At 39.2% G+C, this 41,488-nt stretch carries 51 protein-coding genes, 1 pseudogene and 2 other annotated features; all 52 genes and pseudogenes read left to right on the forward strand.

Going from position 1 to position 41,488, the window contains the following annotated elements; all coding sequences use genetic code 11:
• Positions 1-250 (forward strand): annotated as a pseudogene (locus RT445_RS07540) (PIN domain nuclease); the annotation flags it as partial.
• Positions 251-261: 11 nt separating this feature from the next.
• On the forward strand, positions 262-942 hold the full coding sequence (gene ispD / locus RT445_RS07545; RefSeq protein WP_312506403.1) for a 2-C-methyl-D-erythritol 4-phosphate cytidylyltransferase: 681 nt from the start codon (positions 262-264) through the stop codon (positions 940-942).
• 229 nt (positions 943-1,171) lie between these two features.
• The gene (gene ispF / locus RT445_RS07550; RefSeq protein WP_274794973.1) at positions 1,172-1,648 is read left to right on the forward strand and encodes a 2-C-methyl-D-erythritol 2,4-cyclodiphosphate synthase; all 477 of its coding nucleotides are present in this window, start codon (positions 1,172-1,174) and stop codon (positions 1,646-1,648) included.
• Between the two features lie 90 nt (positions 1,649-1,738).
• Positions 1,739-3,199: a glutamate--tRNA ligase gene (gene gltX / locus RT445_RS07555; RefSeq protein WP_312506404.1), complete on the forward strand. Its 1,461-nt coding sequence runs from the start codon at positions 1,739-1,741 to the stop codon at positions 3,197-3,199.
• Between the two features lie 49 nt (positions 3,200-3,248).
• Positions 3,249-3,468: a binding site (T-box leader), on the forward strand.
• Positions 3,469-3,657: 189 nt separating this feature from the next.
• Positions 3,658-4,308: a serine O-acetyltransferase gene (gene epsC / locus RT445_RS07560; protein WP_312506405.1), complete on the forward strand. Its 651-nt coding sequence runs from the start codon at positions 3,658-3,660 to the stop codon at positions 4,306-4,308.
• Positions 4,305-5,705, forward strand: a complete 1,401-nt coding sequence (cysS, locus tag RT445_RS07565) for a cysteine--tRNA ligase (protein WP_312506406.1) — start codon at positions 4,305-4,307, stop codon at positions 5,703-5,705. Before epsC ends, cysS begins: the two co-directional genes overlap by 4 nt.
• On the forward strand, positions 5,690-6,130 hold the full coding sequence (locus RT445_RS07570) for a Mini-ribonuclease 3 (protein ID WP_396631745.1): 441 nt from the start codon (positions 5,690-5,692) through the stop codon (positions 6,128-6,130). The genes cysS and RT445_RS07570 overlap by 16 nt, the downstream gene beginning before the upstream one ends.
• Positions 6,130-6,882 (forward strand): 23S rRNA (guanosine(2251)-2'-O)-methyltransferase RlmB, encoded by a 753-nt coding sequence (gene rlmB / locus RT445_RS07575; protein ID WP_274794968.1) that lies wholly within the window; start codon positions 6,130-6,132, stop codon positions 6,880-6,882. Before RT445_RS07570 ends, rlmB begins: the two co-directional genes overlap by 1 nt.
• 2 nt (positions 6,883-6,884) lie before the next feature.
• Positions 6,885-7,400, forward strand: a complete 516-nt coding sequence (locus RT445_RS07580; protein WP_274794967.1) for an NYN domain-containing protein — start codon at positions 6,885-6,887, stop codon at positions 7,398-7,400.
• Between the two features lie 64 nt (positions 7,401-7,464).
• Complete coding sequence (gene sigH, locus RT445_RS07585; RefSeq protein ID WP_274794966.1) at positions 7,465-8,112, forward strand: RNA polymerase sporulation sigma factor SigH; 648 nt, start codon at positions 7,465-7,467, stop codon at positions 8,110-8,112.
• 76 nt (positions 8,113-8,188) lie between these two features.
• On the forward strand, positions 8,189-8,335 hold the full coding sequence (gene rpmG / locus RT445_RS07590) for a 50S ribosomal protein L33 (protein WP_274794965.1): 147 nt from the start codon (positions 8,189-8,191) through the stop codon (positions 8,333-8,335).
• Between the two features lie 49 nt (positions 8,336-8,384).
• Entirely contained in the window at positions 8,385-8,570 is a 186-nt protein-coding gene (secE, locus tag RT445_RS07595) for a preprotein translocase subunit SecE (protein ID WP_205446172.1), read from the forward strand.
• A gap of 341 nt (positions 8,571-8,911) precedes the next feature.
• Complete coding sequence (gene nusG, locus RT445_RS07600; RefSeq protein WP_274794964.1) at positions 8,912-9,445, forward strand: transcription termination/antitermination protein NusG; 534 nt, start codon at positions 8,912-8,914, stop codon at positions 9,443-9,445.
• Positions 9,446-9,676: 231 nt separating this feature from the next.
• On the forward strand, positions 9,677-10,102 hold the full coding sequence (gene rplK, locus RT445_RS07605) for a 50S ribosomal protein L11 (RefSeq protein WP_004233593.1): 426 nt from the start codon (positions 9,677-9,679) through the stop codon (positions 10,100-10,102).
• Between the two features lie 116 nt (positions 10,103-10,218).
• The gene (gene rplA, locus RT445_RS07610) at positions 10,219-10,917 is read left to right on the forward strand and encodes a 50S ribosomal protein L1 (protein WP_274794963.1); all 699 of its coding nucleotides are present in this window, start codon (positions 10,219-10,221) and stop codon (positions 10,915-10,917) included.
• A 51-nt stretch (positions 10,918-10,968) separates the two neighbouring features.
• Positions 10,969-11,114, forward strand: a sequence feature (ribosomal protein L10 leader region).
• Between the two features lie 32 nt (positions 11,115-11,146).
• Positions 11,147-11,647: a 50S ribosomal protein L10 gene (gene rplJ, locus RT445_RS07615; RefSeq protein WP_025116453.1), complete on the forward strand. Its 501-nt coding sequence runs from the start codon at positions 11,147-11,149 to the stop codon at positions 11,645-11,647.
• Positions 11,648-11,719: 72 nt separating this feature from the next.
• Positions 11,720-12,082: a 50S ribosomal protein L7/L12 gene (rplL, locus tag RT445_RS07620; RefSeq protein ID WP_274794962.1), complete on the forward strand. Its 363-nt coding sequence runs from the start codon at positions 11,720-11,722 to the stop codon at positions 12,080-12,082.
• A 78-nt stretch (positions 12,083-12,160) separates the two neighbouring features.
• Complete coding sequence (locus tag RT445_RS07625; RefSeq protein ID WP_312506407.1) at positions 12,161-12,763, forward strand: class I SAM-dependent methyltransferase; 603 nt, start codon at positions 12,161-12,163, stop codon at positions 12,761-12,763.
• Between the two features lie 242 nt (positions 12,764-13,005).
• Positions 13,006-16,581, forward strand: coding sequence for a DNA-directed RNA polymerase subunit beta (rpoB, locus tag RT445_RS07630; RefSeq protein ID WP_274794960.1), 3,576 nt, complete (start codon positions 13,006-13,008; stop codon positions 16,579-16,581).
• Between the two features lie 202 nt (positions 16,582-16,783).
• Entirely contained in the window at positions 16,784-20,467 is a 3,684-nt protein-coding gene (gene rpoC, locus RT445_RS07635) for a DNA-directed RNA polymerase subunit beta' (RefSeq protein WP_312506408.1), read from the forward strand.
• A 137-nt stretch (positions 20,468-20,604) separates the two neighbouring features.
• Entirely contained in the window at positions 20,605-20,853 is a 249-nt protein-coding gene (locus tag RT445_RS07640; RefSeq protein ID WP_132362679.1) for a ribosomal L7Ae/L30e/S12e/Gadd45 family protein, read from the forward strand.
• 99 nt (positions 20,854-20,952) lie between these two features.
• Positions 20,953-21,372, forward strand: coding sequence for a 30S ribosomal protein S12 (gene rpsL / locus RT445_RS07645; protein ID WP_004233609.1), 420 nt, complete (start codon positions 20,953-20,955; stop codon positions 21,370-21,372).
• Between the two features lie 44 nt (positions 21,373-21,416).
• Entirely contained in the window at positions 21,417-21,887 is a 471-nt protein-coding gene (rpsG, locus tag RT445_RS07650; protein WP_004233610.1) for a 30S ribosomal protein S7, read from the forward strand.
• Between the two features lie 42 nt (positions 21,888-21,929).
• Positions 21,930-24,008, forward strand: a complete 2,079-nt coding sequence (gene fusA / locus RT445_RS07655) for an elongation factor G (protein ID WP_274794958.1) — start codon at positions 21,930-21,932, stop codon at positions 24,006-24,008.
• Between the two features lie 136 nt (positions 24,009-24,144).
• The gene (gene tuf / locus RT445_RS07660) at positions 24,145-25,332 is read left to right on the forward strand and encodes an elongation factor Tu (protein WP_274794957.1); all 1,188 of its coding nucleotides are present in this window, start codon (positions 24,145-24,147) and stop codon (positions 25,330-25,332) included.
• A gap of 159 nt (positions 25,333-25,491) precedes the next feature.
• Positions 25,492-26,181, forward strand: a complete 690-nt coding sequence (locus RT445_RS07665; RefSeq protein WP_274794956.1) for a response regulator transcription factor — start codon at positions 25,492-25,494, stop codon at positions 26,179-26,181.
• Positions 26,178-27,200 carry a sensor histidine kinase gene (locus RT445_RS07670; RefSeq protein WP_312506409.1) on the forward strand — a complete coding sequence of 341 codons (1,023 nt, stop codon included), beginning with the start codon at positions 26,178-26,180 and terminating at the stop codon, positions 27,198-27,200. The genes RT445_RS07665 and RT445_RS07670 overlap by 4 nt, the downstream gene beginning before the upstream one ends.
• A gap of 96 nt (positions 27,201-27,296) precedes the next feature.
• Positions 27,297-28,058, forward strand: coding sequence for an ABC transporter ATP-binding protein (locus RT445_RS07675; protein ID WP_274794954.1), 762 nt, complete (start codon positions 27,297-27,299; stop codon positions 28,056-28,058).
• The gene (locus RT445_RS07680) at positions 28,048-30,027 is read left to right on the forward strand and encodes an FtsX-like permease family protein (RefSeq protein ID WP_312506410.1); all 1,980 of its coding nucleotides are present in this window, start codon (positions 28,048-28,050) and stop codon (positions 30,025-30,027) included. Before RT445_RS07675 ends, RT445_RS07680 begins: the two co-directional genes overlap by 11 nt.
• Positions 30,028-30,175: 148 nt before the next feature.
• A complete protein-coding gene (locus RT445_RS07685) occupies positions 30,176-31,486 on the forward strand; it encodes a Na+/H+ antiporter family protein (RefSeq protein ID WP_274794952.1) in 1,311 nt (436 codons plus the stop codon).
• A gap of 351 nt (positions 31,487-31,837) precedes the next feature.
• Complete coding sequence (rpsJ, locus tag RT445_RS07690) at positions 31,838-32,146, forward strand: 30S ribosomal protein S10 (protein WP_004233624.1); 309 nt, start codon at positions 31,838-31,840, stop codon at positions 32,144-32,146.
• Between the two features lie 46 nt (positions 32,147-32,192).
• Complete coding sequence (gene rplC / locus RT445_RS07695; protein ID WP_004233625.1) at positions 32,193-32,822, forward strand: 50S ribosomal protein L3; 630 nt, start codon at positions 32,193-32,195, stop codon at positions 32,820-32,822.
• A gap of 26 nt (positions 32,823-32,848) precedes the next feature.
• Positions 32,849-33,472 (forward strand): 50S ribosomal protein L4, encoded by a 624-nt coding sequence (rplD, locus tag RT445_RS07700; protein ID WP_004233626.1) that lies wholly within the window; start codon positions 32,849-32,851, stop codon positions 33,470-33,472.
• On the forward strand, positions 33,472-33,756 hold the full coding sequence (gene rplW / locus RT445_RS07705; protein WP_004233628.1) for a 50S ribosomal protein L23: 285 nt from the start codon (positions 33,472-33,474) through the stop codon (positions 33,754-33,756). The genes rplD and rplW overlap by 1 nt, the downstream gene beginning before the upstream one ends.
• 47 nt (positions 33,757-33,803) lie before the next feature.
• A complete protein-coding gene (rplB, locus tag RT445_RS07710; RefSeq protein ID WP_036124661.1) occupies positions 33,804-34,634 on the forward strand; it encodes a 50S ribosomal protein L2 in 831 nt (276 codons plus the stop codon).
• 60 nt (positions 34,635-34,694) lie between these two features.
• A complete protein-coding gene (rpsS, locus tag RT445_RS07715) occupies positions 34,695-34,973 on the forward strand; it encodes a 30S ribosomal protein S19 (protein WP_004233637.1) in 279 nt (92 codons plus the stop codon).
• 22 nt (positions 34,974-34,995) lie between these two features.
• Positions 34,996-35,340: a 50S ribosomal protein L22 gene (gene rplV, locus RT445_RS07720; protein ID WP_004233639.1), complete on the forward strand. Its 345-nt coding sequence runs from the start codon at positions 34,996-34,998 to the stop codon at positions 35,338-35,340.
• Between the two features lie 3 nt (positions 35,341-35,343).
• Complete coding sequence (gene rpsC, locus RT445_RS07725) at positions 35,344-35,997, forward strand: 30S ribosomal protein S3 (RefSeq protein WP_004233642.1); 654 nt, start codon at positions 35,344-35,346, stop codon at positions 35,995-35,997.
• Between the two features lies 1 nt (position 35,998).
• A complete protein-coding gene (gene rplP, locus RT445_RS07730) occupies positions 35,999-36,433 on the forward strand; it encodes a 50S ribosomal protein L16 (RefSeq protein ID WP_004233644.1) in 435 nt (144 codons plus the stop codon).
• Positions 36,423-36,623: a 50S ribosomal protein L29 gene (rpmC, locus tag RT445_RS07735; RefSeq protein WP_004233646.1), complete on the forward strand. Its 201-nt coding sequence runs from the start codon at positions 36,423-36,425 to the stop codon at positions 36,621-36,623. Before rplP ends, rpmC begins: the two co-directional genes overlap by 11 nt.
• 18 nt (positions 36,624-36,641) lie before the next feature.
• Positions 36,642-36,905 (forward strand): 30S ribosomal protein S17, encoded by a 264-nt coding sequence (gene rpsQ, locus RT445_RS07740; protein WP_004233648.1) that lies wholly within the window; start codon positions 36,642-36,644, stop codon positions 36,903-36,905.
• Positions 36,906-36,948: 43 nt separating this feature from the next.
• Positions 36,949-37,317 carry a 50S ribosomal protein L14 gene (gene rplN / locus RT445_RS07745; protein WP_004233650.1) on the forward strand — a complete coding sequence of 123 codons (369 nt, stop codon included), beginning with the start codon at positions 36,949-36,951 and terminating at the stop codon, positions 37,315-37,317.
• A 35-nt stretch (positions 37,318-37,352) separates the two neighbouring features.
• Complete coding sequence (rplX, locus tag RT445_RS07750; protein ID WP_053482809.1) at positions 37,353-37,661, forward strand: 50S ribosomal protein L24; 309 nt, start codon at positions 37,353-37,355, stop codon at positions 37,659-37,661.
• A gap of 28 nt (positions 37,662-37,689) precedes the next feature.
• Positions 37,690-38,229 carry a 50S ribosomal protein L5 gene (rplE, locus tag RT445_RS07755; protein WP_004233654.1) on the forward strand — a complete coding sequence of 180 codons (540 nt, stop codon included), beginning with the start codon at positions 37,690-37,692 and terminating at the stop codon, positions 38,227-38,229.
• Positions 38,230-38,250: 21 nt separating this feature from the next.
• Positions 38,251-38,436 carry a type Z 30S ribosomal protein S14 gene (locus tag RT445_RS07760; protein WP_004233656.1) on the forward strand — a complete coding sequence of 62 codons (186 nt, stop codon included), beginning with the start codon at positions 38,251-38,253 and terminating at the stop codon, positions 38,434-38,436.
• 29 nt (positions 38,437-38,465) lie between these two features.
• Complete coding sequence (gene rpsH, locus RT445_RS07765) at positions 38,466-38,864, forward strand: 30S ribosomal protein S8 (RefSeq protein ID WP_004233658.1); 399 nt, start codon at positions 38,466-38,468, stop codon at positions 38,862-38,864.
• A gap of 30 nt (positions 38,865-38,894) precedes the next feature.
• Positions 38,895-39,434 (forward strand): 50S ribosomal protein L6, encoded by a 540-nt coding sequence (gene rplF, locus RT445_RS07770; protein ID WP_274794950.1) that lies wholly within the window; start codon positions 38,895-38,897, stop codon positions 39,432-39,434.
• A 32-nt stretch (positions 39,435-39,466) separates the two neighbouring features.
• Positions 39,467-39,826, forward strand: a complete 360-nt coding sequence (gene rplR, locus RT445_RS07775; protein WP_274794949.1) for a 50S ribosomal protein L18 — start codon at positions 39,467-39,469, stop codon at positions 39,824-39,826.
• A gap of 21 nt (positions 39,827-39,847) precedes the next feature.
• Entirely contained in the window at positions 39,848-40,351 is a 504-nt protein-coding gene (gene rpsE / locus RT445_RS07780) for a 30S ribosomal protein S5 (protein WP_004233664.1), read from the forward strand.
• A 13-nt stretch (positions 40,352-40,364) separates the two neighbouring features.
• Positions 40,365-40,547, forward strand: a complete 183-nt coding sequence (rpmD, locus tag RT445_RS07785) for a 50S ribosomal protein L30 (RefSeq protein WP_004233668.1) — start codon at positions 40,365-40,367, stop codon at positions 40,545-40,547.
• Positions 40,548-40,581: 34 nt separating this feature from the next.
• A complete protein-coding gene (gene rplO, locus RT445_RS07790) occupies positions 40,582-41,022 on the forward strand; it encodes a 50S ribosomal protein L15 (RefSeq protein WP_004233670.1) in 441 nt (146 codons plus the stop codon).
• A partial coding sequence (locus tag RT445_RS07795) for a preprotein translocase subunit SecY (protein WP_396631795.1) occupies positions 41,022-41,488 on the forward strand: 467 nt, incomplete at its 3' end. The genes rplO and RT445_RS07795, both read left to right, overlap by 1 nt.

Raw genomic sequence — 41,488 nt, forward strand, 5'->3', positions numbered from 1 at the left:
GAAGGTATTAAATATGAATGATTTAGCGAATGCGGTGAAGCCTGTGGTAATCCCTGGAGAAGATATGCAGGTTGTGGTTATAAAGGATGGTAAAGAGCATAATCAAGGAGTTGCCTATTTAGATGATGGAACGATGATTGTTGTTGAAGGTGGTCGTAACTATATAGGACAGGCAATTACAGTTACAGTAACGAGTGTGCTGCAAACATCAGCAGGTCGTATGATATTTGCGAAGCCGAAGGACGATTAGGATGTGGAAACATGCATTATGAAGTAGTTTTACCTGCAGCGGGAAGCGGAAAACGCATGGGCGCAGGACAAAATAAGTTATTTTTAGAGCTTTTGGATAAACCAATTTTGATACACACGTTAGAAGTGTTTCAACAAGACCCTTTTTGCACAGGGATTTGGTTGGCTGTAAAACCGGAAGAACGCGTCTATATTCAAGGATTGCTAGAGCAATTTGGGATTACAAAGGTGAAGGGCTTGCCTGCTGGTGGTGCGGAGCGGCAGCATTCAGTTCATTCCTGTATGAAAGAGATGCAACAGGTTGATATTGTGCTTGTCCATGATGCAGCCCGACCTTTTATTACGCATGATATTATCGCCAATCTTGTACAAAGTGCACATCAAAACGGTGCAGCTATTGCTGGGGTTCGAGCGAAGGATACGATGAAAAAGGTCCGTAATGGTATCATTGAAGAGACTGTTGACCGTGACAGCCTATGGATGATTCAAACGCCACAAGCCTTTCAATATGATTTAATAGTGGAGGCTGAGGACGTTGCTGAGAAAGTTGGTTTTCTTGGTACAGATGAAGCTATGCTAGTCGAACGTTTAGGACATACGGTGCACATTGTAGAAAGTAGCTACGAAAATGTCAAAATGACGACACAAGAAGATTTACTATTTGGAGAGGCCATTTTACGCAAGCGAGCATAATTTGTAGTTTAAAAAATCTCATTGGCGATTGTTGCTAATGAGATTTTATGTGTTTGTGCAACAAAATACTCACTATTTGCTATCAGCTCAATTTCCTAGGAAATATGTTAAAATGTGAGGGTATAATAGTGAGTAAATATAAAAGTGAAAGAAGGTGAATGAGACTGCGTATTTAGCAAACAAGTACTGATCAAATCCACATGTTTTGTTAAAGTAGTCTCTCTATCATATGTTTCGAATTGGACAAGGTTTTGACGTACATGCATTTGAAGAAGGTCGACCATTAATTATTGGAGGTATTACTATTCCGCATGAAAAAGGGTTAGTAGGACACTCAGACGCTGATGTGCTTTTACACACAGTTACGGATGCGGCATTAGGGGCAATTGGAGAAGGAGATATCGGTCGTCATTTTCCTGATACAGATCCAGCCTTTAAAGATGCAGATTCAGCAAAATTATTAGAGTATATTTGGAAACTGGTTGAGGATAAAGGCTATGTTCTAGGGAATGTTGATTGTACAATCATGGCACAGCGTCCCAAAATGGCCCCATATATTGGACAGATGCAAAATCGCATCGCAGAACTGTTACACGCAGAACCATCACAAGTCAATGTAAAGGCAACAACAACTGAACGATTAGGTTTTACAGGTCGTGAAGAAGGTATAGCAGCTATGGCAACAATTCTATTGATAAAGAAGTGACTGCGGATTAACAACGCTTTTATTTCCAGTAACAGAGTGGTAAAATGAACAAAGTCAATTTTTGATCGAAAATTTAGGAGGCTTTTAATTATGACGAAAGAAGTTCGCGTTCGTTACGCGCCATCTCCAACAGGTTATTTACATATCGGTGGAGCGCGTACAGCATTATTCAATTATTTATATGCAAAACATCATAACGGTAAATTCATTGTACGTATTGAAGATACGGATATTGAACGTAATGTAGAGGGCGGAGAAGCATCTCAGCTAGATAACCTAAAATGGTTAGGTATTGAATATGATGAGTCCATTGATATTGGTGGACCTTATGCGCCTTATCGTCAAATGGAACGTCTTGATATTTATAAAGAGCACGCTGAAAAGCTATTGGAGCAAGGTGTAGCTTACAAATGTTTCTGTTCGTCAGAAAAACTTGAAGCATCTCGCGAAGAACAAAAAGCAAGAGGTGTGGCGGCTCCAACTTATGATGGTACATGCCGTCACCTATCTGCAGAAGAAGTTGCAGCTAAAGAAGCAGCAGGTGAGCCATACACAATCCGTATGCGTGTACCGGCAAATGTAACGTATGAATTTGAAGATTTAGTTCGTGGCCAAGTTACTTTTGAATCAAAGGACATTGGTGATTGGGTAATTGTTAAAGCTAATGGTATCCCAACCTACAACTATGCTGTTGTTTTAGATGATCATTTCATGGAAATTTCTCACGTTTTCCGTGGTGAAGAGCATTTATCAAACACACCAAAACAAATGATGATTTTTGATGCATTTGGCTGGGAATATCCTCGTTTTGGACATATGACATTAATTATTAATGAAAACCGTAAAAAGTTATCTAAACGTGATGAATCAATTATTCAATTTGTTACACAATACAAAGATTTAGGGTATCTTCCTGAAGCGATGTTCAATTTCTTTGCACTACTTGGTTGGTCTCCAGAAGGGGAAGAAGAGATTTTCTCCAAAGAAGAATTTATTAAAATCTTTGATGAAAAACGTCTATCTAAATCACCATCGATGTTTGATAAGCAAAAATTAACATGGATGAATAATCAATATATTAAAAAGCTATCTTTAGAAGAAGTTGTGGCTTTATCTTTACCACATTTGCAAAAAGCTGGCCTATTACCCGAAGAACTTACTGCGGAGCAACGTGCATGGGCGACAGATTTAATTGCCCTTTACCACGATCAAATGAGCTTTGGTGCGGAAATTGTTGAACTATCTAGCCTATTCTTTAACGATCATATTGAATATGATGAAGAAGCAAAAGAGGTCTTAGCAGGTGAGCAAGTTCCTGAAGTAATGGCTGCATTTAAAGCACAGCTCGAGGAATTAGAAGAATTTACACCAGACACAGTAAAAGCTGCTATAAAAGCTGTGCAAAAAGCAACAGGTCATAAAGGTAAAAATCTATTTATGCCAATCCGCGTTGTAACAACAGGTGAAACACATGGCCCAGAGTTACCAAATGCAATTTGCTTAATTGGGAAAGAAAAAACAATTGACCGCGTAGGAAAATTTGCACAATAAGAGAAATTTATTGACAATTCATTCTTTCGTTGTAAAATGTATTTACATTGAAAAAGCGTTGATAAGGAGAAGTAAGTGGCGCACGCTCTCAAGAGAGGACCATCACCGGCTGAAAGTGGTCTGAGTCTAGGCAAAACTGAAATGCACCTTTGAGCGTAAAGCTGAACTATAGTAGGCTTTATCGAGTCGTTCCCGTTAAAGAACGTCCAAAGTGGAAGGCTTTTTTGCCTTCAATCAGAGTGGAACCACGTTAATTTAGCGTCTCTGTCATTCCTTTTTGGGATGATAGAGGCGCTTTTTATTTTTAGTGAAGCATCTCAAGAGCGGCAATTAGGCAAGGCTTAAAGAAGCGTCCTTACCACAATCATCTACCCAGGAGAGTCTGAAGGAAAATGACAATTGCTTTGTAGGATTTCAAAGGATGTAAATTAGACCAACATGAAGAGGGGGAGTTTTTTGTGTTTAAAAGAATGAAGGAAGATGTGGCTACGATTTTTGAGAATGATCCAGCAGCACGTAGTGTTTTTGAAGTGGTGTTAACCTATTCAGGCCTGCATGCTACATGGGCACATCGAGTGGCACATTGGTTCTTTAAAAGACGCTTTTACTTTATAGCTCGTGCCATTTCGCAAATTAGCCGTTTCTTTACTGGTATTGAAATTCATCCTGGTGCGAAAATTGGCCGACGCTTTTTTATAGATCATGGTACGGGTGTTGTTATTGGTGAAACTTGTGAGATTGGTGATAATGTTACCTTGTATCAGGGTGTCACTTTAGGAGGTACAGGAAAAGAAAAAGGGAAGCGACACCCTACTTTAGAAGACAATGTGCTTGTTGCAACAGGAGCTAAAGTTTTAGGCTCTATCACGATTGGCGAAAATAGTAAAATTGGTGCTGGCTCTGTTGTTTTAAAAGAAGTACCACCAAACGCTACAGTTGTCGGTATTCCTGGTAAAATAGTAATTAAGGATGGCGTGCGTCTAGAGAAAAAGCTAGATCATCAAAATATACCTGATCCTGTAGAAGAACGTTGTCAAGGTTTCGAGAAGCAGATCGCCGAATTGCAGCAGGAAATCGAACGCTTACAAAAGGAGAGAGAAACACGATGAGTATTCAAATTTTTAACTCATTAACAAGACAAAAGGAAACCTTCGTACCGCTAGAAGAAGGTAAAGTGAAAATGTATGTGTGCGGTCCGACTGTTTATAACTATATTCATATCGGGAATTCACGTCCTGTAATTGTTTACGATACAGTACGACGTTATTTTCAATATAAAGGCTATGATGTAAAGTTTGTATCAAATTTTACGGATGTAGACGATAAAATTATTAAGGCAGCAAATGAGCTGGGAGAAGAAGTACATGAATTAACAGAGCGCTTTATTGCTGCATACTTTGAAGATGTAACAGCACTAGGGTGCAAAAAAGCAGATGTTCATCCACGAGTGACAGAACATATGGACGATATCATTCAATTTATTCAAGTGTTAATTGAAAAAGGCTACGCATATGAATCTGCTGGCGATGTGTATTATCGTACTCGTAAGTTTGATGGCTATGGTAAATTATCGCACCAATCAGTGGATGATTTAAAAATTGGTGCCCGTATTGAAGCAGGAGAGAAAAAAGATGATGCACTAGATTTTGCCTTGTGGAAAGCGGCTAAACCAGATGAGATTTTCTGGAAAAGTCCATGGGGAGATGGCCGTCCAGGCTGGCACATTGAATGTTCTGTAATGGCTCGTGAACATTTAGGAGATACTATTGATATTCATGCTGGTGGGCAGGATTTAACTTTCCCGCATCACGAAAATGAAATTGCTCAATCGGAAGCACATAATGACAAAACATTTGCGCGTTATTGGATGCATAACGGTTATATTAATATCGATAATGAAAAGATGTCCAAATCTCTTGGTAATTTCATTCTTGTTAATGATATCCGTAAACAAATTGACCCGCAGGTACTTCGTTTCTTTATGTTATCTGTTCATTACCGCCATCCAATTAATTTTGCGAAAGATTTAGTAGAAGCTGCTGCATCGGGCTTAGAACGCATTCGTACAGCTTACAACAATGTGAAGCATCGCCTTACTACTACGGCGAGCCTAGGCGACAACTCAGAAGAATGGCTTAGCAAAATTGCTGAACAAAAAGCGCATTTTGAAGAGGCGATGGATGATGACTTTAATACAGCTAACGCTATTTCTGTATTATTTGAGATAGCTCGTATTGCTAATATTTACTTGAATGAAGCTAATACTTGCAAGAAAGTATTAGAAACATTTATTGAAACTTTTGAGGTATTAGGTGACGTCTTAGGTATTGAATTTGCAAAAGAAGAAGAACTATTAGACGAAGAAATTGAAGCATTGCTACAAGAACGCGTAGAGGCACGTAAAAATCGTGATTTTGCTCGATCTGATGAGATCCGTGACCATTTGCAAGCCCAAGGTATCATTTTAGAAGATACACGACAAGGAACAAGATGGAAACGAGGGTAATTAAGTTGGATAAACTTCGCAATGAAGATGTTAAGCAATTAAATGCGCTAGCGTTAGCCTATATGGGTGATGCTGTATTGGAGCAAAAAATCCGTGAACATTTACTACGCTCTGGACGTGTTAAACCAAATACACTCCATCGTGAGGCGACTCGCTATGTTTCAGCAAAAGCACAATCTATGATCGTTCATCGCATGATGGATGAAAATTATTTAACTGAGGAGGAATTGGCTGTGTTCCGTCGTGGACGCAATGCCAAATCCGGCTCTGTACCAAAGAATACTGATATCCAAACCTATCGTAATAGCTCAGGCTTTGAGGCGGTGCTTGGTAGTTTATATTTATTAAATGAACTAGAACGGGTGTATGAAATCATTGCATATGCTATTCAAATAATCGAGGAATCAAAGGGAGTGTCGAAATAATGGTAGAACAAAATGGTGAAATTATTGCCGGTAAAAACCCAGTGTTAGAAGCACTTCGTTCAGGCCGCGATATGAATAAAGTATGGATTGCAGAGGGTGTTAAAAAATCTGGTGTGAATGAATTGCTAGATTTAGCTCGAGAACGTGGTGTCATCGTTCAGTTTGTTCCAAAAAAGAAAGTCGATCAATTATCGAGTGCTAATCACCAAGGAATTGTTGCTTCTGTTGCAGCATATCAGTATGCTGAACTTGAGGACTTATTTACAGCAGCTGCAAATAAACAGGAAGATCCCTTTTTCTTAATTTTAGATGAGTTAGAGGATCCTCATAACCTAGGGTCTATTATGAGAACGGCCGATGCTATAGGAGCTCATGGAATTATTATTCCGAAGCGTCGATCAGTAAGTTTAACAGCTGTAGTAGCAAAGGCATCTACAGGAGCTATTGAGCACGTGCCAGTTGTACGTGTGAACAATCTTGCTCAAACAATTGATGAGTTAAAAGAACGAGGTATATGGATTGCTGGTACAGATGCGAAAGGTTCTGTCGATTATCGAAAAATGGATGCGACATTACCATTAGCCATCATTATTGGTAGTGAGGGCAAGGGAATGGGTCGCTTATTAAAAGAAAAATGCGATTTTTTATATCACTTACCAATGGTTGGGCATGTTACATCACTGAACGCATCAGTAGCTGCAGCGCTTTTAATGTACGAAGTGTATCGTAAACGTCAAGAAGCGAATGACTAACAATGAAAAACATTTTGCTTGTTGATGGCTATAATATGATTGGATCTTGGAAAGAGCTGCGGCCATTACGTGACACAAATTTTGAAGATGCGCGCAGAAGGTTAATCGAACTTATGGCTGAATATAAAGCAGCTATAGGTTGGCGCGTAATTATTGTTTTTGACGCACACCTTGTACCAGGAGTGGAGCAATCTTATATAGAAAATGATGTAGAGGTCATTTATACTCGGAAAAATGAAACAGCAGATGAACGTATTGAAAAAATGACACATGAATTAAAGGCTAGAAATGTACAAATACATGTAGCAACCTCTGATATGGCAGAGCAAAGCGTTATATTTGGTAATGGCGCCCTAAGGAAATCAGCAAGAGAGCTAGAAATTGATACTAGCATTATCCAACATAAAATTTCACATGATGTAAAGCGAAAACAAGAAAGCAAGCCACCTTCTCGTATAGAATTAAAGCCAGATGTTGCTCTTGCCTTTGAAAAATGGAGACGTGGCTTGAAAGATTGATTGACGCATATTTTCCAATTCCGTTATACTGTTCCTAATTATCTGTTGTGACTGAGGTGATACCATGTTTAAAAATAGCATTGTACAAGTGACACAAGATTTTGAACGATTCAATGATGAAGAACTTATTGAAATGGTGCATCAAGGTAATACAGATGCGTTGGATTTTTTAATTACGAAATACCGTTTGTTAGTAAGAGCGAAGGCAAGATCCTATTTTTTGATTGGAGCAGATAAGGAAGACATTGTGCAAGAAGGCATGATCGGTTTATATAAGGCAATCCGCGATTTTAAGGGAGATAAACTTGCATCTTTCAGGGCTTTTGCAGAGTTATGTATTACAAGGCAAATTATCACGGCTATTAAAACAGCCACTAGGCAAAAACATATACCGTTAAATTCCTATATCTCTTTGGACAAGCCCATATTTGATGAAGAATCAGATCGAACGCTTATGGATGTGCTAACAGGTGCTATTATGGATGATCCAGAAGAATTGATGATTCATAGAGAAGAGTTTGGATATTTAGAAGAAAAGATGAGTGAGATTTTAAGTGAATTAGAGTTACAAGTTTTAGCCCTATATCTAGATGGCCAGTCTTATCATGAAATTTCTGCAAAATTAAACCGTCATGTGAAATCCATTGATAATGCATTGCAGCGAGTGAAGCGTAAATTAGAGCGACATTTAGTTCTTGAGGAAATGTCTTAGCCTTATAGGCCTTTATTGACATTGACAAATATCGGTGTTAGTCTTAAAAAGACATAGTGCCGAAAAAGGTGATTAAATGGCAAAAAAAGTCGTGCTGACTTGCGAGAAATGTGGATCGAGAAATTACACGTTCCCGGCTAAAGAAGGATCTACTGTACGTCTCGAATTAAAGAAATTTTGCTCGCATTGCAATGAACATACAGTGCATAAACAAACGCTATAAAAATGATATGAAAATAGACAGATATGATTGATTCGGAGGTTAAGCTAGAATGGGCAAGATCAAAGGCTTTTTCAGCGATGTAATGTCGGAAATGCGCAAGACAAGCTGGCCAAAAAGTAAAGAACTGACGAAATATACAGTCGTTGTAATTTCAACTGTAGTCATTATGGCTTTATTTTTTGTGTTAGTTGACTTAGGCATTTCATCATTATTCCGCTGGTACTTAGATTTATAATTTAGTAAATAGCATACTTTTGAAATAGCCCGTCCATAGCAATAACGGGTTTTTTCGTTTGTTTTATCTTCATTCAATCGTAGCTCCATATTATTGGTTAGGTGAAATGAAGAGCAGTAATTTATTCTCATTATGATAAGGATGCTACTAGGAGAGTATGATAGTAGCGATAGATGACTATGCTAGTTTCGGTATATATCCGCAAGCTTTTGCTTACTATTAGCGAAAATAAGATTTTCAAATGAGATGTTTGTGAAAAGAGTAAAGAATGCGCTGAGCATATCGCAAATCATTTTCACTTTTATTTGTAAGGGAGGGACGGACGAGAAGTCCTATTAATTATGGAGAAAAATTGGTATGTTGTTCATACGTATTCTGGGTATGAAAATCGTGTAAAAGCAAACCTAGAGAAACGTGTAGAAACAATGGGAATGCAAGATAAAATCTTCCGTGTGATTGTGCCAGAGCACGAGGAAACAGAAATGAAGGATGGGAAAAAACGTACAATGATGCGTAAAGTTTTCCCTGGTTATGTATTAGTAGAGTTAATTATGACAGACGATTCTTGGTATGTAGTTCGAAATACACCGGGTGTTACGGGCTTTATCGGTTCATCTGGTGGTGGAGCAAAACCAACTCCTTTACTGCCAGAAGAAGCGGACCGTTTACTACAACAAATGGGTATGACTGATAAGGTTGTAGAAGTGGATATAACGGTTGGTGAAGCAGTGGAAGTGTTAGAAGGGCCGTTTGCTCATTTCCAAGGACGTGTTGAAGAAATTGACACGGAAAAAGGCAAAGTAAAAGTGACAGTTGATATGTTTGGTCGCGAAACGATTATGGAGCTAGATTTCGAACAAATTCAAAAATTATAGTTCCAATAATAGAACTGTGAGCATGTCAATTGGTAGATGTTTCGCAGATTTTGTTAATTACTACTTGCTTAAAAAAATTAAAAGTGGTATCATTTCATAGGTCAGACTGTCATACTTTGGTTTGACATCTGTAATGATAATTTTAATGTTATCGGCAATTAGCTGACAGACAGATATTGAGTGGGAGGGGCAACCCAATTACCACATCACGGACTTAAGGAGGTGTGTCTCGTGGCTAAAAAAGTTATTAAAGTTGTAAAACTTCAAATCCCTGCTGGTAAAGCTAACCCAGCTCCACCGGTTGGTCCTGCATTAGGTCAAGCGGGTGTGAACATCATGGGATTCTGTAAAGAATTCAATGCGCGTACTGCTGATCAAGCTGGTCTTATTATTCCAGTTGAAATTTCAGTATTCGAGGACCGTTCTTTCACTTTCATTACAAAAACTCCACCTGCAGCAGTTCTACTTAAAGTAGCAGCTGGTATCCAATCTGGATCTGGTGAACCAAACCGTAAAAAAGTGGCAACGGTTAAACGTGATAAAGTTCGCGAAATCGCTGAAACTAAAATGCCAGACCTTAACGCTGCTTCAGTAGAAGCTGCTATGTTAATGGTTGAAGGTACTGCACGAAGCATGGGTATTGTTATCGAAGACTAATCCCATTTACTTGATGTTTTGTTTTTTGGAAGGTTGCGAAGTTTCTTTGTGAACACGCAACCTTTATTCGTGGGAGGTAAAATCCGCTATAACCACAATCAAGGAGGAAATATATAATGGCTAAAAAAGGTAAAAAACTGCAAGATGCAGCAAAATTAATTGATCGTAACTCACTATACAGTGCTCAAGAAGCAATCGAACTTGCTCAAAAAACTAGCACAGTAAACTTCGACGCTACTGTAGAAGTTGCTTTCCGTCTAGGTATTGATACTCGTAAAAACGACCAACAAATCCGTGGTGCAGTAGTGCTTCCAAACGGTACTGGTAAAACTCAACGCGTATTAGTATTCGCGAAAGGTGAAAAACTTAAAGAAGCTGAAGCAGCTGGCGCTGACTATGTAGGTGATGCAGAGTACATCCAAAAAATCCAACAAGGTTGGTTTGATTTCGATGTAATCGTAGCAACTCCTGACATGATGGGTGAAGTTGGTAAACTTGGACGCGTTTTAGGACCAAAAGGTTTAATGCCAAACCCTAAAACTGGTACAGTTACTTTTGATGTAACAAAAGCTATCGAAGAAATCAAAGCTGGTAAAGTAGAATACCGCGCTGATAAAGCTGGTATCATCCACGCTCCTATCGGTAAAGTTTCTTTCTCAGCAGAAAAATTAGTAGAAAACTTCTTAGCTGTATTTGATGTAGTGCAAAAAGCAAAACCTGCTGCAGCTAAAGGTACTTACATGAAATCTGTAAACGTTACAACTACAATGGGTCCAGCTGTTAAAATTGACGCTGCTAATGTAGTAGTAAAATAATTTATATATATGTTGACAACAGCAATAATACATGATATCATGATTGCTGTTGTGAATTATCCATTTGTACCGTAGACAGTAGGAGTGACTTGTCACTTAATGTTCCTACCGAGGACATCGGAATTCAGATTCTTATTTAAAGATGATGACTTTCAGCCTCTGTGTCTATTTGACTCAGAGGCTTTTCTTTTGTCGGTATAAATGACCCATTCTAATAGGAGGTGTCATCATGAGCAAAGCAATCGAAAACAAACAAGTACAAGTTCAAGAGATTACTGAAAAATTCCAAAACGCTTCTTCTGTAGTAGTTGTGGATTACCGTGGTCTTAACGTTGCACAAGTAACTGAGCTTCGTAAACAACTTCGTGAAGCTGGCGTTGAGTTCAAAGTTTACAAAAACACTTTAACTCGTCGTGCTGCTGAAGCTGCTGGTCTTGAAGGAATCAACGACGTATTAGTTGGTCCTAACGCAATTGCGTTCTCAAATGAAGATGTTGTAGCGCCTGCTAAAATCATCAACGAGTTCGCTAAGAAAAACGAAGCTTTAGAAATTAAAGCTGGTATTATTGAAGGTACGATTTCTTCTGTTGAAGATGTTAAAGCACTTGCAGAACTTCCATCACGCGAAGGTCTACTTTCTATGCTTTTATCTGTACTTCAAGCTCCTGTGCGTAACTTCGCACTTGCAACAAAAGCTGTTGCAGAACAAAAAGAAGAACAAGGCGCGTAATTTAATACGCATCAACACTTCTGCGGCCTGATCGCAAACAATAAAACATTATCCAATTAGGAGGAAATTATAATGAATAAAGAGCAAATCTTAGAAGCTATCAAAGCTATGACAGTTCTTGAATTAAACGATTTAGTAAAAGCTATCGAAGAAGAATTCGGTGTAACAGCTGCTGCTCCTGTAGCAGTAGTTGCTGGTGGTGCTGCTGGCGCTGCTGAAGAAAAATCAGAGTTCGACGTAGTATTAGCATCTGCTGGTGCAGAAAAAATTAAAGTAATCAAAGTGGTTCGTGAAATCACTGGTTTAGGTCTTAAAGAAGCTAAAGAAGTAGTAGATAACGCTCCTAAAGCTCTTAAAGAAGGCGTTTCTAAAGATGAAGCTGAAGAAATCAAAGCTAAACTTGAAGAAGTTGGCGCATCTGTAGAAGTTAAGTAATCTCGCGTTACTTTTTAACAAAAGGAAAGCTCGTCATTTTGGCGAGCTTTTTTCTTCATTCTGAGGAGGCGTAAAAAAATGTCAGATCATTATTATACAAGCAAGCCTCAAACTGAGAGTAAACCACGTCACTGGACATTCAAGTTACTGGGGCATTCGTTTACTTTTGAAACGGATGCAGGTGTTTTTAGTAAAAGCGAAGTAGATTTTGGATCCCGTGTTTTAATAGACGCTTTTCAAATGCCAGATATTGATGGTGCGATTTTTGATGTAGGCTGTGGATATGGTCCAATAGGGTTATCGATTGCCAAAACAAATCCAGACCGTACCGTTTTTATGATGGATATAAACGAACGTGCAGTTGCGCTTTCGCAAAAAAATGCGCAAGTGAACGGTGTTCAAAATGTGCGAATATTTGTGAGTGACGGCCTATCGATGGTTGATAACGATGTGGAAGCAGCAGCTATCTTAACGAATCCACCAATTCGTGCGGGGAAGGAAACGATTTTCCGCTTTTACGATGGAGCTTATGATCGACTAGTGTCTTCAGGTGAGCTTTGGGTAGTAATCCAGAAGAAACAGGGAGCGCCATCGACAGTGAGTTACTTGGAAGGAAAATTTTCAGAAGTCGATGTTGTTGAGAAGAAAAAAGGATACTGGATAGTACGTGCAAAAAAATAAATGAAATATGTATAATTTATTGACTTGACAAATCGGCTATGATAATATGATACAATGCAAAAATATTATTTTGAGGTCGTATGCCCTTTTTGTATAATTTTGTTTTAATGTGGGTATACTTGCCAAGATAAGTTTAGTTAACCGAAAATGAGATCTTTTTGAAGACTCGTTTTCTTTTTGTCTTTCGAAATCATACACTATTTGTATGATTTTGCAAAGACCTAATATCGCTTTATTGAGGGGTGAATGAGTTGACAGGTCAACTAGTTCAGTACGGACAACACCGCCAGCGTAGAAGCTTTGCGCGTATTAAAGAGGTGCTTGAGCTTCCAAATCTGATTGAGATTCAAACGGCGTCTTACGAGTGGTTCCTTGAAGAAGGTTTACGTGAAATGTTCCGTGACATTTCGCCGATCGAGGACTTTACAGGTAATCTTTCATTAGAATTCATCGATTATTCATTAGGTGAGCCTAAATATGATGTTGATGAATGTAAAGAGCGAGATGTTACTTACGCAGCTCCATTACGTGTGAAAGTACGTCTTTACAACAAAGAAACAGACGAAGTGAAAGAACAAGATGTCTTCATGGGTGACTTCCCATTAATGACTGAAACAGGTACGTTCATTATCAATGGTGCTGAACGTGTTATCGTTTCACAATTAGTTCGTTCACCAAGTGTGTATTTCCATGATAAAACTGATAAAAACGGTAAAAAAGGTTTTGGCGCTACAGTTATTCCAAACCGCGGTGCGTGGTTAGAGTACGAAACAGATGCAAAAGACGTAGTATATGTGCGTATCGATCGTACTCGTAAGCTACCAGTAACAGTGTTACTTCGTGCGTTAGGTTTCGGTTCAGACCAAGAGATTATCGATATTATCGGTGATAACGAGTATTTACGTAATACGTTAGAAAAAGATAACTCTGAAAGTACTGAAAAGGCACTTTTAGAAATCTATGAACGTTTACGTCCAGGTGAGCCACCAACAGTAGAGAGCGCGAAGAGCTTATTATACTCTCGTTTCTTTGATGCTAAACGTTATGATCTAGCGAATGTTGGTCGCTACAAAATGAATAAAAAGCTTCATATTAAGAATCGTTTATTTAACCAAACGATTGCTGAAACGCTTGTAGATCCAGAAACAGGCGAAATTTTAGTAGAAAAAGGTACTGTACTTGATCGTCGTACTTTAGATAAAATCCTACCTTACCTTGAAGATTCATCGAAAGGTATCGGTTTCCGCACTTTATCACAAGTTGGTGGTGTACTTGAGGATGATGTAACCATCCAATCTATTAAGATTTATGCACCAAAAGATGAAGCGCAAAAAGAAATTAATATCATTAGTAATGCGTACATTGATGAAGAAGTGAAGAATATTACACCTGCTGACGTTTTAGCTTCAGTAAGTTATTTCTTCAACTTACTTTACCAAGTAGGAGCTACAGATGATATTGACCACTTAGGTAACCGTCGCCTACGTTCTGTTGGTGAGTTACTACAAAATCAGTTCCGTATTGGTTTATCTCGTATGGAGCGTGTTGTACGTGAGCGTATGTCAATTAACGACACAGCTGCGATCGTACCACAGCAATTAATTAATATTCGTCCTGTAATTGCGTCAATTAAAGAATTCTTCGGAAGTTCTCAATTATCACAATTCATGGACCAAACAAACCCATTAGCAGAGTTAACACATAAACGTCGTTTATCTGCATTAGGACCTGGTGGTTTAACACGGGAACGTGCTGGTTTCGAAGTACGTGACGTTCACTACTCTCACTATGGTCGTATGTGTCCAATCGAGACACCAGAGGGTCCAAACATTGGGTTAATCAACTCATTATCTTCATTTGCCAAAGTAAATAAATTTGGTTTCATCGAAACACCATATCGTCGTATTGACCATGAAACAGGTCGAGTAACGGACCAAATTGATTACTTAACAGCTGATGAAGAAGATAACTACTACGTAGCACAAGCAAACTCTCCGTTAAATCCAGACGGTACTTTTGCTAACGACGAAGTAGTAGGTCGTTTCCGTGGGGATAATACAGTATTCAATAAAGCTCAAATGGACTATATGGACGTTTCTCCTAAACAAGTAGTTTCTGCAGCGACTGCATGTATCCCATTCTTAGAAAACGATGACTCGAACCGTGCACTTATGGGTGCCAACATGCAACGTCAAGCAGTTCCACTTCTTAACCCAGAAGCACCATTCGTTGGTACTGGGATGGAACATGTTGATGCGCGTGATTCAGGTGCAGCTGTAGTAGCGAAATATGATGGTATTGTTGAGCACGTTGAAGCTCGCTCTATCCATGTTCGCCGCATTGAAGTCGTAGACGGTAAAGAGGTTAAAGGCGATTTAACGAAATATAAATTACAAAAGTTCATTCGTTCAAACCAAGGTACTTCATATAACCAACGTCCACTTGTAAAAGTAGGCGAGCGTGTGAAACCACGTGACATTTTAGCAGATGGCCCTTCAATGGAAAAAGGCGAACTAGCTCTTGGACGTAACGTATTAGTTGCATTCATGACATGGAACGGCTTTAACTATGAGGATGCTGTCATTATGAGTGAGCGCCTTGTAAAAGACGATGTCTATACATCTGTTCATATTGAAGAATATGAATCAGAGTCTCGTGATACAAAGCTTGGACCTGAAGAAATCACTCGCGATATTCCTAACGTTGGGGAAGATGCACTTCGTAACTTAGACGAACGTGGTATCATCCGCATCGGTGCAGAAGTACGTGATGGTGATATTCTAGTAGGGAAAGTAACGCCTAAAGGGGTTACAGAATTAACAGCTGAAGAACGCTTACTACACGCAATCTTCGGTGAAAAAGCTCGTGAGGTTCGTGATACTTCATTACGTGTACCACACGGTGCTGGCGGTATCATTCTTGACGTTAAAGTATTTAACCGTGAAGATGGCGATGAATTACCACCAGGTGTTAACCAATTAGTTCGTGCTTATATTGTTCAAAAACGTAAAATCCGCGTTGGTGACAAAATGGCCGGACGCCATGGTAACAAAGGGGTTATCTCGCGTATCTTACCAGAGGAAGATATGCCATTCATGCCAGATGGCACGCCTGTTGATATTATGTTAAATCCACTTGGTGTACCTTCTCGTATGAATATCGGACAAGTTTTAGAGTTGCACTTAGGTATGGCTTCTCGTTACCTTGGCGTTCATATGGCTACACCAGTATTTGATGGTGCCAATGAAGAAGATGTTTGGGAAACGATGGAAGAAGCAGGTATGAACCGTGATGGTAAAACAATCCTGTATGATGGACGTTCAGGTGAACCATTCGATAACCGTGTATCAGTTGGGATCATGTACATGATCAAACTTGCTCACATGGTTGACGATAAACTTCATGCACGTTCAACTGGTCCTTACTCACTAGTTACGCAACAGCCACTTGGTGGTAAAGCGCAATTTGGTGGACAACGTTTTGGTGAGATGGAAGTATGGGCACTTGAAGCATATGGTGCTGCTTATACACTTCAAGAAATTTTAACAGTTAAATCCGATGACGTTGTTGGTCGTGTGAAAACTTATGAAGCCATCGTTAAAGGTGAAAGTGTACCAGAGCCAGGCGTTCCAGAATCATTCAAAGTATTGATTAAAGAACTTCAATCTCTTGGTATGGATGTTAAGATGTTAACAGTTAATGATGAAGAAGTAGAACTTCGTGATCTAGATGAAGAAGACGATCTTCAACCAGCTGACGCACTTAACATTGCACCACAGCCAGATACAGAAGAAGAGCCAGTAGAGTCTTTTGAATAATGGAAAACCAAATTCACAGTTGTGAATAGGTCAAACTTATTTTTCAAATTAGCCGGGCAGGATTTAACGCCCTGCCTGGCTTTTTCTTTTAATAAATCATTCTATTTCTAATCCTTTGCCAAAGAGGCAATTCTTTGCAAACGATTATCGAGCTGCGTAAAAGAGTCTTTATAAAGACCTATACTAGAGGGAGGTAGGCTCCTTGATAGACGTTAATGAATTTGAATATATGAAAATTGGTTTAGCATCTCCTGACAAGATTCGTTCTTGGTCATATGGTGAGGTTAAAAAACCTGAAACTATTAACTACCGTACATTAAAACCAGAAAAAGATGGTTTATTCTGTGAGCGTATTTTTGGTCCAACTAAGGACTGGGAATGTCATTGTGGTAAATATAAACGTGTACGTTATAAAGGCGTTGTTTGTGATCGTTGTGGTGTTGAAGTAACACGCGCTAAAGTTCGTCGTGAACGTATGGGACACATCGAATTAGCAGCACCAGTTTCTCACATCTGGTACTTCAAAGGTATTCCTAGCCGTATGGGTCTAATTTTAGATATGTCACCACGTGCATTAGAAGAAGTTATTTATTTTGCATCATACGTTGTGATTGAACCAGGTGCTACAAATTTAGAAAGCAAGCAATTACTTTCTGAAAAAGAGTACCGTGCATACCGTGAAAAATTCGGAAACACATTCGAAGCTTCAATGGGTGCAGAAGCAATCAAAAAATTATTAGGCAAAATTGACCTAGAAGATGAAACACAATCTTTAAAAGAAGAGTTAAAGTCTGCACAAGGTCAAAGACGTACTCGTGCGATCAAACGTCTTGAAGTTGTCGAATCTTTCCGTAACTCAGGTAACTCACCTGAATGGATGATTTTAGATGTACTACCTGTTATTCCACCAGAGCTTCGTCCAATGGTGCAATTAGATGGTGGACGTTTTGCAACTTCAGATTTAAACGATTTATACCGTCGTGTAATTAACCGTAATAACCGTTTAAAACGTTTATTAGATTTAGGTGCTCCAAGCATCATCGTACAAAACGAAAAACGTATGTTACAAGAAGCTGTTGACGCACTAATTGATAATGGTCGTCGTGGACGTCCTGTAACTGGTCCAGGTAATCGCCCATTAAAATCACTTTCACATATGTTGAAAGGTAAACAAGGTCGTTTCCGTCAAAACTTACTTGGTAAACGTGTTGACTATTCTGGTCGTTCCGTTATCGTAGTAGGTCCAAACTTAAAAATGTACCAATGTGGTTTACCGAAAGAAATGGCGATCGAATTATTCAAGCCATTCGTAATGAAAGAGCTAGTAGAACGTGGTCTTGCACATAACATTAAATCTGCTAAACGTAAAATCGAACGTTTAAACAACGACGTATGGGACGTTTTAGAAGATGTTATCCGTGAGCATCCAGTACTACTAAACCGTGCACCAACGCTTCACCGTCTTGGTATTCAAGCATTTGAACCAACACTAGTTGAAGGCCGTGCGATCCGTCTTCACCCATTAGTATGTACAGCTTATAACGCTGACTTCGATGGTGACCAAATGGCGGTTCACGTACCGTTATCAGCTGAAGCACAAGCTGAAGCTCGTCTTCTAATGCTTGCTGCGCAAAACATCCTGAATCCAAAAGACGGTAAACCTGTTGTAACACCATCTCAAGATATGGTATTAGGTAACTACTACTTAACACTTGAACGTGAAGGTGCTCGTGGTGAAGGTACTGTATTCTATGGTCCAAATGAAGTGTTAATTGCCTATGACACAGGTCATGTACATTTGCATACACGTATCGCTATTAAAGCAAGTTCGTTAAATAACCCAACATTCACAGAAGAACAAAATAATATGTTCTTATTAACAACTGTTGGTAAAGTTATCTTTAATGAAATATTGCCTGAGTCATTCCCGTACATCAATGAGCCAACTGATTTCAACTTAGAGCATGAAACACCTGAAAAATACTTCGCTAATTTAACAATTGACGAAGAAACGCTAAAAGAGCTTGAATCAGATAATGCTTACAAAAATCTTGATGAAAAAGGGAAAATCGATGCACAACGTACAGCTGTATTACGTAAATATTTTGCATCTGTACCAGTTGTAAATCCATTCCGTAAAAAATTCTTAGGTAATATCATTGCAGAAGTATTTAAACGTTTCCACATTACTGAAACATCTAAAATGCTTGACCGCATGAAAAACCTAGGATTTAAATATTCAACACGTGCTGGTATTACAGTAGGTGTATCTGATATCGTGGTATTACCAGATAAAGGTGAAATTTTAGCTGAAGCTCAAGAAAAAGTGGATAAAGTTCAAGCGCAATTCCGTCGTGGTTTCATCACAGAAGATGAGCGTTATGATCGTGTAATCTCAAGTTGGAGTGCTGCGAAAGATGAAATTCAAGCGAAGCTGATGAAATCACTTGAGAAAACAAACCCAATCTTCATGATGTCTGATTCAGGTGCCCGTGGTAACGCATCTAACTTTACTCAGTTAGCTGGTATGCGTGGACTGATGGCCAACCCGGCTGGTCGTATCATCGAACTTCCAATTAAATCTTCATTCCGTGAAGGTTTAACAGTATTAGAGTACTTCATCTCTACTCACGGTGCTCGTAAAGGTCTTGCCGATACTGCCCTAAAAACTGCCGATTCAGGTTACTTAACTCGTCGTCTTGTTGACGTTGCACAGGATGTTATTGTGCGTGAAGATGACTGTGGTACTGACCGCGGTTTAACAATTGGCGCATTAATGGAAGGCACTGAATTAATTGAGGCTCTTGATGAGCGTATTGTTGGTCGTCATACGAAGAAAACAATCTTCCATCCTGAAACTGGTGAAGTGATTCTAGAAAAAGACGGATTAATCGACCAAGATATCGCTCGTGCAGTTATCGAGGCTGGTATTGAAGAAGTGACAATCCGTTCAGCATTTACATGTAATACAAAACATGGCGTATGTAAAAAATGTTACGGCATGAACTTGGCAACAGGTGAAAAGGTTGAAGTTGGGGAAGCAGTTGGTATTATTGCAGCTCAATCAATCGGTGAACCAGGTACACAATTAACAATGCGTACATTCCATACAGGTGGGGTTGCCGGAGATGATATTACACAAGGTCTTCCACGTATCCAAGAGATCTTTGAAGCACGTAATCCAAAAGGTCAATCTGTTATTTCAGAAATCGCTGGTACTGTTTCAGATATCACAGAAATTCGTGAAGGCTTAAAAGAAATTACTATTCAAGGTGACGTAGAAACTCGTAAATACCAAGCACCTTATAATGCACGTCTAAAAGTTATCGAAGGTGATAATGTAGAACGTGGTCAAGTTTTAACAGAGGGTTCTATCGATCCAAAACAATTGCTAAAAGTCAAAGACGTTTCAACTGTTCAAGAATATTTATTAAAAGAAGTTCAAAAAGTATACCGTATGCAAGGGGTAGAAATTGGGGATAAACACATTGAGGTAATGGTTCGCCAAATGCTTCGTAAAGTTCGTGTAATTGAAGCTGGTGATACAGAATTACTACCAGGTTCATTACTAGATATCCACCAATTCTCAGAGGCAAATGCAGATGCTGTGATGAATGGCAAAAACCCTGCAACTTGTCGTCCAGTGATCCTTGGTATTACAAAAGCTTCTCTTGAAACAGAATCATTCTTATCTGCTGCATCATTCCAAGAAACAACTCGTGTGTTAACAGATGCAGCAATTAAGGGTAAACGTGATGAGCTTCTTGGATTAAAAGAGAACGTAATTATCGGTAAGCTTGTTCCAGCAGGTACTGGTATGCAACGTTATCGTCAAATCCGCATCGAAAAAGATGAGCTTGACACAGAAGTCATTTCTGCTGAATAAACATTAAAATAGGGCCGAAGAGATGTATTTTCATCATCTCTTCGGACTTTTTAAAGATATTGGTTGACAGTGTAATCTGGTAATGATAATATATTGAAGGTTGATAGTTAACTGTCTGTACTTCGGAGGATATGAAAATGTCTTATGATAAAGTAAGGGCTAGTCAAACAATCATAGGTACAAAGCAAGCAGTAAAAGCAATGCAAGCTGGTTCAGTGAAAGAACTTTTTGTGGCACTTGATGCAGACAATTGGGTAACCGATTCGGCCATATCTTTCGCGAGAGAAATCGGTATACCAGTTATTCTTGTTGAGTCCAAAAAGGAACTGGGCAAGGCCTGTGGAATCCATGTTGGAGCTGCAGTAGTTGCGATTACTGTAGAGTAGTTTTTGTGTAAAAAGCACAAAGACTTTGTTTTTACCCAAAAAATGAACCACCTGGATGTGTGGTATTAAAAAAAGAAGGAATGAAGGGAGGAAAAATCGATGCCTACAATTAACCAATTGGTACGTAAGCCTCGTAAATCTAAAATCACGAAATCAAATTCACCAGCGTTAAACAAAGGATATAACTCATTTAAAAAATCTTTAACTGATGTTAAATCTCCACAAAAACGTGGTGTTTGTACTCGTGTAGGTACAATGACGCCTAAAAAACCAAACTCAGCGTTACGTAAATACGCTCGTGTACGTTTAACTAACCAAATCGAGGTTACTGCGTACATTCCTGGTGAAGGCCATAACTTACAAGAGCACAGTGTTGTTCTTATCCGTGGCGGTCGTGTAAAAGACTTACCGGGTGTTCGTTACCATATCGTTCGTGGTGCTCTTGATACTGCTGGTGTAAACGGTCGTATGCAATCACGTTCTCTATACGGTACAAAACGCCCTAAAGAAAAAAAATAATATAAAATATATAAGTTATTTACTCAATGAAAGGAGGAAAACACATGCCTCGTAAAGGTCCTGTTTCCAAACGTGACGTGTTACCAGATCCAATTTATAATTCAAAACTAGTAACTCGTTTAATCAATAAAATGATGATTGATGGTAAAAGAGGTACTTCTCAAAAGATTTTATACGGTGCGTTCGAACTAGTTAAAGAACGTTCTGGTCAAGATCCAATCGAAGTATTCGAAGCTGCTCTAAATAACGTAATGCCAGTTCTTGAAGTACGTGCTCGCCGTGTTGGTGGTTCTAACTACCAAGTACCAGTTGAAGTACGCCCAGAACGTCGTACAACTTTAGGTCTTCGCTACCTAGTTAACTATTCTCGTCTTCGTGGTGAAAAAACTATGGAAGAGCGTTTAGCTAACGAAATTCTTGATGCTTCTAACAACACTGGTGCATCAGTTAAAAAACGTGAAGATATGCACAAAATGGCAGAAGCGAACAAAGCATTCGCTCACTACCGTTGGTAATCTAAACATAGCATAAGCCCAATATGGAAGGAGAAATACCTAATGAAACGCGAATTCTCTCTAGAGAATACTCGTAATATTGGGATCATGGCTCACATTGATGCTGGTAAAACAACAACAACTGAGCGTATCCTTTATTACACAGGTAAGATTCACAAAATCGGTGAAACTCATGAAGGCGCTTCTCAAATGGACTGGATGGAGCAAGAGCAAGAACGTGGTATCACAATCACTTCTGCTGCGACAACAGCTCAATGGAAAGGCAACCGCGTAAACATCATCGATACTCCTGGACACGTAGACTTCACTGTAGAAGTAGAACGTTCTTTACGTGTACTTGACGGCGCAGTAACTGTACTTGATGCTCAATCGGGTGTTGAACCTCAAACAGAAACTGTATGGCGTCAAGCTACAACTTACGGTGTACCACGTATCGTATTCATTAACAAAATGGATAAAATGGGTGCAGACTTCCTATATTCTGTAGGTACTTTACACGAGCGTTTACAAGCAAATGCTCATCCAATCCAATTACCAATTGGTGCGGAAGATGAATTCAAAGCAATTATTGACTTAGTAGAAATGGATGTAACTTACTACGATAACGAAGAAGGTACAGCATTACGTGAAGGTCAACCAATTCCTGAAGAATATCAAGCTCAAGCAGATGAGTACCGTGAAAAGTTAATCGAAGCAATTGCTGAAGTTAATGAAGAAATCATGGAAAAATACTTTGCTGGTGAAGAAATTACTAAAGAAGAGCTTAAAGCGGCTATCCGTAAAGCGACAATCGCAGTAGAATTCTATCCAGTAATCTGTGGTACAGCATTCAAACACAAAGGTGTTCGTAAAATGCTTGATGCAGTTATCGACTACTTACCATCTCCAGTTGATGTACCTGCTATTAAAGGTACAACTCCAGATGGTGATGAAACTGAACGTCCATCTTCAGACGAGGCGCCATTCGCAGCTTTAGCATTTAAAGTTATGACTGACCCATTCGTAGGTAAATTAACGTTCTTCCGTGTGTACTCTGGTGTTCTTGAATCAGGTTCATACGTACAAAACTCTTCAAAAGGTAAACGTGAGCGCGTAGGTCGTATCCTACAAATGCACGCAAACAGCCGTGAAGAGATTTCAAAAGTATTCGCTGGTGATATCGCAGCTGCTGTAGGTCTTAAAGATACAACAACTGGTGACACTCTTTGTGAAGAGAAAAACCTTGTTATCCTTGAGTCTATGGAGTTCCCAGAGCCAGTTATCTCTCTTTCTGTAGAACCTAAATCTAAAGCTGACCAAGATAAAATGGGTCAAGCTTTACAAAAGCTACAAGAAGAAGATCCAACATTCCGTGCACATACAGACCAAGAAACTGGTCAAACAATCATCTCAGGTATGGGTGAGCTTCACCTTGATATCTTAGTTGACCGTATGCGTCGTGAATTTAAAGTAGAAGCTAACGTTGGTGCTCCAATGGTATCTTACCGTGAAACATTCCGTGGCTCTGCTCAAGTTCAAGGTAAATTTACTCGTCAATCTGGTGGTCGTGGTCAATACGGTGACGTATGGATCGAGTTCTCTCCAAACGAAGAGGGTAAAGGCTTTGAATTCGAAAATGCTATCGTTGGTGGTGTAGTTCCACGTGAATATATTCCAGCTGTTGAAGCAGGTCTTCGTGACTCGCTTGACCGCGGTGTAATCGCTGGTTATCCATTAATCGACATCAAAGCGAAATTATTCGATGGTTCATACCATGATGTTGACTCAAACGAAATGGCATTTAAAATCGCTGCATCTATGGCACTTAAAGCTGCTGCATCAAAATGTAGCCCAGTTCTTTTAGAGCCAATGATGAAAGTTGAAGTTGTAATTCCTGAAGAATATCTTGGTGATATCATGGGTAACATCACTTCTCGCCGTGGCCGCGTAGAAGGTATGGAAGCTCGCGGTAACGCTCAAGTTGTTCGTGCGATGGTTCCACTTTCAGAAATGTTTGGATATGCAACAACTTTACGTTCTGCAACGCAAGGTCGTGGTGTATTCTCAATGGTATTCGATCATTATGAAGAAGTACCTAAATCAATCTCTGAAGAGATCATCAAAAAAAATAAAGGTGAATAATTGAAATTTCATCTTGCATAAAGTATAACTAATTTGTAAGCTATGATTGCAGGATAGGGGATGGGCCCGTTCTCTATCAGCATTCATTCTATAAATTTTAAATCTAAAACATACAATTTTGAGGAGGCAATCTCTAATGGCTAAAGAAAAATTTGACCGTTCTAAAACGCATGCTAACATTGGTACAATCGGACACGTTGACCATGGTAAAACTACTTTAACTGCTGCAATCGCTACAGTTCTTTCTAAAAAAATGGGTGGTACAGCTAAATCTTACGCTGACATCGATAACGCTCCAGAAGAAAAAGAGCGTGGTATCACAATCAATACTTCTCACGTAGAATACGAAACAGCTACTCGTCACTATGCACACGTTGACTGCCCAGGACACGCTGACTATGTTAAAAACATGATCACTGGTGCTGCTCAAATGGACGGCGGTATCTTAGTAGTATCTGCTGCTGATGGCCCAATGCCACAAACTCGTGAACACATCCTTTTATCTCGTCAAGTAGGTGTTCCATACTTAGTAGTATTCATGAACAAATGTGATATGGTTGACGACGAAGAATTATTAGAATTAGTAGAAATGGAAATCCGTGACCTACTATCTGAATATGACTTCCCAGGTGACGATATTCCTGTAATCAAAGGTTCTGCTCTTAAAGCTCTTGAAGGTGAACCAGAATGGGAAGAAAAAATCGTTGAATTAATGGACGCTGTAGATTCTTACATCCCAACTCCAGAACGTCAAACTGACAAACCATTCATGATGCCAGTAGAGGACGTATTCTCTATCACTGGTCGTGGTACAGTTGCAACTGGCCGTGTTGAACGTGGTCAAGTTAAAGTTGGTGACGTAGTTGAAATCATCGGTATTGCTGAAGAAGCTAAATCTACTACTGTAACTGGTGTAGAAATGTTCCGTAAATTATTAGACTATGCTGAAGCTGGAGACAACATCGGTGCTTTACTTCGTGGTGTAGCTCGTGAAGAAATCCAACGTGGTCAAGTATTAGCTAAACCAGGTTCAATCACTCCACACACTAACTTCAAAGCTGAAGTTTACGTTTTATCAAAAGAAGAGGGTGGCCGTCATACTCCATTCTTCTCTAACTACCGTCCTCAGTTCTACTTCCGTACAACTGACGTAACAGGTATCTGTAACTTACCAGAAGGCGTTGAAATGGTAATGCCTGGTGACAACATCGAAATGACAGTTGAACTTATCGCTCCAATCGCTCTAGAAGAAGGTACTAAATTCTCTATCCGTGAGGGTGGCCGTACTGTAGGCGCTGGCGTAGTTGCTTCTATCCAAAAATAATTTTAGCTTATGCTAATTTCAAACCAATCTGTAGGGACGCCTACAGATTGGTTTTTTTGTGTTAAAATAAAGGGAAAATAAGGTTTTTATTAGTTTATGTGTATATAGTTGTTAGCATGTCATTTAGAAAAAATATTTAAAAAGAAAGGCGTTTTGAATATGGAAATGAAAATATTGCTGATTGAAGATGATCCTTCTATTTTTAGGATGATTCAAGAACGGTTTGCGCAGTGGTCATTACATGTTTTCGGACCTAAAAATTTTCAAAAAGTAATGGATGATTTTATAGAGGAGAAGCCTCATCTTGTGCTAATCGATATTCAATTGCCTGCCTTTGACGGCTTTCACTGGTGTCGAGAAATCCGTCATCTTTCAAAAGTACCAATTCTTTTTCTATCTTCCCGAGATCATCCTATGGATATGGTAATGGCCATGCAAATGGGGGCAGATGATTTTATACAAAAGCCCTTTCATATGGAAGTGTTACTTGCAAAAGCACAGGCTATATTGCGAAGAACATATGACTATGTTGATGATAAAATGGACGTCACACGTTTTAATGATGCTGTTATTGATTATGCTAGAAGTGAAATTATGTATGACGGGAGTATCGCTTCATTAACTAAAAATGAGCTCTTTATATTACGGATTTTAGTAGAAAATGCTAATCATATTGTTTCGAGAGATGAGTTAATGAGAAAACTGTGGGATGATGAACGTTTTGTAAACGATAATACTTTGTCGGTAAATGTTAATCGATTACGTACAAAGTTAGAGGATATTGGTTTACGTGATGTGATTCAAACGAAAAAAGGCCTGGGGTATATGGCAGTGAGCCAAGGGATGTGAGTAATTTGATATTATTTATTAGAGAACGCATTGCATGGATAGGCTTTTTTATCTTCATTATTGTAATGTTAAATATGTTATTTCTTCTAGATGTTGGTTTAAATAGTGTCTCCATTTGGTATGTTAACGTTAGTTTGCTTGTTAGCTTTTCACTTTTTTTGATGTGGCGTTATGTTTTTGAAGTTGGGAAATTAAAAGATTTCCTGGGAAATATGGATAGCCATCTTGATGATGCACATAAAGGCGGCCTTGCTTTAACTCCTTTTCAGGATGTATGCTTTCGAAAAGTTGAAGATATCCTTGATGAGAAGAACAGGGAATTAAATCAAGCTAAAGTGCAGCTACAAGAGTATTCAGATGAGTTATTGGCCTGGGTTCATGAAGTAAAGGCACCTTTAACAACCATTAATTTAATGTTAGAACATGTTGAAGACTTACAACTGCGTCGAAAATTAGAGAATGAATGGCTGAGGTTACATCTTTTGGTTGACCAACAGCTGCATCTAACAAGGTTAGCCTCAATTGAAAAGGATAATTATTTAAATAAAGTTGAACTGAAACCGATCGTATATAAAGAAATCAGGGATTTGCAAGCATGGTGTATTGAAAAGGGGATTGGCTTTGAAGTCGATGAGCTCACAGAGTCGGTTACAACGGATCCTAAATGGCTGGCGTTTATTGTTCGACAAATACTCTCAAATGCCATCAAGTATAGTCCAGCAAGTTCTGAAATAACGATCTTTACTGAACTTGACCCAACCGGAGCCACTTTATTACATATTAAAGATGTAGGTATTGGAATACCCTTGGAAGATCTACCTAGAATTTTTCAAAAATCGTATACAGGAACAGCAGGAAGAGAATCCTCACAATCTACAGGAATGGGTCTTTATTTAGCGTATAATGTAGCCCAGAAAATTGGTATTCGTATTAATGTTCAATCGAGTGTTGGGGAAGGCTCATTATTTACGTTGCGTTTCCCATTACAAAATGAATATATCAAACTAACAGGTAGATGACGAAAATGTCACCTACCTTTTTATATTGTCATGTAAAACGCACGAATGTTCAGATGTGACAGGGTATACTTGGAATATAGAAAGGGGCGCTATCAAGTGACAGTTTTAATTGGTCGTAAGATAAAGAAAGTATATGGTAAAAAATCAACCGCTCAAGAAGTATTAAAGGGTATTGATTTAGAAGTGAATAAAGGAGAGTTCGTAGGGATTATGGGTCCTTCTGGCTCTGGGAAAACAACACTTTTAAACGTCTTATGCTCAATTGACTTTGCGACAGAAGGTGTTATTGAAATAAACGGTCATAATTTGCGTGGTATGAAAGAAAAGGCTTTAGCGAACTTCCGTCGAGAGCAGCTTGGTTTCATTTTTCAAGATTATAATTTATTGGACACTTTAACAGTAAAGGAGAATATTCTTCTACCGTTAGCGATCAGTAAGTTACCGAAAGCTGTTGCAGAAAGTCGAGTGAAGGAACTCACATCCTTACTAGGTATCACTGAAATTTTAAATAAATATCCTAACGAAATATCAGGTGGGCAAAAACAGCGTACATCTGCTGCTCGTGCACTTATTACGAATCCATCGTTAGTGTTTGCTGACGAGCCTACTGGTGCATTAGATTCAAAATCAGCCACAGCCTTGCTCCAAAATCTACAAAACATTAATGAGACAAAAGAAGCGACAATCATGATGGTTACGCATGATGCTGTCGCTGCAAGCTTCTGTACACGTGTTTTATTTTTAAAAGACGGTCATATTTATAGTGAGCTATATAAAGGCGATAAAACAAGACAGGCTTTCTTTCAGGAAATCATGCATACTCAAGGTGTGCTAGGCGGTGATGGTTATGAGTCTTAGTAAGTTAGTGCTAAAGAGTATGAAGAAAAATATGAAGCACTACTATCTATATTTTTTTGCACTTATTTTTAGTGTTACTTTATATTTTTCCTTTGTAACATTGCAAAATAATTCTGAAGTATGGGACGCTGTTCAAATGAGCGGAACGGCCACAGCAGGATTTAAGGCAGCAACTTATATTCTATATTTTATCGTTTTGTTCTTCGTCCTATATGCAAATCACTTATTTATGAAGCGACGTAGCAAGGAAATCGGCTTGTACCAATTGATAGGCATGACAAAGGGATTGATTGTCCGTTTATTAGCAATCGAAAACATTTTATTATTTGTTGGGGCTGTTATTTTAGGAATGCTTGCTGGTTTCTTTAGCTCTCGTGTATTTGCGATGATTTTATTACGTGTACTTGAAAAAGAAGCGCTTGTAACTATGACGTTTAGTACACAGGCATTACAGCAGTCAATGATTGTCTTTACCATTCTTTTAATCATTGTCCTTGTACAGATGGCTTGGATGATCCATCACGTTTCATTATTATCATTATTTAGCGCAGCCAAACAAGCAGACGAGCGTGTAAGACGTTTTAGTGCATTACAAATGGCAATTGGCTTTATCGGGCTTGTCCTGATTGTTTATGGCTACTATGCGTCAACAAAGTTATTTGATATTGAATCTGCAGGTAACCTATTTATCAATATGATTATCATATTAGCTACTACAATAGGCGGGACATTCCTTGTCTTTCGTTTCTCAGTCGCATTTATTATGAATACGATTCGTTTAAAGAAAAAAGGGCATCTATCAATTCGAGATGTACTAGCATTAACGCCAATTATGCATCGTATGAAGAGTAACGCAAAGTCTTTAACACTTATCACCGTGTTAACTGGTGTATCGCTAGGTGTAACGACTTTATCCTATATCGCCTACTATTCGTCAGAGGCATCTGCATATAGCCAAGTACCAGGTGATTTCATTCTGCTTGAGGGGCAAGGTACTCAATTTTTAGATGAGTTAGAGAACAATAACATTGCCTATGATAAAGTAGATTATCGTTTACAAGGTGTAACAGCTTCGGTAGGTCAATTAATGTCTAAAAAGCAAAAGGATAATCCTTTATATACAATGGAAGGAACCATTTATACCATCCCACTTTCGGATTATCAGCAAAGTGTTCCAGAAGCCTCATTAACAGGTAACGATGTTATTTTAACAAACTATGGAGGGTATATGGCCGAGATGTTCCCCTTAGAGAAGGATCATGACTTAAATGTAACGGCAGGGGAGCTGAAGGAAACATTTCACGTTGTAGAAGTTCATGATAAAAGTATTATTAGTGGTGTTGTAACAGCTGGTGGTGGCGGCCCAATCTTTGTTGTGACAGATGATATGTTTACAAAATTATCTACACAATCAGAGTTTTATCCTTGGCACCAACAAACAACCATTACTTTAAAGTCAAAAGAGGAGTTAGAAAGAGCAGAGGAACTATATATTCAAACTAAAGCGGGTGTTGTTACGGCTACAGAACCTGAAGGTGAGACACAGCAATATACTCAATCATCTTATGAAGGGAAACGTAAAGATAATATTGAGTCATTAGGTCTTACAATCTTTACAACAGCATTTTTAGGATTAGCATTTTTAATGACGACTGGTAGTATTCTATACTTCAAACAAATGTCAGAGGCAGAGGAAGAGCGTGGTTCCTATACGATCCTAAGAAAAATTGGTTTTGCAGAAAGAGATATAATGAAGGGCATATATATGAAGCAAGCGTTTAATTTTGGTGTTCCATTAGTTATTGGCTTACTGCATAGCTATTTTGCTGTTAAATCAGGTTGGTTCTTATTTGGCACCGAGTTAACGGCCCCATTATGGATTGCGATGTGCTGTTATATCGCTTTATATACAATTTTCGCCATCCTTTCGGTAGGGTACTATAAAAAAGTGGTACGAGAATCATTGTAACAATTTAATAATGAGAAACTCAAAACAGTGTGATGATTCTATTTCACACTGTTTTTATTTTGAAACCGTGAAAATCCTTGACTTTCAATTATCAGAATAATAAAGTTTAACATGTTAGTAATTTAGCAAGTGAAAGTGAAGTGTGGTTATGAATGCAGTTATAATGGCGGTAGCCGTTATGTTAATATTAAGCTTACTCCGAATTAATGTGGTTCTTTCCTTAGTTTTAGGAGCCTTTGTTGGTGGCCTGACAAGTGGGATGGGCATTGAAGCAACCGTCCAATCCTTTACAGAAGGGTTAGGGGCAGGAGCAACAATTGCTTTAAGCTATGGTCTTCTTGGCGGTTTTGCTATTGCCATTGCCAAAACAGGAATACCAGAATTAATGATTGCTGGAATGTTAAACATCCTCAACGGAGAAAGTAATAGAAAAGGGTTAGTGAAGGTCTTAATTTTTTTCCTTATTTTCGTGATGTCTATTTTATCTCAAAATGTCATTCCTATTCATATTGCTTTTATTCCATTAATGATACCTCCCATTTTAAAAATTTTAAATATGTTGGAAGTTGATCGACGTATAATTGCAACCCTAATTGCTGTAGGCTTAATAGGTACTTACAGTTTTGTGCCTGCTGGTTTTGGAGCGATTTTTCAAGATATCGTGGCAACGCAAGTGTCGGAGGCTGGAATGACAGTATCTTCACGTGATGTTCCTGCAGCAATGGCGATCCCAGTGCTAGGCATGCTGGTAGGGTTGATTATGGCTTTCATTATTTATCGTAAGCCACGACAGTATAGACAGGATGATGTGGAGACGGAATCATTAAATGTTAACGTCACCAAGTATGTTATGTTTTCTACTGGACTTGCATTAGTTGTAGCGTTATGTGCGCAAGTACTAACAGATTCAATGATTGTAGGTTCGTTCGCTGGCATTATGATCATGTATTTTACAGGTGCGCTTAAATGGAAAGAGGCAGATGATATTCTATCTGAAGGAATGAAGATGATGGCCTTTATCGGGTTTGTAATGATTGCGGCAAATGGTTTCGCAGCAGTTATTAATGCTACTGGCGATGTGGACAGTTTAATTACAAGCTCTATTACTATTCTACAAGGAAATAGAAGTCTAGCGATCTTTATCATGTTGGTTGTTGGTTTAGTTGTAACGATGGGGATTGGTTCATCGTTCGCAACAGTGCCTATTATTGCTACGTTATTTGTTCCTTTAGCACAAGGGTTAGGATTGAGTCCTTTAGCAATACTATGTTTAATTGGTACGGCAGGTGCGTTAGGAGATGCAGGCTCTCCAGCTTCAGATTCAACACTTGGACCGACTGCAGGTTTAAACGTAGACGGACAGCACCATCATATTTGGGATACCTGTGTCCCGACATTTATTTTTATTAACATTCCCCTGATTGTATTTGGCTGGATTGCCTGTGTTTTCTTTTTATAAGTTAGAAGTAGTTTCTATAAACTATAGAGACTACTTCTAACAAGTTGTTTGAAATGTCCGAAAACGTTGATATAACAACCTTAAGTGTTGCATTATGTTTTAAAATTTTATATACTAGTAAACGGCTTAAATAAGCGAAGAAAATAGTAGTACTAAGAATATCTGCAACATTTAAAAGAATTTAGCGAAAAGACTTGCTTATTCTTTTTTTATTGTATATAATGTTGAATGTTGGTCTTTGACTGCGATGAAGCGAGAGGTTGCCGACACACCCGGCCGCTTTGCCATGGCGGTGTGTGGGAGAATTTTCGTGGAGAATGTCTAGAAAATAGGCGAGAAGGAGGGAAAATAATGGCAAAACAAAAGATTCGTATTCGTTTAAAAGCGTATGATCACCGTATTTTAGATCAGTCTGCTGAGAAAATTGTGGAAACTGCAAAACGTTCAGGTGCAAGTGTATCAGGTCCGATTCCACTTCCAACTGAGAAGTCTGTGTACACAATTCTTCGTGCGGTTCACAAGTATAAAGATTCTCGTGAACAATTCGAGATGCGTACGCATAAACGTCTGATCGATATCGTTAACCCAACACCACAAACTGTTGATGCGTTAATGAAACTTGATTTACCATCTGGCGTTGATATCGAAATCAAACTTTAATGGTAAAAACAATATAACTTTTTAAAACTTACAGGAGGTGTGACAAATGGCTAAAGGAATCTTAGGTAGAAAAATTGGTATGACACAAGTTTTCGCTGAAAACGGCGATTTAATCCCGGTAACAGTTATCGAAGCTACTCCAAACGTAGTTCTTCAAAAGAAAACTGTTGAAACAGACGGCTACGAAGCAATTCAAGTTGGTTTCGAAGATAAGCGCGTTAAGCTTTCTAATAAACCAGAACAAGGTCACGTAGCAAAAGCGAACACTGCTCCTAAGCGCTTCATTCGTGAATTCCGCAACGTGAACGTGGAAGAATACGAAGTTGGTCAAGAAGTCAAAGTAGAAATTTTCGCAGAAGGCGATGTAATTGATGTAACAGGTGTTACTAAAGGTAAAGGTTTCCAAGGTGTTATCAAACGCCACGGTCAATCTCGTGGTCCAATGGCCCACGGTTCTCGTTACCACCGTCGTCCTGGTTCAATGGGTCCAGTTGCTCCGAACCGCGTATTCAAACAAAAGAAATTACCTGGTCAAATGGGTGGCAATGTAGTTACAATCCAAAACTTAGAAATCGTGAAAGTTGATACAGATCGTAACTTACTACTTGTTAAAGGTAATGTTCCTGGTTCTAAAAAAGCTCTAGTTACAGTAAAAACTGCAATTAAAGCTAAGTAATCACTTCAGGAAAGGAGGAAACAGGAATGACAAAAGTATCTGTACTTAGTCAAACAGGTGCTTCAGTTGGTGAAATCGAATTAAACGATGCGATCTTCGGAATCGAGCCAAATGAAGCAGTATTATTCGACGCTGTAGTAGCTCAACGTGCTTCTCTTCGTCAAGGTAATCACAAGGTTAAAAACCGTTCTGAGGTTGCTGGTGGTGGTCGTAAACCATGGCGTCAAAAAGGAACTGGTCGTGCTCGTCAAGGTTCTATCCGTTCTCCACAATGGCGCGGCGGTGGTATCGTATTCGGTCCTACTCCACGTAGCTACTCTTATAAATTACCTAAAAAAGTTCGTCGTTTAGCTCTTAAATCAGCTTTATCAGCTAAAGTAGTAGAACAAAACTTCTTAGTTCTTGATGCTCTAACTCTAGCAGCACCAAAAACAAAAGAATTCACAAAAATTCTTAAAGATCTTTCTTTAGAGAAAAAATCTTTATTCGTAACTGCTGACCTAGATGAAAACGTAGCATTATCTGCTCGTAACATCCCAGGTGTAACAGTTTTAACTGCAAATGGAATCAACGTTCTTGATCTATTAGGTCATGATAAAGTTGTATTCACTAAATCTGCAGTAGAAAAAGTTGAGGAGGTGCTTGGATAATGGAAGCACGTGATATTTTAAAACGTCCGGTCATTACTGAGCGTTCTTCAGAACTTATGGCAGAGAAAAAGTATACTTTCGAAGTAGACACTCGCGCTAACAAAACTCAAGTAAAAGACGCTGTAGAAGAAATCTTTGGCGTAAAAGTTGAGAAAGTAAACGTTCTTAACTACAAAGGTAAATTCAAGCGTGTTGGCCGTTACGGTGGTTACACTAACAAACGTCGTAAAGCGATTGTTAAATTAACTGCTGATAGCAAAGAAATCGAATTATTCGAAATGTAATCCTTAATGGATATATGATTTGAACACTCAAGAAGGAGGGAAACACAATGGCGATTAAAAAGTATAAACCTACCTCTAATGGTCGTCGTAACATGACGTCATTAGACTTTGCGGAAATTACAACTAACAAGCCTGAGAAATCATTGCTTGAACCAACTAAACGCAAAGCTGGTCGTAACAACCAAGGTAAAATCACTGTTCGTCATCATGGTGGTGGTCATAAGAAGCAATACCGTGTTATCGATTTCAAACGTGTTAAAGATGGCATTCCGGCAAAAGTTGCTACTATTGAATATGATCCAAACCGTTCTGCGAATATCGCATTAATCAACTACGCTGATGGAGCAAAAGCTTACATCTTAGCACCAAAAGGTCTAGAGGTTGGTCAAACAATCGTTTCTGGTCCAGATGCTGATATTAAAGTAGGTAACGCATTACCATTAGCAAACATTCCAATGGGTACAACAATCCATAACATCGAGTTAAAACCTGGTAAAGGTGGACAATTAGTACGTTCAGCTGGTACTTCTGCTCAAGTACTTGGTCGTGAAGATAAGTACGTAATCGTTCGTCTACAATCTGGTGAAGTACGTTTAGTTTTAGCTACTTGCCGCGCTACAATCGGTCAAGTTGGTAACGAACAACACGAACTTGTACACATCGGTAAAGCAGGTCGTAGCCGTTGGTTAGGTAAACGCCCAGAAGTTCGTGGTTCTGTAATGAACCCTAACGATCACCCACACGGTGGTGGTGAAGGACGTTCTCCAATCGGACGTAAATCACCAATGACTCCTTGGGGTAAACCAGCACTTGGTTACAAAACTCGTAAGAAGAAAAACAAATCGGATAAATTTATCATCCGTAGTCGTAAAAAATAAAGTGATTAAACTACGGTTCTATGTGAGAGCCGTGGTGGAATCACGGAGGGAGGTTCCTACATGGGTCGCAGCTTGAAAAAAGGACCTTTTGTTGATGACCACTTAATGAAAAAAGTGGAAGCACAAGAGGCTTCTGAGAAAAAACAAGTTATTAAAACTTGGTCACGCCGTTCTACAATCTTCCCGAACTTCATCGGTTTAACGATTGCTGTATATGATGGACGTAAACATGTTCCTGTATACGTAACAGAAGATATGGTAGGCCATAAACTTGGTGAGTTCGCACCGACACGTACTTACAAAGGTCACGGTGCAGACGACAAGAAAACAAGACGCTAATTTTGAGAGGAGGTAAATCCTAATGACACAAGCTAAAGCTATCGCTCGTACAGTACGCATTGCTCCTCGTAAAGTACGTCTAGTTGTAGACTTAATCCGAGGTAAGCAAGTTGGTGAAGCAGTTGCAATTTTACGTCATACTCCAAAAGCGGCGTCTCCAGTCGTTGAGAAAGTATTAAAATCTGCAGTTGCTAACGCTGAGCACAATTACGATCTTGACATCAACTCTTTAGTAGTTTCTGAAGTATTTGTTGACGAAGGTCCAACATTAAAACGTTTCCGTCCACGTGCACAAGGACGTGCAAGCGCAATTAACAAACGCACAAGCCACATTACTCTAGTGGTATCTGAGAAGAAGGAGGGTTAATCCGTGGGTCAAAAAGTACATCCAATAGGACTACGCGTTGGTATTATTCGTGACTGGGAGTCAAAATGGTACGCTGAAAAAGACTATGCAACTCTACTTCACGAAGACATCAAAGTGCGTAAATATATTGAAACGGCTCTTAAAGACGCTTCTGTTTCTAAAGTAGAAATCGAACGTGCTGCAAACCGTGTAAACATTACAATTCACACTGCGAAACCAGGTATGGTAATCGGTAAAGGTGGTACTGAAGTTGAAAACCTTCGTAAATACCTTAGCGATTTAACTGGTAAACGTGTACACATCAACATTATCGAAATCAAACGTGCTGATCTTGACGCTCGTCTAGTAGCTGAAAACATCGCTCGTCAATTAGAAAACCGTGTATCATTCCGTCGTGCGCAAAAGCAAGCGATCCAACGCACAATCCGCGCTGGTGCAAAAGGAATTAAAACACAAGTATCTGGTCGTTTAGGTGGCGCTGATATCGCGCGTGCTGAACATTATAGTGAAGGAACTGTTCCACTTCATACTCTACGTGCTGACATCGACTATGCACACGCAGAAGCTGATACTACTTACGGTAAATTAGGCGTTAAAGTATGGATCTACCGTGGTGAAGTTCTTCCTACGAAGAAATCTGTGGAAGGAGGCAAATAATATGTTATTGCCTAAACGCGTTAAATACCGTCGTGAACACCGCGGCAACATGCGTGGCGAAGCGAAAGGCGGTAAAGAAGTAACTTTCGGCGAATGGGGCTTACAAGCTCAAACTGCTAGCTGGATTACTAACCGTCAAATCGAATCTGCTCGTATCGCGATGACTCGTTACATGAAACGTGGCGGTAAAGTTTGGATTAAAATCTTCCCACATAAACCTTACACTAAAAAACCTCTAGAAGTCCGCATGGGTTCTGGTAAAGGTTCTCCTGAAGGTTGGGTAGCAGTAGTTAAACCAGGAAAAGTAATGTTCGAAATTGCTGGCGTATCTGAAGAAGTTGCACGTGAAGCACTTCGTTTAGCATCACACAAACTTCCTGTTAAATGTAAGATCGTAAAACGTCAAGAAACTGGTGGTGAATCTAATGAAAGCTAATGAAATCCGTGACCTTGCTACTTCTGAAATAGAATTAAAAGTGAAATCACTGAAAGAAGAGCTTTTCAACCTTCGCTTCCAATTGGCGACTGGTCAATTAGAAAACACAGCTCGTATTCGTGAAGTGCGTAAAGCAATCGCGCGTATGAAAACTGTTATTCGTGAAAGAGAAATCAGTGCAAATAACTGATAAAGGAGGTTTTCAAGTATGACTGAGCGCAATCAACGCAAAGTTTACACGGGCCGCGTTGTTTCAGATAAAATGGACAAAACTGTAACTGTTTTAGTTGAAACTTACAAAAAGCACAAGCTTTATGGTAAGCGTGTAAAATACTCTAAAAAGTTTAAAGCTCATGATGAGTTAAACACAGCGAAAATCGGTGATATCGTACGTATCATGGAAACTCGCCCGCTATCAGCTACTAAACGTTTCCGTCTAGTAGAAGTTGTAGAAAAAGCGGTTATTATTTAATAACTATTTCGGAACAACCAATTTCCGAAGGGAGGTAACCTAAGTGATCCAACAAGAAAGTCGTATGAAAGTTGCTGACAACTCAGGTGCACGTGAAGTTCTTACAATTAAAGTGCTTGGTGGCTCTGGCCGTAAAACTGCTAACATCGGTGATATCGTTGTTTGTACAGTTAAGAAAGCAACACCAGGTGGCGTTGTCAAGAAGGGTGACGTTGTTAAAGCTGTTATCGTTCGTACTAAATCAGGCGTTCGTCGTAAAGACGGCACGTACATCAAATTTGATGAAAATGCTTGTGTAATTATTCGTGATGATAAATCACCACGCGGAACTCGTATTTTCGGACCTGTTGCACGTGAACTACGTGACAGCAACTTCATGAAAATCGTTTCTCTAGCTCCAGAAGTTCTTTAATTTCATGACAGTGCCAATCAAGGAGGTGCGACAGCATGCATGTAAAAAAAGGTGACAAGGTTAAGGTGATCACTGGTAAGGATAAAGGCAAAGAAGGCGTAATCCTTGCAGCTTACCCAAAACAAGATCGCGTTCTTGTTGAAGGTGTGAACATCGTGAAAAAACACGTTAAACCTAACCAATTGAATCCACAAGGTGGTATTGTAAGCCAAGAGGCTGCAATTCACGTTTCGAACGTAATGCTAATCGATCCTAAATCTGGCGAGCCGACTCGTGTAGGTTATAAAATCGAAAACGGTAAAAAAGTTCGTGTAGCAAAAAAATCAGGTGCAGTAATCGACTAATTAGTATAAATAGAAGGGAGGTACACACATGAGCCGCCTAAAAGAAAAATATTTAAATGAAGTTTCACCTGCTCTTATGAGCAAATTTGGATATAAATCAGTTATGCAACTACCAAAAGTTGAGAAAATCGTTATCAACATGGGTGTTGGTGATGCAGTTCAAAACTCAAAAGCGCTAGATGCAGCTGTTGAAGAATTAACAATTATCACTGGTCAAAAACCAGTAGTAACTAAAGCGAAAAAATCGATCGCAGGTTTCCGTCTTCGTGAAGGTATGCCTATCGGTGCTAAAGTTACATTACGCGGTGAGCGTATGTATGAATTCTTGGACAAATTAATTTCTATCTCACTACCTCGTGTACGTGACTTCCGTGGTGTTTCTAAAAAAGCATTCGATGGTCGCGGTAACTACACTTTAGGTGTTAAGGAACAATTAATTTTCCCAGAAATCGATTACGATAAAGTTTCAAAAGTACGCGGTATGGACATCGTGATCGTAACGACAGCGAATTCTGACGAAGAAGCTCGCGAGTTATTGACACAATTCGGTATGCCGTTCCAAAAGTAATCAAACAAGGAGGGCGAAAACGTGGCTAAAAAATCTATGATCGTTAAACAACAACGTAAGCAAAAGTTTAAAGTGCAAGAGTATACACGTTGTGAACGCTGTGGTCGTCCACATTCAGTATATCGCAAATTCAAACTTTGCCGTATTTGTTTCCGAGAACTTGCATATAAGGGACAAATTCCTGGCGTGAAAAAAGCCAGCTGGTAATCCCCTAATTTGGGAAGGAGGTAAATGTAATGACAATGACTGATCCGATTGCAGATATGCTTACTCGCATTCGTAATGCGAACATGGTTCGTCACGAGAAGTTAGAAGTACCAGCTTCCAACGTGAAAAAAGAGATCGCTGAAATTTTAAAGCGTGAAGGTTTCGTACGTGACGTAGAATACGTGGAAGACAACAAACAAGGTATCATCCGTATCTTCTTAAAATACGGTAAAGATAACGAGCGTGTTATCACTGGCTTAAAACGTATTTCTAAACCTGGATTACGTGTATATGCTAAAACAAATGAAGTACCTAAAGTATTGAACGGTCTTGGTATCGCTTTAGTGTCAACTTCACAAGGTTTATTAACAGATAAAGAAGCTCGCGCTAAACAAGTTGGCGGAGAAATTCTAGCATACGTTTGGTAATTAGCAATAAATGAATGGAGGTGCAACTAAATGTCTCGTGTAGGTAAAAAAATTATCGAGGTACCTGCTAACGTAACTGTTACTGTTGATGCAAACAACACTGTTACTGTTAAAGGTCCTAAAGGCGAACTTGTTCGTTCTTTCCACCAAGATATGAAAATTGAGCAAGAAGGTAACGTAATCACTGTATCTCGTCCTTCTGAATCAAAAGAACACCGCACAAACCACGGTACTACTCGTGCGCTTCTTGCGAACATGGTTACTGGTGTTTCTGCAGGTTTCGAAAAAGCTTTAGAACTTATCGGTGTTGGTTACCGTGCGCAATTACAAGGTAAAAAACTTGTACTTAACGTTGGTTACTCTCATCCAGTAGAGTTCACACCTGAAGATGGTCTTGAAATTGAAGTTCCTTCTAACACTAAAATCATCGTAAAAGGTATCAGCAAAGAACGCGTTGGTGCTCTTGCATCTAACATCCGTGACGTTCGTCCACCAGAGCCTTATAAAGGTAAAGGTATTCGTTATGAAGGCGAATATGTACGTCGTAAAGAAGGTAAAACAGGTAAATAATGCTGCTTAAGCATTAGAAAGGAGTGACCCTTGTGATTACGAAACAAGATAAAAATCAGGTTCGTAAAAAACGTCATGCTCGTGTACGTTCTAAAATTTCGGGTACTGCTGAGCGTCCACGCTTAAACGTATTCCGTTCTAACAAGAACATTTACGCGCAACTTATCGATGACGTAGCAGGCGTAACAATTGTTAGCGCATCTTCTCAAGAAAAAGGTTTCGAAGGTGCTGGTAGCAATGTTGACGCAGCAACTAAAGTCGGTGAAACAATCGCAAAACGCGCTACGGAAAAAAATATTACTGCTGTAGTATTTGACCGTGGTGGTTACTTATATCATGGACGCGTTAAAGCTTTAGCTGAAGCTGCACGTGAGAACGGTTTAGAATTTTAATAAGAAGGAGGGACACATTTCATGAGTCGTATTGACGCAAACAAACTTGGAGAACTTGAAGAACGCGTAGTTACTATTAACCGTGTTGCTAAAGTTGTTAAAGGTGGACGTCGCTTCCGCTTCACAGCATTAGTTGTAGTTGGCGATAGAAACGGTCATGTTGGTTTCGGTACTGGTAAAGCTCAAGAGGTGCCAGATGCTATCCGCAAAGCTGTTGAAGATGCGAAGAAAAACTTAATCGAAGTGCCACGCGTAGGTGGAACAACTCCACACTTAGTGCAAGGTCGCTTTGGTGCAGGAGAAATCCTAATCAAACCTGCTGCTCCTGGTACAGGAGTTATCGCTGGTGGTCCAGTACGTGCCGTACTAGAACTTGCTGGTATTACTGATATTCTTTCAAAATCACTTGGATCTAACACACCAATTAACATGGTGCGTGCTACAATTCAAGGTTTAACTGAATTAAAACGCGTAGAGGACGTAGCTAAATTACGTGGTAAATCAGTGGAAGAACTATTAGGATAAGGGGGGAAAGATAATGGCTAACAAATTAGAAATCACCCTTACTAAATCTGTGATTGGTACTAAACCTGCACAACGCAAAACTGTTGAAGCTTTAGGTTTACGTAAATTACACCAAACTGTAGAGAAAGCTGATAACGCAGCTACTCGCGGTATGCTTGATAAAGTAGCTCACTTAGTTACTGTAAAAGAAATTTAATTTTCAATTATTGAACAAGGAGGTGCCACCCACTATGAAACTGCATGAGTTAAAACCAGCAGAAGGTTCTCGTAAGCAACGCAATCGCGTTGGTCGTGGTATCGGTTCTGGTAACGGTAAAACAGCAGGTAAAGGTCATAAAGGTCAAAACGCTCGTTCTGGTGGCGGTGTACGCCCAGGCTTTGAGGGCGGTCAAAACCCATTATTCCGTCGTTTACCTAAACGTGGCTTTACGAACATCAACCGTAAAGAATACGCGATCGTTAACCTTGATGCTTTAAACCGTTTCGAAGACGGTGCAGAGGTAACTGCTGCATTATTACTTGAAACTGGTCTAGTGAGCAACGAAAAAGCTGGAATTAAAGTTCTTGGTAACGGAACTCTTAATAAAAAGCTTACTGTTAAGGCTCATAAATTCTCAGCTTCAGCTAAAGAAGCAATTGAGAATGCCGGCGGAACTACTGAGGTGATTTAATGTTTCAGACAATCTCTAACTTTATGCGTGTTCGAGATATAAGAAATAAAATCATTTTCACTCTTTTAATGTTAATCGTTTTCCGTATTGGAACATTTGTTCCGGTACCTAACGTTGACGCTAATGTATTAAAGGCAACTGATGAGTTTAACCTCGTTGGTTTCCTCAATACTTTTGGCGGTGGTGCTTTAAAGAACTTCTCCATCTTTGCGATGGGGATTATGCCTTACATCACAGCCTCAATCATTGTTCAGTTATTGCAAATGGACGTAGTACCGAAATTTGCTGAGTGGGCAAAGCAAGGTGAAGTCGGAAGACGTAAGCTTGCACAATTCACTCGCTACTTTACTATTATTCTTGCTTTTATCCAATCATTCGCAATGTCATTCGGTTTTAACAGAATGTACGGTGGATCATTGATTAAAGAAGAAGGCGTTCTAACGTATGTTACAATTGCTATAGTATT

The organism is Lysinibacillus sp. (assembly GCF_032093475.1).
Taxonomy (GTDB): domain Bacteria; phylum Bacillota; class Bacilli; order Bacillales_A; family Planococcaceae; genus Lysinibacillus; species Lysinibacillus irui.

Coding starts and splice junctions, on each gene's coding strand:
- ispD (WP_312506403.1), top strand. CDS start 262: ATGCATTATGAAGTAGTTTTACCTGCAGCGGGAAGCGGAAAACGCATG.
- ispF (WP_274794973.1), top strand. CDS start 1,172: ATGTTTCGAATTGGACAAGGTTTTGACGTACATGCATTTGAAGAAGGT.
- gltX (WP_312506404.1), top strand. CDS start 1,739: ATGACGAAAGAAGTTCGCGTTCGTTACGCGCCATCTCCAACAGGTTAT.
- cysS (WP_312506406.1), top strand. CDS start 4,305: ATGAGTATTCAAATTTTTAACTCATTAACAAGACAAAAGGAAACCTTC.
- RT445_RS07570 (WP_396631745.1), top strand. CDS start 5,690: ATGGAAACGAGGGTAATTAAGTTGGATAAACTTCGCAATGAAGATGTT.
- rlmB (WP_274794968.1), top strand. CDS start 6,130: ATGGTAGAACAAAATGGTGAAATTATTGCCGGTAAAAACCCAGTGTTA.
- RT445_RS07580 (WP_274794967.1), top strand. CDS start 6,885: ATGAAAAACATTTTGCTTGTTGATGGCTATAATATGATTGGATCTTGG.
- sigH (WP_274794966.1), top strand. CDS start 7,465: ATGTTTAAAAATAGCATTGTACAAGTGACACAAGATTTTGAACGATTC.
- rpmG (WP_274794965.1), top strand. CDS start 8,189: ATGGCAAAAAAAGTCGTGCTGACTTGCGAGAAATGTGGATCGAGAAAT.
- secE (WP_205446172.1), top strand. CDS start 8,385: ATGGGCAAGATCAAAGGCTTTTTCAGCGATGTAATGTCGGAAATGCGC.
- nusG (WP_274794964.1), top strand. CDS start 8,912: ATGGAGAAAAATTGGTATGTTGTTCATACGTATTCTGGGTATGAAAAT.
- rplA (WP_274794963.1), top strand. CDS start 10,219: ATGGCTAAAAAAGGTAAAAAACTGCAAGATGCAGCAAAATTAATTGAT.
- rplJ (WP_025116453.1), top strand. CDS start 11,147: ATGAGCAAAGCAATCGAAAACAAACAAGTACAAGTTCAAGAGATTACT.
- rplL (WP_274794962.1), top strand. CDS start 11,720: ATGAATAAAGAGCAAATCTTAGAAGCTATCAAAGCTATGACAGTTCTT.
- RT445_RS07625 (WP_312506407.1), top strand. CDS start 12,161: ATGTCAGATCATTATTATACAAGCAAGCCTCAAACTGAGAGTAAACCA.
- RT445_RS07640 (WP_132362679.1), top strand. CDS start 20,605: ATGTCTTATGATAAAGTAAGGGCTAGTCAAACAATCATAGGTACAAAG.
- rpsL (WP_004233609.1), top strand. CDS start 20,953: ATGCCTACAATTAACCAATTGGTACGTAAGCCTCGTAAATCTAAAATC.
- rpsG (WP_004233610.1), top strand. CDS start 21,417: ATGCCTCGTAAAGGTCCTGTTTCCAAACGTGACGTGTTACCAGATCCA.
- fusA (WP_274794958.1), top strand. CDS start 21,930: ATGAAACGCGAATTCTCTCTAGAGAATACTCGTAATATTGGGATCATG.
- tuf (WP_274794957.1), top strand. CDS start 24,145: ATGGCTAAAGAAAAATTTGACCGTTCTAAAACGCATGCTAACATTGGT.
- RT445_RS07665 (WP_274794956.1), top strand. CDS start 25,492: ATGGAAATGAAAATATTGCTGATTGAAGATGATCCTTCTATTTTTAGG.
- RT445_RS07680 (WP_312506410.1), top strand. CDS start 28,048: ATGAGTCTTAGTAAGTTAGTGCTAAAGAGTATGAAGAAAAATATGAAG.
- RT445_RS07685 (WP_274794952.1), top strand. CDS start 30,176: ATGAATGCAGTTATAATGGCGGTAGCCGTTATGTTAATATTAAGCTTA.
- rpsJ (WP_004233624.1), top strand. CDS start 31,838: ATGGCAAAACAAAAGATTCGTATTCGTTTAAAAGCGTATGATCACCGT.
- rplC (WP_004233625.1), top strand. CDS start 32,193: ATGGCTAAAGGAATCTTAGGTAGAAAAATTGGTATGACACAAGTTTTC.
- rplD (WP_004233626.1), top strand. CDS start 32,849: ATGACAAAAGTATCTGTACTTAGTCAAACAGGTGCTTCAGTTGGTGAA.
- rplW (WP_004233628.1), top strand. CDS start 33,472: ATGGAAGCACGTGATATTTTAAAACGTCCGGTCATTACTGAGCGTTCT.
- rplB (WP_036124661.1), top strand. CDS start 33,804: ATGGCGATTAAAAAGTATAAACCTACCTCTAATGGTCGTCGTAACATG.
- rpsS (WP_004233637.1), top strand. CDS start 34,695: ATGGGTCGCAGCTTGAAAAAAGGACCTTTTGTTGATGACCACTTAATG.
- rplV (WP_004233639.1), top strand. CDS start 34,996: ATGACACAAGCTAAAGCTATCGCTCGTACAGTACGCATTGCTCCTCGT.
- rplP (WP_004233644.1), top strand. CDS start 35,999: ATGTTATTGCCTAAACGCGTTAAATACCGTCGTGAACACCGCGGCAAC.
- rpmC (WP_004233646.1), top strand. CDS start 36,423: ATGAAAGCTAATGAAATCCGTGACCTTGCTACTTCTGAAATAGAATTA.
- rpsQ (WP_004233648.1), top strand. CDS start 36,642: ATGACTGAGCGCAATCAACGCAAAGTTTACACGGGCCGCGTTGTTTCA.
- rplX (WP_053482809.1), top strand. CDS start 37,353: ATGCATGTAAAAAAAGGTGACAAGGTTAAGGTGATCACTGGTAAGGAT.
- rplE (WP_004233654.1), top strand. CDS start 37,690: ATGAGCCGCCTAAAAGAAAAATATTTAAATGAAGTTTCACCTGCTCTT.
- rpsH (WP_004233658.1), top strand. CDS start 38,466: ATGACAATGACTGATCCGATTGCAGATATGCTTACTCGCATTCGTAAT.
- rplF (WP_274794950.1), top strand. CDS start 38,895: ATGTCTCGTGTAGGTAAAAAAATTATCGAGGTACCTGCTAACGTAACT.
- rpsE (WP_004233664.1), top strand. CDS start 39,848: ATGAGTCGTATTGACGCAAACAAACTTGGAGAACTTGAAGAACGCGTA.
- rpmD (WP_004233668.1), top strand. CDS start 40,365: ATGGCTAACAAATTAGAAATCACCCTTACTAAATCTGTGATTGGTACT.
- rplO (WP_004233670.1), top strand. CDS start 40,582: ATGAAACTGCATGAGTTAAAACCAGCAGAAGGTTCTCGTAAGCAACGC.